The organism is Corallococcus sp. BB11-1 (assembly GCF_026626625.1).
GTDB lineage: Bacteria > Myxococcota > Myxococcia > Myxococcales > Myxococcaceae > Corallococcus > Corallococcus soli.
In genome coordinates this window covers 1-55,776 of the sequence record NZ_JAPNJY010000022.1, presented here as the reverse complement: position 1 = coordinate 55,776, position 55,776 = coordinate 1, and the positions used below count along the sequence as shown (strand labels likewise).

The window sequence follows — 55,776 nt, the reverse complement described above, 5'->3', positions numbered from 1 at the left end:
CCCGCTCGCTGTCTGGCAGCAGGCCCCGCTCCAGCATGGAAACATAGGCGCCGTCCCCCACGACGACATGGTCCAGCAGCTTCACGCCCAGCAGCCCCGCCGCCCGCGCCAGGTGTTCGGTGAGCCCCACGTCCTGGACGCTGGGCTCGGGGTCACCCGAGGGATGGTTGTGCGCGAGCACGATGGCGGTGGCCCTCGCGGACAGCGTCGCGGCGAACACCTCGCGCGGGTCGACCGGGCACGCGCTCAGCGTCCCTTCCGCCACCCGGGCGTCGTGCACCAGCACGTTGCGCGGGTTGAAGCACAGCACGTGGAAGACCTCGCGCCGGAGCCCGCCCAGCGTGGGCGCCAGGTACGCGTGGATGTCCTTCGGCGTGCGCAGCCGGGGCCGGCGCTCCGGTGAACGCTGCGCGCGCCGCCCCAGCTCCAGCGCCGCCAGCAGCCGCGACGTCCGGGCGGGGCCCACGCCCCGCCGCGCGCAGAGGGTGCGCGGATCCTCCTGCACCAGCGCCTTGAGCCCGCCCCGCGTCAGCCCTCCTTCCGCCACGTCCTTCAGGCCCGCGCCTCGCGGTCCCTCCGTCCACAGCAGGCCCAGCAGCTCCAGGTCGGTGAGGGCCTCCGCGCCCAACCGGAAGAGGCGCTCGCGCGCGTCCTCCGTGCGGGCCCTCACCGACCCTCCGCCCGTGGATCCCCCTTCGCCCGACCCCACCCACGCCTCGCCACCCTGTTCCATCCCGCCTCCCTCCACGCGGCGGAGACAGAGCAAGGCATGTGCCCTGACCTCCCACTCCGGGAGAAATGAAGGCCCTCCGTCCAGACCTGCGCGAAGGGGCCGGGCCGTGGGACGGACAGCGGTGCTCCAGTGGGCTCTCGGCGCGCGAAAAGCGGGGGCGCGCCGGGCCGCTAGAAGCGGGAGATGGCGAAGAAGCCCTTGATCTTGTCGTTCGTCTCGCGGAGCCGCTCGCTCAGCGTGCGGACGAACGTCCAGAGGAGCACGTAGGCCAGGTCCTTGTCCGTGAACATGAGCTGGTCCAGCTTCTCCCGCTCGATGACCCACACCGTGCAGCCGCTGTGGGCGATGGCGTCCGCGGAGCGGGGTGAATCCTCGATGACCGCCATCTCCCCGAAATACTGGCCCGGTTCGAGGATGGCGAGCGCCTCCTCCCCGATGCCCGGCACGGATTTGGAAATGCGCACCTTGCCGTCGGTGAGGATGAACATGTCCTGCCCGGTGTCGCCCTCGCGGAAGACGAAGTCGCCGGCCGGGTAGGTCCGGGATTGGGCAATCCGGGCGACCTTGGCGAGCTGGCCCTGGGTCAATCCCTCGAAGAGCGCAACCTTCTTGAGGACAGCGGCATCCATGGGGTCCAGGTACGTATCATGGCCTGGAGTACGGCGTCTGGTACCGTCCGGGCCCGAAAACGCATCAGCGCAGGAGGCGCCGTGTCGCAGGACAAGATTCAGAAGGTCACCATCATCGGTTCAGGGCCCGCGGGCTACACGGCCGCCATCTACGCGGCGCGCGCGAACCTGGAGCCCGTGGTGTTCGCCGGTGGCCCCACCCTGGAGCACCCCCAGCGCGTGCCGGGCGGCCAGCTCATGGTCACCACCGACGTGGAGAACTACCCCGGCTTCGCGGAGCCCATCACCGGCCCGGAGCTGATGGAGCGCTTCCAGAAGCAGGCGGAGCGCTTCGGCACCGCGCTGCACATGGAGAACATCACCAAGGTGGACTTCTCCCAGCGGCCCTTCCTGCTGGAGAGCGAGAGCGGCATGCAGGTGCGCTCGGAGACGGTCATCATCTCCACGGGCGCCACCGCCAAGTGGCTGAACGTGAAGGGCGAGGACACCTACAAGAACCGGGGCGTGTCCGCGTGCGCCACCTGTGACGGGGCCTTCTTCAAGAAGCAGGACGTGCTGGTGGTGGGCGGCGGCGACACGGCCATGGAAGAGGCCACGTACCTGGCGAAGATCGTCAACCACGTCACGCTCATCCACCGCCGTGACTCGCTGCGCGCCTCCAAGGTGATGCAGGAGCGCGCGCTCAACAACCCGAAGATCTCCTTCCTGTGGAACTCCGCCGTGGAGGAGGTGGTGGGCAACAGCAAGGGGATGACGGGCGCCGTGGTGCGCAATCTGAAGACGAACGACAGCCAGCTGCTCACCGCCACCGGCCTGTTCGTCGCCATCGGCCACACGCCGAACACGGAGCTGTTCCAGGGCATCCTGGAGACGCACCAGGGCGGCTACCTGAAGACCGTTCCCGGCAGCACGCGCACCAACATCCCCGGCGTCTTCGCCTGCGGTGACGTGCAGGACAGCTACTACCGTCAGGCCATCACCGCCGCGGGCACCGGCTGCATGGCCGCCATCGACGCGGAGCGCTGGCTCATCGAACACGGCGAGTAGCCCTCCCTGCCTTCCAGCGAGACGACACGTCCATGAGCACGAAGCAGAAGACGGTGGCGGTGCACGCGGGCTCCCGGCTCACCGGGAGCAAGGCCGTGCCCGTCATGCCGCCCATCTTCCCGGCGGCGGTGAACTGGTTCGACAGCAGCGACGACCTGTCGGACGCGCTGGACGGCAAGGACTACGCCTACGGCCGCATCAGCGCGCCCAACGCGGCGCTGCTGGAGGAGGCGGTGGCGGCGCTGGAGGGCGCGGAGGCGTGCGTCGCGTACGCCAGCGGCATGGCCGCGCTGCGCTCGCTCTTCGACGCGCAGCCGTGGAAGGCCGGGGACGTGCTGGTGATGCCCACGGATGGCTACGGCGTCACGCGCTTCCTCTACAAGAACCTGTGCGCCCGCTGGGGGGTGGAGCTGCGGCCCCTGAATCAGACGGACCCGGGGGCGCCTTCGCGCATCCGGGAGTGGCGCCCGCGCATGGTGCTGGCGGAGAGCATCTCCAACCCGCTGCTGCGCGTGCCGGACATCCGCGCGCTCGCGCAGGCGAGCCGCGACGCGGGGGCTGTGTTCGCGGTGGACGCGACGTTCCCATCCCCCTTCGGCCAGCGCGCGCTGGAGCTGGGCGCGGACTACGCGGTGCAGTCCACCAGCAAGTGGCTCAACGGCCACAGCGACGCGCTGGGCGGCACGGTGAGCGGCTCGAAGGCGCGGATGGATCCGCTGCGTTCGGCGCGCGTGCTGTCGGGGGACGTGCTGGGCCCCTTCGAGGCGTGGCTCACCCTGCGCGGCTTGAGGACGCTGCCCGTCCGCATGAAGGCCCACAACGAGCACGCGGCGCACGTCGCGAAGCGGCTGTCGGATTCGCCGCTGCTGGAGCGGGTCATCTACCCGGGCCTCGCGTCCCATCCGGACCACGCGGTGGCGGGCCGGGTGCTGGAGGGGGGCTTCGGGCCCATGGTGGCGTTTGAAGTCCGGGGCGCGGGCCAGAAGGAGGGCGACCGGTTCCTGGAGGCGCTGCGGGTGTGCAAGCCCGGGCCGTCGCTGGGGGACGTGGGCACGCTGGTGATGCACGCGGCCAGCGCCAGCGCCCGCCGGATGACGCCCGAGGAGCGGGCCCACGCGGGCATCCGCGACAACCTCATCCGCGTGTCCGTGGGGTTGGAAGACCCGGACGACGTGGCGGACGACCTGCTCGCCGCGGTGGCGAAGGGGGCCGGCCGGTGAAGATGGTGGACGTCGGCGACAAGCCGAAGACGGAGCGCGTGGCGGTGGCCACGGCGCGCCTGCGGATGCTGCCCGCGACGCGTGAGCGCATCCTCGCGGGCAAGGTGGAGAAGGGGGACGTGCTCGCGGCGGCGCGGCTCGCGGGCATCATGGCCGCCAAGCGCACGCCGGACTTCGTGCCCCTGTGCCACCCCATCGCGCTCGCGGGCGTGGAGGTGACGCTCACGCCCGTGGCGGAGGGGTTGGACGTGCGCGTGCGGGTGAAGACGGTGGACCGCACGGGCGTAGAGATGGAGGCGCTCACGGCCGCGTGCGCGGCGGCGCTCACCGTCTATGACATGTGCAAGAGCGTGGACCGCGGCATGGTCATCGAGGCCGTGCAACTGGACCACAAGTCCGGGGGCCGCTCGGGCACGTGGGAGCGCGAGGCGGAAGCCGCGCCGGTGGAGAAGCCCGTCCCCACGAAGTCCCGTCGCAAGACGTCCAGGCCTCGCTCCGCGCGCTGACGTCGGGCCTGCCTGGGGAAGGACGCGGTGACGCCGTGCCCCCGCGCGGCGGCGGCTCCAGCGTTGACTGCTATCGCCAGCCTTCCCTGCGCGGAGGCTCCGGTTGGACTGCTACCGCCGGCCTTCCGCGCGCAGCCGCTCCAGGAAGAACGCCACCACCACCAGCGAGTGCGTGATGTGCCCCTCCAGGATGAGCCGGGGCACGTCCGCGCGCGGGTGCAGCTCCACGGCGATGTCCTCGCCATCATCCGGGTGCCCGTCGCTCACGCGCTCGCAGTCGAGCGCCAGGAACGTGTGGCACCGGTTGGGCTGGAAGGCCGGGTTGGGGTGTACCGCGCCCAGCGCCTCCAGCCGCCCGGCACGGTAGCCCGTCTCCTCTTCCAGCTCGCGCGCGGCGGCGACCGCCGGGTCCTCGCCTTCGTCGATGCAGCCTCCGGGCACCTCCAGCGTCGGCGCGTCGATGCCGAAGCGGAACTGGCGCACCATCACCAGCTCGTCCTGCTTCGTCACCGCGATGACGTTCACCCAGTCCGCGCACTCCATCCGCACGCGCGGGTGCTCCTGCTGCGTGCGCGGATCCACCACCCGGTCCTCGCGCACCTTCACCACGCCGAAGTCGTGCTCCAGCCCCCGGCGCAGGCGCAACCAGGGCTTCAGACTCGGCGCTTTCGGTTCGGAGGCGGACGACATCGTGTGGCTTTCCTTCCAGCGGCTCCAGGGCCAGGGGTGCTGCGTTCACGGCGTGCTTCAGTTGAGCAGGGCCGCCCGTTCGCGCAATTCGCGCGCGGACATCTCCAGCCGCTCCCGGTCCGGCGCGTCCGGGGACAGCTCCAGGCAGCGCTCCACGTCCTTGAGCGCCGCGCGGAAGGCCCCCATCGTCGTGAGCAGCGCGGCCCGCGTGCGCAGCTCCCCCGGGTGGTCCGGCGCCAGCAGCAGCAGCAGGTCCACCACCGCCAGCCCGTGCTCGCTGTCCTCGCGCCCCAGGTACACGCGGCGCAGGTTGGACAGCATCCGGTAGGCGATGAGCTCCACGGGCGCGGGCGCCAGCATCGAGCGGTCGAACTTGAGCTGCGGCGCCACGCGCTTGAGCAGCTCCTCGCAGCCGTGCTCGGTGAGGATGTCGCCGTGGTGGAACGGATCCATCACCAGCTTGTGGTCGCCCGCGTCGCACGCCACCAGGAAGTGGCCGGGGAAGGGGACGCCGTACAGCGGGATGCCCGCGCGGCGCGCGACCTCCAGGTAGAGCACCGACAGGGTTATCGGCAGGCCCACCTTCCGCTCCAGCACCCGGTCCAGGAAGCTGTTGTCCGGGGCGTGGTAGTCGTCCTCGTTGCCCCGGAAGCCCTCGATGTCCGCCAGCACGTGGCGCAGGGCGCGCAGGGAGGCCAGGGCCTCGCCCTTCTCGCTGAGCCGCTCGGCCTCCACCTGCACCCGGCACGCGAGCGCGTCCAGCGTGTGCAGACACGCCGGGGCATCCAGGTCCACCCGCCCCAGCGTGGCGATGGCCAGGGCCGCCAGGTCCAGCCGCGGGGGATCCGCGGCCAGGGAAGACACCAGCCGCTCGCGTGCCAGCGGCGGGCCGAATCCAGAGGGAAAGCTCACGGTGCGCACCAGTAACCCACGGAAGGTCCTACGGCAAAGGCAGGCAGCCGAGCGTCAGGCAACCGGGGGCCTGGCAGGCAGGCGTCCTTTGATCTCCGCCCGCAGCGCCATCTGCGCCGAAATCAGTCCGGCCAGGATTCCATCCTCGAACTCGAAGGAGGGGTGCTCCTTCAACTGGGGGAAGTCATGCGGGTTGCGCATCTCCTCCGGCCCGATGTTGGGCACCGCCTCGCGCGCCAGGCGCAGCACCTTCGCCTGCTGCTGGGCGATCATCCGCTCATAGAGGGCGTTGGCCAGCTCCAGCAGCTGGTTCGCCGTGTCTTCCGTCATGGTGTGCCTACTCCTGGGCGATGTCCCACTTCATGCGACGGTAGGTGTAACGGAAGGACTCGGCGTTCGCTTCGATGGCGTCGCCCTGGGCCTCCCGACCGTCCAGGAAGGCGACGAAGTCGAACTGGCGGGTGGGGGTGCCGTACTCGGCGTCGAAGACGCGGACAATCTCGTTCGCCGGCAGGGTGCGCCGTCCGGCCACGCTCACCAGGGGGATGTCCAACCCCTTCATGTCCTTCGCGGGCGCATACGCCTTCCAGACGAGCTCCGTGCACACCAGCGTCTGGTCGGAGAAGAAGTCGAAGTTGAAGTCATACGGGCGGCCCTGGAAGGTGAAGGCGCGCAGGATGGCGCGGGCCTTGTCCAGCGGGGACACGCGCGGGCGCAGCACGCCCAGGTAGTCCACGCGCATGCCATGCTCCACGCCGGTGAAGCTCACGCCCTCGCTGATGGACTCAATGATGCGCAGCGGATCCCCGTGGGCGTCCTTGCCGGTGTACTCGGCCCACTTGGCGGGGAAGGCCCGGGCCAGGTGCCCGGTGAACGTCTGGGGCTGGCCGGGCAGGGTGGCCACCCACGCCTTCACCTGCGGATCCGCGTCGAACGCCAGGGCCAGGTCCTCCGGCGTGCCCACGTAGAGCTCCGCGTGCGGCCAGAAGCCCGGCAGGCCGATGTTGGAGAGGAACCAGTTCTGCCGCGCCACCAGCACGTCCCCCGGCGCCATCTTCTCCAGCAGCTTCAGCGCCTGCTCGCGCGCGATGAGGGGCTTGCCCGCGCGGCGCACGCGCGTGTCGCCCATCCACTCGGCCACGGTCTTCTGCACCGGGAACACCGCCCTCGCGGTGGTGTCCTGGGTGAGGTCCGCCACGGCCCGGGCGAACATCACCGGGCCGCGCTTGAGCAGCCGGGAGCGCGCGGCCTGGCTGTCCGCGCGCATCGCCTGGTAGAGCGCGGGGACGCCCGGCTCGTCCAGCACGCCGGCCTTCGCGAGCACGGGGTGCAGCGTCGCGCGGTAGCCATCCCCGGTGAACAGCTGCGTGGACGTGCCCACGTGCAGGACCTTCTCCTTGAAGCGGGCGAAGGCGCGCGGGGGCAGGCCGTATTCAGGGACGGACTCGTCCAGCAGCACCTCCAACTGCGCCTGTCCACCGGCGAGGTCCGCGTACTGCAACCCCTGTGACAGCTCTGCGGCGAGCGCGCCGTGGGTCAGCAGGAAGCCCCAGGCGTGCTTCTTCGGCTGGGTGAGGGACGGCACCTTGAGGAAGTCCCAGTAGCGCTGGCGGACCACCTCCGCGGACACGAAGCAGTCGAAGAAGGCGGCCCAGGTGGACACCAGCAACTGCTTCTCGTCCGGGGTGTACGGCACGCTCTGCTTCCTGCGGTACAGCTCGCGCGAGCGCAGGGCCTCGGCGCGCAGGCGGCGCAGGCCCTCGGTGGCGTGGCGCAGCGTCTCCAGGTCGCGCCGCGCCTGGGCGACGAACGCGGCGTCATCCAGCGCGTACACGTCGCGGGGGGCCTGGGGCGCGGCGGTGGGGACGGGGGCGGCGGACGGCGGGTCGGCCGGGGGGCTGGCGAGCGTGAGCCAGACGATGAGCAGGGGGGCGGCGGACATCAGGAGGGGTTCACTCCGGCGGGCGTTGGCGCGGACGGACTCTACCCCGAAGCGGTCCCGGACAAGACGGCCGCTCCCTGGCCCTCCCGGCGTCGGAGGTGGTGTCGGCCCCAAGGGTGGCCCGGCGCTGGCGCCATCCCCACCTTGTTCCCTGGACGTCGTCCGGGCCCGAAGGCCCGGGCAGAGAAAGGTGGAAGGCACGATGGCTTACGGACAGGCGGAGGATCCGGCGCGCTCCATCACCCCGCATCTGGACTCCGTGGATTATCCGGCGACGCGAGAGGATCTCGTCGAGGCGGCGGAGGACAGTGGCGCCCCGGTCGACATCATCAACGTCTTCAAGTCCCTGCCGCAGAAGGAGTACATGCTGCGCGAGCACGTGCTGCGCGACCTGGCGGAAGCGGAGCGACGCTTCGCCATGGGCGGGCTGAAGGACGACGACGGCGTGAACCGGGACCGGAGCAACATCGGGCGCGACCGCGTGGAGGGGGCCCCGGAGGGACAGACGCGTCACCCGTAGCAGTGTCCGGCAGCCCTGCTTCCCCACGACACACGCTCCTGGGACGGCGCAAGACGCTCGCGGGCGCCCTGGCTTTCTGCCAGCGTTCGCGAGCGCATGCGTCCTGGTCCCCTGTGGTGCTGTTTCGTGCTGATGCTTGGCGCCGGGTGCTCGTCCCGGTATCCGCCGCTCAACCCCGCGCCGGGGCTGCCGCCCCCGGTGCGCCTGGACTTCAAGCCCCCCGTGGATCGCCTCCTCACCGAGTCCGTGCGCGCCACCCGCACCCTCCAGCGCGAGGGCGTGCCGGAGGTCCAGGACCTGGCCGAGTTCACCACCCTGACGCGCTTCACCCCGGCCGACGGCGGGTGGCGCGTGGCCCAGGGGGTTCGCACGCCCCGCTTCGTGCACGACGGCCAGGACGTGGAGTCGCTGCCCGGCGCGGTGCTGGAGCGCTTCACCCTGCGCCTGCAACTGGCGGCGGACGGCACCTTCGTGAAGCTCGTGGGCGCGGAGGCCGCGCAGGAGGCGCTGCGGCAGGTGGCGCCGGAGGGTTCGGGGCTGCCGGAACTGGAGCGCTTCTTCACGCCGGACGCGCTGGAGGCGCGCACGCGCCGCGAGTGGGAGGCCAAGTACGGCGGGCTGCTGCAGCGCAACCTGGTGGAGGGCCAGCGCACCTGGGCCGTGGACGTCATCGACGTGGGCGGCGTGGAGCGGGCCTACCTGCTGGAGCGAACGGTGCGGGGCACGCGGCCCACGACGTTCGGTGACGCGGTGGTGCTGTCGCTCCGGTGCCTGGACGCGCTGCCGGACGACGCGCCCGCGGAGCTGCGGTCCACCTGGGAGGAGGCCGGGTCGCCCGCGCTGCTGGAGGGCGTGATGTGTGAAGGAGAGCAGGTGGTCGCATGGGGCCGGTTCGTGCCGGTGCGCCGCCTGTTGAAGGTCCACGCGGTGGTGGATGGCGCGAGCGTGACGCTCACCACCGAATCACAAGCGGAGACGCTTCAGGAGCAGGGAACATGAGCCACGGGGACAACCTCATCGAGGACGAGGCGGGCGTGAAGCGCGTGGTGCAGGACGCGCTGCGGGTGGCGGTGCTGGGCATCAAGACGGAGGACCACTCCGGGCAGCCCGCGTTCTACGTGCCGGAGTACCTGGCCAAGGCGGGCGTGGACGTGGTGCCGGTGCCCGTCTACTACCCGGACGTGAAGCAGATACTGGGCAAGCCGGTGTACCGGCGGCTCGTGGACATCCCGGGCGACATCGACCTCGTGGACGTGTTCCGCCGGCCGGGCGACATCGACCAGCACGTGGACGACATCCTCGCGAAGAAGCCCAAGGCGGTGTGGTTCCAGTCCGGCATCCGCAACGACGAGGCGGCGAAGAAGCTGGCCGCGGCGGGCATCCGCGTGGTGCAGGACCGCTGCCTGATGGTGGATCACCGCCGCTACAGCGGACGCTGAGCCGCCGGGCGTCCCCTGGACGGACGAAGGCCCCCCGCACCCGAAGGTCCGGAGGGCCCGTCCGCGCCGAAGGGGCGCGGTGTCTCAGTAGTTGCCGGAGATGACCTTCGGCAGCGCCTTCGCCAGGTCCGGCAGCGGGCCAATCTGGCGCGCGTCGGCGGCCTGGGCGGTGCCGTTGTTGCGCAGCAGGCCGCGCATCTGCACGGACGTCAGCAGCCGGCCGTTGGCGCGCGCCACGCCCTGCGCGCTGATGGCGGCGCCCACGACGATGGGCGACGCGCTGGAGGTGCCGCTGAAGGTGGACGTGTAGAACTGGTCCTCGCCGTAGGCGCCGCCGAAGCGGTCACCGTAGCCGGTGGTGACGACGGACTCGCCCCAGGCGTGCACGTTCACGCGCGCGCCGAAGTTCGTCCAGCACATGGGCTTGCGGGTGGTGGCCGTGCTCGCGCCCACCAGGATGGCGCCCGAGTCACGCGTGGCCGGGTTGAAGCGCCCGCCATACGCCGCCGCGTCCAGGTTCGCGCTGCCGTTGCCCGCGGCCTCGATGACGATGACGCCGTTGGCGGTGGCGTTGCGGACGGCGTCGTACTCACCCTGCCAGTACTCCATGGCGATGTAGTTGCACTGGCCCGCGTTGCACGTGCACGCCGTGCCGTCCGCGGGGCCCTGCGCGTGCAGCTCCACCAGGACGACGCCGCCCGCGCCCACCGCGGCCGCCGCGTTGGTGATGGCGCTCGCGGCGCTCTGCGCGCCAATGGCCTCCACGCCCGGCGTCGCCGCGCTGGTGATGCCCGTCACGCCGTAGCCGTTGTTCGCGCCGATGATTTCACCCATCACCGCGGTGCCGTGGTTGCGCCAGCCCAGGTCGTTGAACTGCGTGCCGCCCACGCGGAAGAACGTGGGGAAGTCCTCGTGCGTGGTGCGCCAGCCGCCTTCGATGTCCACGAACTTCACGTTGTTGCCCCGGCCGCCGGTCTGCGTCCACGCGTACGTCGCGTTGATGCCGGAGGGCGCCGCGTTCAGGTAGCCCTGGTTGCTCTGGTACAGCGGCGTCGTGGGCGCGATGTCCGCCGCGGCCAGGAGCGTGCGCAGCCCCTCCTCCATGCCGAAGTTCACCATCGCCGGCTCCGCGGGCGGCTGCGCGTACGCGGCCTCCACGCTGGGGACGCGGTTGAGCGCCTCCACCAGCTCCGCCACGTTCTCCGCCGTCGTGCCCGGCAGCAGGGGAACTTCGAAGTACAGGTTGAGGTCCGCCAGCTGCTGACCGCTGCGCGCCTCACCGGACAGCTTGCTCGCGTCCAGCGACGCCTCCTCGCCCTGGAACAGGCGCGACAGCGCGCCGATGCGCGGCGCGCGCTCCAGCAGCGCCGCCACCTCCGCCACGTCCGCCTCCACCCGCGCGTCCTCCAGGCGCAGGCCCGACAGCAGCTCGCGCTCGGCGGCGTCCCGTTCGGAGGCCAGGGCGCGCAGCGCGTCGTCGCGCAGGCGCACGTGGCTGCCCTCGTGGAACTTCACCACCACGCGCTCCACGAAGGTCCGCGCGGGCAGCTCACGCCCCGTCGGCTTGGGGGCCAGCGCGCGCGGCGCCAGCTTCGGCGCGGCACCCGCGACGGGGGCCAACGCCAGCAGGGACACAGCCATGACCGCGCCACGCAGGGGGCGCAGGGACAGCGTCGACTTCAGCAGCATGGACTTCCTCCGGGATGGACAGCGCCCCGAACATCGCATGCCGGTCTGTCATTCAAGTCTTGTTATTCAGATTTTACCTTTCTGGTGTTTTATTCGCGTCCCGTTGAACCCGTGGGGGATGTGTTTCAGGTGCTCTGCTCGAAGGGCACGGGGGGGCGGGCCAGGGCGCGCTCGGCGGACAGCCGGGCCTGGTCCAGCGCGTCGAAGCCGCGCTCCAGCGTGGCGGGCGTGACGGGGGGCAGGTTGGAGACGACGACGTAGACGGGCACGTCGCGCTGCTGGAGCACGGTGAGCTGGAGGCGGAAGTGGTCGCGCCTCAGCGCGGCGGACCCGGCGGCGAGCCCCTGCGGATAGGCCATGGGACCGCCCACCACCTTGCGCGTCTTGCTGGGCAGGAAGTGCACGAGGATGGCGTCCAGGTCCTTGCCAATGGCGCTCTCGTGCAGCGACAGCGCCGGCGCCTTGTCCACCAGGCCGCCGTCCCAGAACAGGTTGCCGTCCAGGGGCACGGCGCGGAACAGGCCCGGATAGGCGCAGGTGGCGTGGACGCGCGGCGCCAGCTCCCCGGTGGTGAAGACCTGGTGCGTGCCGTGGGTGAGGTTCGCGGCGGTGAGCAGCAGCGGGTGCGGCGTCTCTTCGAAGGAGCGCACCGGCAGCGTGTCCTCCAGGAGCCGCCGGAAGCGCTCGCCCTTGAGCAGGCCCGTGAAGCCGTGCCCCGCGGACGCCACGTTGAGCACCGCGCCAATGGGGTCCGGGTCCCAGAAGTTGGCGCGCGTCTGGCGCAGCACCAACTCCTCCAACTGGTGCATGGGCATGCCGGCCGCCGCGTAGGCCGCCACCATGCCGCCCGCGGACGTGCCCGCGTACGCGTGGGGCTTCAGCCCGGCGCCGTGCAGGCCCTTGAGGAAGCCCGCGTGGCCGTAGAAGCCGAAGTAGCCCGCGGAGAGGACCATCCCGAAGCGCTTGCCTTCGAGGAGGGAGTGGAGCGTGGAGGAGGGCGCCATGTCGGATTTTTACGGGATGGCTGTGACCAAGGCAACGCATTGCGTCGCCGGGGGATGGCGCGAAGGTCAGAGTATCGATATATGTTGATGCGGCGATATGGACGCTCTCTCCCAATCCTTCCGTGTCCTGGGGGACACGACGCGGCTGCGCATCCTCCGGTTGGTGGCCCAGGCGCCATTGAACGTGACGGAGCTGGTGTCGCTGGTGGGGGTGGCGCAGTCGTCGGTGTCGCATCACCTGTCGAAGCTCAAGGGCCTGGGGCTCATCCGGGAGGAGCGGCAGGCGGGCTTCACGTACTACTCGCTGGCGCTGGAGGCGGAGGACACGCGCTGGCCGCTGGTGCGCCTGGCGCGCGAGGCGGAGGACGCGGCGGGGGACTCCGCCCGGCTCAACGACCTGCTGCGCGCCCGGGAGGACCGGCAGGCGCTCAACGAGCGGCTGCTGGAGCCCGGCCAGTCGTGGTTCCTGTGGGCGGGCGCGCTGGCGTCGCTGCTGCCGCCGCTGGACGTGGCGGACTTCGGCTGCGGCACGGGCGTGTTCAGCCGCGCGCTGGCGCGGTGGGCGAAGCACGTCTGGGCCATTGACCAGAGCGAGGACGCGCTCACGCAGGCCCGGGCGCACGCCGCCCGCGAGTCGCTCACCAACATCACCTTCCTGCGCGAGGACCTGCACCGGCTGTCGCTTTCGGGCGGGCGGATGGACCTGGTGGTGATTTCGCAGAGCCTGCACCACGTGGAGTCGCCGGCGGCGGTGGTGTCGGAGGCCGCGCGGCTGCTCAAGCCCGGCGGCCGGCTGGTGGTGCTGGAGTTGTTGCCCCATGAAGAGAAGTGGGTGCTGGAGCGGCTGGGACACCGGCACCTGGGCTTCGCGCCCGAAACCCTGGAAGCGGCCCTTCGCGAGGCCGGCTTCACGTCGTTCACCCGCGAGACGCACGCGCGCGACGGGGCCAGTCCCTTCCGCGTCTTCCTGCTCACCGGAGTCAAACCGTCATGACGAGCCATCCTGCCCACCCCCTGCCGCTGCCTCCCGGGGACCACGGCCTGCGCGTGGAGGCCCTGAAGGCCGCGATGCGCGAGCGCATCCTGGTGCTGGATGGCGCCATGGGCACGCTGCTGCAGAACCACACCCTGGTGGCGGCGGACTTCGGCGGCCCGGAGTACGAGGGCTGCAACGAGAACCTGGTCCTCACGCGCCCGGACGTCATCGAAGGCATCCACGCGAAGTACTTCGCCGCGGGCGCGGACGTGACGGAGACGGACAGCTTCGGCGGCACGCCGGTGGTGTTGGCGGAGTTCGACCTGGGGCACAAGGCGATGGAGATCAACGTCGCCGCGTCGCGCCTCGCGCTGAAGGCCGCGAAGGCCGCGGAGGCGAAGGACGGCCGGATGCGCTGGGTGGCGGGCTCCATCGGCCCCACCACGAAGGCCATCAGCGTCACGGGCGGCATCACCTTCGAGGAGCTGGTGGACAACTTCGCCCTCCAGGCCGAAGGGCTCGCGCTGGGCGGCTCCGACTACCTGCTGGTGGAGACGGCGCAGGACACGCGCAACGTGAAGGCGGCGCTCATCGGCATCGACCGGGCGTTCCACAAGCTGGGCTGGGCCATCCCGGTGGCGGTGTCGGGCACCATCGAGCCCATGGGCACGATGCTCGCGGGCCAGTCCGTGGAGAGCCTGGCCACGTCGCTGGAGCACACGGAATTGCTCTACCTGGGGCTCAACTGCGCCACGGGCCCCGACTTCATGACGGACCACATCCGCACGCTGTCCGCGATGTGCGGCTTCCCGGTGTCGTGCGTGCCCAACGCGGGCCTGCCGGACGAGAACGGCCAGTACCTGGAGTCGCCGGAGATGATTGCCCGGTCGCTCAAGCGCTTCTGTGACAGCGGCTGGCTCAACGTGGTGGGCGGCTGTTGCGGCACGCACGCGGGCCACATTGAAGCGCTGGCCGCGATGGTGAAGGGGCTGAAGCCGCGCTCGCAGGTGCCCAAGCCGCGCTCGTCGCTGTCCGGCGTGGACTACCTGGAGGTGACGGACGAGCAGCGCCCCATCATCGTGGGCGAGCGCACCAACGTCATCGGCAGCAAGAAGTTCAAGGAGCTCATCGTCGCGGGCCAGTTCGACGACGCGTCCGAAATCGCCCGCGCCCAGGTGCGGCGGGCCGCGCAGGTCATCGACATCTGCCTGGCGAACCCGGACCGGGACGAGCTGGACGACATGCGCCAGTTCCTGGACGTCGTCGTGAAGAAGGTCCGCGTGCCGCTGATGATCGACTCGACGGACGAGAAGGTCATCGCCATGGCGCTCACGTACTGCCAGGGCAAGGCCATCATCAACTCCGTCAACCTGGAGGACGGCGAGGAGCGCTTCGAGAAGGTCGTCCCGCTGGCGAGGGCGTTCGGCGCGGCGCTGGTGGTGGGCTGCATCGACGAGGTGGGCATGGCCGTCACCGCCGAGCGCAAGCTGGCGGTGGCCGAGCGCAGCTTCGAGCTGCTCACGAAGAAGTACGGCATGCGGGCGGAGGACCTGTACTTCGACCCGCTCGTGTTCCCGTGCGCCTCCGGCGACGCGCAGTACACCGGCAGCGGCGTGCAGACCATTGAAGGCGTGCGACTCATCAAGCAGCGCTTCCCGCAGTGCCGCACGGTGCTGGGCATCAGCAACGTGTCCTTCGGCCTGCCCACCGCGGGCCGCGAGGTGCTCAACTCCGTGTTCCTGTACCACTGCGTGCAGGCGGGCCTGGACATGGCGCTCGTCAACTCGGAGAAGCTGGAGCGCTACCCGTCCCTGCCGGAGGAGGAGCGCAAGCTGTCGGAGGACCTCATCTACAACCGGGGTACGGACCCCGTGACGCCCTTCGCGGCGCACTTCCGCGAGCGCAAGCCCGCGCGGGCGCAGGTGAGCAGCCTGCCGCTGAATGAGCGGCTCCAGCGCTACATCGTGGAGGGCACGCGCGACGGCCTGTTCGCGGACCTGGATCTGGCCATGAAGGAGATGCCGCCCCTGGAGATCATCAACGGGCCGCTGATGAAGGGCATGGACGAGGTGGGCCGCCTCTTCGGGGCCAACGAGCTCATCGTCGCGGAGGTGCTCCAGAGCGCGGAGTCGATGAAGGCCGCGGTGAGCCACCTGGAGCCGCACATGAGCAAGACCCAGGCGGCGTCGCGCGGGAAGATCGTCCTCGCCACGGTGAAGGGGGACGTGCACGACATCGGCAAGAACCTGGTGGAGATCATCCTCGCCAACAACGGCTTCCAGGTGGTGAACCTGGGCATCAAGGTCCCGCCCGAGCAGTTGGTGAAGGCGGTGAAGGAGCACCAGCCGGACATCCTCGGGCTGTCGGGCCTGCTGGTGAAGAGCGCGCACCAGATGGTGGCGACGGCGGAGGACCTGAAGCGCGCGGGCGTGGAGGTGCCCATCCTGGTGGGCGGCGCCGCGCTCAGCCGCAACTTCGTGGACCGCAACATCGCCCCGGCCTACGGCGGCGGCACGGTGGCCTACGCCCAGGACGCGATGAACGGCCTGGAGCTGGCGAAGCAGATCGTGGAGCCCGGGGCGCACTCGAAGCTGCGCGACGACCTGGCCGCCCGCCGCCTCAAGCTCGCGCAGGAGGTGAAGGAGCGCCCCGCGCCCGCCGCCCCGGTGCGCCGCCCGCGCAGCACGGAGGTGCCGGTGCTGGCCACGGTGCCGCCCGCGCCGGACTTCGCGCGGCACGTGCTGACCAACACGCCGTTGGACCACATCTGGAAGTTCATCAACCCGGTGATGCTGTACGGCCGCCACCTGGGCCTGCGCACGTCGTCGCGCGCGCTGGGCACCCCGGCGGAGGCGGAGCTCGCGAAGACGGAGGAAGGGCGCAAGGCGCTGGCGCTGAAGGAGGCGGTGGAGGAGCTGAAGGCGCTGCTGCGGGGCGGCGTGATGCACGCGCGCTCCGTGTTCCAGTTCTACAAGGCCGCGAGCGAAGGCGACCGCGTGCTCCTCTTCGACGGCACCACGGGCGAGCCCGTCACGACCTTCGACTTCCCGCGCCAGGACAAGGACAACGGCCTGTGCCTGTCCGACTACGTGAAGCCGCTGGAGAACGGCAGGCCGGTGGACGCGGTGGCCATGTTCGTCACCACCGCGGGTTCGGGCATCCGCGAGCTGGCGGACGGCTTCAAGGCGAAGGGAGAGTTCCTCAAGATGCACGCGGTGCAGGCCCTGGCGCTGGAGACGGCGGAGGGCTACGCGGAGCTGCTGCACACGCAGCTGCGCAGCATGTGGGGCTTCCCGGACCGGGCGGAGATGACGATGCTGGAGCGCTTCCGCGCGGAGTACACCGGCAAGCGCTACTCGTTCGGCTACCCGGCGTGTCCCCGGCTGGAGGACCAGACGAAGCTGTTCGCGGCGCTCAAGCCGGAGGAGATCGGCGTGCAGCTCACCGACGGCTGCATGATGGAGCCGGAGGCGAGCGTGTCCGCCATCGTCTTCCACCACCCGGGCGCCACGTACTTCTCCGTGACTTGATGCGTCGGGCCCGGGGGGATGGAGAAGCCCGGGCCCTGCTTGACGGGAAGGGTTAGATTGCCCCCATGCCTTCGCCCACCATCCGTCGCGCCGTCCAGCTCCTGCCCGCGTGTGCCACCACGGGCATCGGCAGCCTGCCGCACACCCAGGTGGAACTGGGACTGCAGGCCGCGCTCGCCATGGACATCCCGTTCCTGCCGCAGCTCCCCGTGGGGCACCCCGGGGAGCTGATGATCCCCGCGGCGCTGGAGGGCCTGCCGGGCCTGCGCTTCGACGAGGACGGCGTCTGCACGGTGGACGTGGCGGACTGGAACGCCGGGCGCGCGGCCTTCGAGGCGAAGCTGGAGCAGGCGCTGGCGTCCGGGAACCTGGAGGCCTTCGAGCCCACCCCGGAGGCGTGCCGCGCCTGGAAGCCCTTCCTGTGGGAGGTGGAGCACCGCAAGCTCGCCTTCGCCAAGGCGCAGCTGTCCGGCCCCTTCACGGTCCGCTCGGTGGTGCGCACGACGACGGGGGAGCCGGTGCTGAGCGTGCCGGGCCTGGACGAAGCGTTCTACCGGCTGGTGATGGTGCGCGCGCTCGCGATGGTGCGCGCCCTGAAGCGCACCGGCACCACGCCCCTGTTCTACCTGGACGAGCCGGGCCTCTACGCCTACGTGAAGATGAACCCGCAGCACCTGTTGGCGCAGCAGGAGCTGCGCCTGCTGGTGGTGGCCCTGCAGCGCGAGGGCGCGCTCGTGGGCGTCCACTGCTGCGGCAACACGGACTGGGGCGTGCTCCTGGACGCGCAGGCGGACCTGGTGTCCCTGGACGTGCGGCTGTCGCTGGACGCGATGCTGGAGGAGCGCGAGGCCCTGGAGCGCTTCCTCGCGTCCGGGGCGACGTTCAGCCTGGGCGTCATCCCCACGGACCTGGCGTCCACGTATTCGGTGGAGGAGCTGGCGGACTCCGTGGAGGCGTCGCTGAAGGCGGCGCTGCCCCAGGGCATCGGCTTCGCGCAGGCGGTGTCCACGGTGCTGCTGACGCCCGCGTGCGGGCTCGCCATGCGCACGGTGGTGGACGCGGAGCGCATCCTGGAGGAGCTGAAGCAGTCACAGCGCCGGCTGAAGCGGGCGCTCGAGTTCGAGCGCCCCGCCCACCAGGACCCGACGCACGCGCACTGAAGCGCGGCGGCCGCTGACGGCCTACTGACGGCCGAGCTTCAGCTCGCGCTCGGCCTGGAACCAGTCCTGTTCGGAGCTGCCGTGGGTGCCGCCCCGGGCCTGGTAGATTTCAAAGGCCCGCCGGGCGATCTGCTCGTTCGTGGGAGCGCTCGAAGCCGCGCTCCTGCTCGCGGCCGGCTTGTCCTGGGTCCGCTCCGGCGTGGACTTCGGGGCCGGGGTCTGCGGCGTCTTCTGCGAATTCTGACGGGCCATGGGCACTCCTCCTGGGTGGGGCGGCCCGAAGCTTCAGGCGGCCTCCCATGACACGGAAGTGACTCCGCGCGTCGGAGGTTGTCGGCGCGACACCACACGTCGCCCATTGTTGGGGGATGGACGCCCTCCGACGCGGGGCAGCTCCAGGCGCGAAGCGCATCCGCACCGCCCGTCCGGGCCTGGGGGATGCCGGCCGGCTCAGCCCTCCTTCGCCTTCCCGCGGGGGCGTCCCGGGGCCTGCTTCTTCGCGGCCGCCACGGTCGCGGCGTCCTCCCGCGCGCCATGGCCTGGCACCGCGTCGAGCGCGCGCTGCATGGCGGTGCTCATGCCCAGCGCTTCCGCCTCCTGGGGCGTGCACCAGCGCAGCTCCTGGAACGCGGGGGACTTCGTGGGGCGGGGGCCGCCGGACACGCGCAGCAGGCGCAGCGTGAGGTCGCGGTGGGTGAGCTGCCGGCGCACGCTGCCCAGCGTGCCCTCCAGCGTGAGCGCCGCGCCCAGCGTCGTGGACAGGCGCTGGAGGGCCTCCGCCTCCGACGTCGCCTCCTCCACCTCCACGGCGGGCAGCTCCCACAGGCCGCCGAAGAGCCCCTTGTCCGCGCGCCGCGCGAAGAGGAAGGTGCCCGCGTGCGGCCACACGGCCAGCGCCAGGAACAGCTTGCGGGGTGTGGCGCGCACCTTGGCCGGGGGCAGCTCGTGCACGCGGCCCTTGCGGTACGCGAGGCACCCGTCGCGCACGGGGCACAGCAGGCACAGCGGGGACTCCGGCCGGCACGTCGCGGCGCCGTGCTCCATCATCGCCTGGTTGAAGTCCCCGGGCCGCTCGCCCGTCGCCAGCGCGGCGGCCAGCGTCCACAGCGTGGCTTCACGGTCGCGGTCCCCGGGCAGGCCCTCCACCTCGAACAGGCGCGACAGCACGCGGGCGACGTTGCCATCCACGATGGGGGCGGGCTCCCCGAACGCGATGGAGGCCACGGCCCCGGCGGTGTAGCGGCCGAAGCCGGGCAGGGTGATGAGCTGCTCCGCCGTGGGGGGGAACCTCCCGCCGAAGCGCTCCACCACCTCCTGGGCGGCGCGGTGCAGGTTGCGCGCGCGCGTGTAGTAGCCCAGGCCCTTCCAGCCGGAGAGCACGTCGTCCAGGGGCGCCGCGGCCAGGGCCTCCACCGTGGGAAAGCGCGCGAGGAACCGCTCCCAGTACGGGATGACCGTGGACACCTGGGTCTGCTGGAGCATGACCTCGCTGAGCCAGATGGCGTACGGGTCGCGGGTGCGGCGCCAGGGCAGGTCGCGCTTGTTGCGGTCGTACCAGGAGAGCAGCGGGCCGCGCAGGGAGGCGAGTCGCTCAGGGGAGACAGGAGGGGGAATTGTCCCGGTGGTGGTGCGCTTGCGAGGGCTCATGGGAGGGGGCACGGTGGCTGGCGGACACCATACCCGTACGGTCGGGTACGCCCGGGGTGTTTCCGCGTTCCAGGGGGTTGGCTCCCCGCTCGTCGCCCTTCTGGCGGAGCGGGCGATCGTCTATAGGATGCGCCGAGTCCATGGCCCGCCCTCCCCTCCACAACGACTTCTCCTGGTCCAAGAGCCGCCACGAGAAGTTCTCCGAGTGCCTCCGGGCCTACTACCTCTACTACTACCGCTCCTGGGGCGGCTGGGAGGCGGACGCCGCGCGCGACGTGCGCGAGCTGTACGTGCTCAAGAAGCTGTCCAACCGCTACACCTGGGCGGGCAGCATCGTGCACGAGGCGCTCAAGGACGTGCTGCTGGACTGGCGCGCCGGCCGCGACGTGGACCCCAAGGCGGTGGAGGCCCGCGCGCACAAGCTGATGCAGGACGACTTCCGGCACTCGCGCTCCAAGGGCTACTGGACGCAGAAGTACCGCAAGCCCTTCACCGGCCTGGCGGAGCACGAGTACGCGGAGGAGGTGCCCAACGAGGCCTGGAAGCAGAACTTCGAGACGGTGCGCTCGGCGCTCGCGTGGTTCTTCCAGTCGCGCTGGCCCGGCATCGCCAGGGGACTCAAGCAGCCGCAGTGGCTGGAGGTGGACGCGGGCTTCGACTTCGCGCACTTCACCCACGAGGGCGTGAAGGTCTTCGCCATCCCCGACTTCGCCTACGTGGACGACGCCGGCTCCGTCGTGGTGGTGGACTGGAAGACGGGCCGCTCGCGCGAGGGCTACGACGAGCAGGTGCTGGGCTACGCGCTCTACATCTCCCAGCGCTACCGCTACCCGCTGGAGAAGGTGCGCGCGTCGCTGGTGTACCTGAACGAGGGCCTGGAGCACGACGTGGCGGTGGACCCCTCCGCCATGGAGACGTTCCACCAGCACTTCGCGAAGAGCGTGGCGGGGATGCGCGCGCTGCTCGCGGATCCGGCCGCCAACACGCCGAAGGGGGCGGAGGCCTTCCCCCAGACGGACAACCTCAACGCCTGCGCGCGCTGCGTCTTCCGCCGCCCGTGTGGCCGCGAGGCGGCGGTGGCGGAAGTCCGCCCCCGCGTGGCCTGAGGCCGACTACCGCGTCGCCGCCAGCCGGCGCACCACCACGCCCGCGGCGTTCATGCCGAACGCGGAGGTGACGAACGCCACGCTGCCGTCAATCTGCGTGCGGTGGTCGCAGGTGTGGAACTCGTTGTCCTGCGGGCAGACGCACAGGAAGCCGTCCGTGGCGTCGTCGTAGTTGAGGGCCACGGGCTGGCGCCGCGTCTCAATGGAGTACACGGCGGTGATGCCGGTGTGGCGCTCCGTCTCCACGCCGTACTTGCGCTTGAGCAGCTTGCGGATGTCCTTGGCGAAGGGGTCCATGTGCGTCTCGCACAGGTCCTCCACGCGGATGGCCGTGGGGTCCAGGCGGCCCGCCGCGCCCATGGAGCTGACCACCGGCACGCCCAGCGTCACGCACCGGTGCAACAGGTGCAGCTTCGCCTTCACGTTGTCGATGGCGTCCACCACGAAGTCGTAGCGGCCCGCGGGCAGCAGCGTCTCCGCCAGCTCCTCGCGGTAGAACTCGCGCAGGGCCTCCACCTTCGCCTGCGGGTTGATCTCCTGGCAGCGCTGCGCCATCAGCTCCGCCTTGGACTTGCCCACCGCCTTCACCGTCGCGTGCAACTGGCGGTTGGTGTTGGTGACGCAGACGTCGTCGTGGTCCACCAGCGTCAGCCGGCCCACGCCGCTGCGCACCAGGCCCTCCGCGGTGAAGCTGCCCACGCCGCCCAGGCCGAACACCACGACGTGCGCGTTGGCCAGCCGCTCCATGGCGCTGTCGCCCAAGAGGCGCGCCGTCCGGTCGAAGCGCCGCGACAGCTTGAAGGGCTTCGCGAGCGACGGCTCGGCGACGGCGTTCGGGGCGGCCGTGGGGGCGGCGGGGAGCGCCTCGGCTTCGGCGGCGGCGGTGGGGACGGGCTGCGGGTTCATGAAGGCTCCTCTATCACGCGACGCTCGCCTACAGCGAAGGGGGCGGGAAAGCTTCCCGGAACAGGCGCCGGGCGTTCTCGGTCGTCCGCTGGGCGAGCACGTCCACTGGCTCCCCCAGGACGTGGGCCATGCCCGCGAGGACGTGGGGCAGGTAGCCCGGCTCGGAGCGCTGGCCGCGAAAGGGCGTGGGGGCCTGGTCCGGGGCGTCCGTCTCCGCCACCAGCCGCTCCGGGGGAATCACGCGCAGGGCATCCAGCGGCTTGCGCGCCTCCGCCCAGGTGACGGGGCCGGCGAAGGAGAAGTGGCAGCCCTTCTGGATGTAGAAGCGCGCCAGCTCCGCGCCGCCGCTGTAGCTGTGCATGAGGATACCGGCCTCCGGCCAGGCCTCCGTCTTCAGCAGGTCGATGAGCGCGGGGTGCAGCCGGTGGCAGTGCATCAGCACCGGCAGCCCGTGCTTGCGCGCCAGGGCCAGGTGTCCGCGCAGCACCGCCACCTGGCGCTCCAGCGGGGCCCCGGTGACGGAGGGGCCGTCCAGGCCGCACTCGCCCACCGCCACCGCGCCGCCCCGCGCGAGCAGCGCGTCCAGCCGCTCCAGGTGCATGCCGTCGTCCTCCGGCGGCAGGTCTGGCAGGAACTGGGGGTGGATGCCCAGGCCCACCTGGATGCGCGCGTCCTGCCGGGGAAGTTCGAGCAGGGGCTCCCAGGTCTCCGGTCCCACGGCGGGGATGAGGATGCCGTGCAGGCCCGCGGCCCAGGCCCGCGCGACGACGTCCGGGCGGTCCGGATTGAAGCGAGCTGCGTCCAGATGGCAGTGCGTGTCGATCATTGAGCACCCTTCTCCCAATCCCCGTTCAATCACGGACAGCCCTGGATGACGTGCCCTTCAAGGCGTCCCGCCACCCGCAAACGGGAAGCTATGACGCCCCCCCTGACTTTGGAGGAATGAGCATGACCAAGCGAGTGGTGTGGGGCGCGCTTTTCGGAGCGCTGACGATGTTGGCCACGGGTTGCGGTGACGAGTGCGTCGACCAGTTCGACTGCCGCGACAAGGGGACTCCCCCCGAGGGCCAGGTGTACATCTGCAACGCGGACAACAAGTGCGAGCTGCGCACGCTGACCCCCGAGCCCGAAGTGGACGCGGGCACGGAGACGGACGCGGGCACGGAGGTCGACGCCGGCACGGACGCGGGCACGGAGGTCGACGCCGGCACGGACGCGGGCACGGAGGTCGACGCCGGCACCGACGCGGGCACGGGCATGACGGTGGCCAAGGGCGGCGCGTGCACCGCGACCACCGAGTGCATGGCGGGCCTGTTCTGCGAGGCCGCGACCTGCCAGGCGCTGCACGTCGCCATGACGGGCGTGGACGGCGGCACCCGGGCCATCGTGGCCCGCTTCGACACGCCGGGGATGATTTCCCTCAGCGAGGACGCCGTGGCCAGCGCCTACCCGCGCTTCGGCCCGGGCGGCACGCAGGTGGCCTTCGTGCAGGGCGACGTCACCGCCGCCGCCGGTGAGCTCGCGGTGCGCGCCTTGCCGCTCGCGGCCGGGGCGCCCACCGTGCTGACGACGGGTGCGGCCGCTGGCAACGCGCGCATCCGCTACATGGAGTGGGAGCCCGGCAACGCGATTGCCTGGGTGCGCGGCTCGTCCGGCATCTCCACCATCACCACCGCCCAGGGCGCCGCGCCCACGCAGGCCACGGCGAACGGCACCTTCCCGGACTTCGGCCCGAACGGCGTCGACTACGCGTACAGCGCCGCGGGCGCGGGCATCTCCGTCTCCACCAACAACGCCCCGCCGGCCCCGCTGGCCGGGTCGCCCACGTCCGCGGAGCAGCCGCACTACAACCGCGTCACCTCGCAGCTGCTGTTCCTGGCCAACCCGGACGGCAAGACGGTGAACTTCGGCGCGGAGGCCACCCCCATCCTCAAGCTGTACTCGCTGCCCGTGACGGGCGGCGGCACCCCGCAGACGCTGGCGGACGCCACCAGCGAGCCCGTCACCGGCGGAACCCTGGAGTCCTACATCGCGAACCCGAACTGGGCGCCGGACGGCAGCTGGGTGGCGTACGTGCGCGCCTACTACCAGCTCATCGGCACCGCGGCCACGCTCTGCGGCAACGTGTCCGCGACGGAGTGCGGCACCACCCCGGGCAACGTCCTCTTCCTCCAGCGCGTGAACACCACCACGGGCGCGCCGGAGGGCGCGGCGGTGTCCTTCGAGAACGAGGCCACGCTGCCGTCGTTCTCTCCGGACGGTCAGTACCTGGCCTACGTGAAGGGCGGCCAGCTCACGGTGCAGAAGCTGGATCCCGTCGCGGGCACGAAGGTCGACCCGGCCATCGTCCACCCGAAGGACACGTACACGGTGCTGACGAACGAGGGCGACGACCACCGCCCGCGCTGGCAGCCCCGGTAGTCACCTCTCGGAGTTGAAAGCCCCGGCAACCGGGGCTTCCCAGCCCGCGTTTCCCGTTTCTACGGGGAGCGCGGGCCGTTTTGTCTCCGGGTGCGAAGCGCCGGGCCCACCGGTGCGAAGTGACGAACGCGGTCAGTCGGTGTCGCGGCGAACCCGCTCGCGGGGCGCCAGCGGCGGTCCCTGGGGGTCCAGGTTCCGGGACGAAGGCAGCCTCCGGAGGGCTCTCGGAAGGGGGGCACGCGGAGGTGCCCTCGGCGGATCCAGGGGACGTCCTCCGCGTCGGGTCCGGACGCACGGCGGTGGCGCCGCGACGCGCGCGTGCACGCACCTTGCGTGGGTTCAACCCGTTGAAGGAGGACGGGGACTCCACCCGCGCTCGCGCGAAGCGGCGCCGGGTGGCTTGAGGCTGACAGCCGTGTCGCGACAGTCCTTCACGCGCGCCTCGTTTTCCGAGGCGCGGCAGAGGGGACCGGGACGGCTTCCTCAGCCCTCGACGACGATGCGGCGACCCAGCGCGCGGGTCATCTGCGGCGACGTCACCAGCTCCAGCACGCCGCTCATCTCACCGCCGGCGGTGTCGAACGCCGCGGCGATGACCTCTCCCAGCGTGAGCTGGGCCTTCTGGGCCACCACCCGCGCCCGCTTCGCCGTGCGCCGCAGCGTGGGCATCACCCGCCGACCCTGCCGCCGCACCGTCGCGCCACCACTCGTCTTGCCTGCGGTCCGCTTCGCCATGGTTCCTCCCGCCACTCCTGACTGCGCGGGTGAGTACACCGTGGGTCTGACACCATGCAGGCAGGGTGCCAGGGCTCAGCCCCCCTGGCGGGTCCCAGAATCCAGGGGTTTTGCTGTCAAATAGCGGGTTTCCGGGGGGTGGAAAGGCCCACCTTTTTTCAGCCCTTCAGGGTCATTCCTCGTTCTGTCGAGTTTTTCGTTCAGCCCGCACGGTGATTTCCACAGGACGTTCAAGGGCGCGCCTCTGGGGGAGGGCGGGTGCACACCAGGGAGCGGGTCCGTGTCACCCCTGGGCCACACCCCCGTGGCCTGGAAGCCACGGCGCCTGGAGGGCAGGGGAGGCAGCGTCCAGGGGGGCGCAGCGGGGCCGGGGGATTTGGGGTACAGGGCGTCCCGCCATGCGAGTCCAGGTCCTCTTCCACGACAACTGTTTCGACGGCGCGGCCAGCGCCGCGGTCTTCACCCGCTTCTACCGGGAGCGCGTGCGTGCGGACGCGACGTTCAGCTACCGGGGGCTGTCCCACAAGCCGGGCGCGGAGGGCATCGACCCGGCCGTCTTCACTGGCGACGAGAACGTCATCGTCGACTTCCGCTACAGCCAGGACGCGCGGCTCACCTGGTGGTTTGATCACCACGCCTCCGCCTTCCAGCAGCCGGGCGACGAGTCCCACTTCCAGCGCGACACCAGCGGGAAGAAGTTCCACGACGCGCACCGCAAGAGCTGCACGCTGTACCTGGCGGACGTGGCGCGCGAGCGCTTCGGCTGGGACGCGTCCGCGCTGTCGGACCTGCTGCACTGGGCGGAGCTCATCGACGGCGCGCAGTTCCCCAGCCCCCAGATGGCGGTGGCGCTGGAGGAGCCCGCGCTGCGCATCATGACGGTGCTGGAGTCCACGAAGGATGAGACGCTCATCCCGGAGGTCATCCGCCGCATGCAGTCGGAGTCGCTGGCGGACATCGCCACCTCGCCCCTCATCTCCGCCCCGCTGGCGCCGCTGCTCTTCAAGCACCAGCGCAACATCGACCTGGTGCGCGAGAAGGCCCGCTACGAGAACGGCGTCGTCTTCTTCGACCTGGTGGACGAGGGCGTGGACAGCCTCAACAAGTTCATCGCCTACGCGCTCTACCCGGACGCGCGCTACACGCTGTGGGTGGGCCGGGGCGCGTCGCGCGCCAAGGTGTCGCTGGGCTCCAACCCGTGGCGGCCCCACACGCGCAAGCACGACCTGGCCGCCATCGCCGGGCGCTACGGCGGGGGCGGGCACCCGGTGGTGTCCGCGGTGAGCTTCAAGGCGGACCAGTCCGACAAGGCCCGCGCCGCGTACCAGGAGATCCTCGCGGAGCTGTCCAGCGCGACCTGATGGGGGCCGGGCCCTACGGGCGGGTGAAGAACACGAAGCCCGCCCGCCGCAACAGCCGCACCACCGACAGCATGGGCAGCCCCTGCACGTTGGTGCGGTCCCCCTCCAGCCTCTCGAGCAGCGCCTGCCCCTGGCCCTCCACGCGGTAGCTGCCCGCGCAGCCCTCCCACTCGCCGGTGTCCAGGTAGCGCTCCAGCTCCTCGGCGGGCAGGGGGAAGAACGTGAGGCGCGTGCTCTCCACCGCCTCCGCCACGTGCCCCCCCGGGCCCACCAGGCACACGCCGGTGTGGATGGCGTGGGTGTGGCCCAGCAGGCCCTGGAGCTGCGTGCGCGCGGCGTCCCGGTCCCGGGGCTTGCCCAGCGTCCGGCCCTCCACCTCCACGAGCTGATCCGCCCCCAGGACCCAGGCGTCCGGGTGGCGCTCCTGCACCGCGCGGGCCTTGCGCTCCGCGAGCATCGCCACGGCCTCCAGGGCGGACAGGTGGGCGGGGACGTGCTCATCCACGCCCGGGGCCTCGGTGCGGTAGGGCAGACCCAGCCCGTCCATCAGCGCCTTGCGCGCGCTGGAGGTGGACGCCAGGTAGAGGTCGCCAGGGGGGCCAGGGTTTTTCATGAGGTGGGGGAAGGGTAGTGCAGCCGGGGTGGGGAAGGGACCCTTCGAGCGGACAGGCACGTCCCCGCTTCCGGTGGATGGGGCGGATGCCATAGCCTTCCGCCCATGTCGCGGCGCGGTCTGCTCGCTGTCTGTCTCCTGCTCGCCTCCTGCAAACGTCCCTCTCCGGCCGCCGCCGACGCGGGCACGGATGCGGGTGCGCACGTCTCCGTGAGCGCCGACGCGGGGCCGCTCGCGGCGGGAGGCGTGGACGCGGGCGCGGCGGGCGACTCCGGCCTTGAGGCCTCCGTGACGCCGCCGGACGACGGCGAGGCGGAGGTGCACCCGCTGGCGGTGTGCGACGCGCGGGGCGATGCCCCCCTGGACGCGGCCCGCCGCTACTACGACGCGTCCCGCTACGCGGAGGCGCTCTCCTGCGCCGCGCAGGCCGCCGCGCTGGAGCCGGACCTGGCCGCCGCCCATGCCGAGCGCGGCGCCGCGCTGGCCTCCCTCCACCGCGAGCCGGAGGCGCAGCTCGCCTTCGCCCGCGCGCTGGCCATCGACCCGGGGGACCCGGACGCGCTCCTGGGTGCCGCGCACCTGTACGCCGTGCAGCTGCCCTCCTCGCGTGAGCGGGACGAACTGGGCGCCCTCTACGCCGAGCGCGGCCTGTCCCAGCCCTCCACTCCCCCGGAACTCGTCCCGTCCCTGGCCCTGGTGGCGGCCATGGCCTTCAACGACCTGGGGCAGGCGGACCAGGCGCTGGAGCGCGCGGCCATCGTGCTGGCGCGCGAGCCGGGCAACGTGGAGGCGAAGTACGAGAAGGCCCTGGCCCTCTTCGAGCTGTGCCGCTTCCGCGAGGCGAAGACGGCCTTCGCGTCGCTCTTGGTGGACAAGGCGCGCGCCGCGTACGTGCACCAGCATCTGGGGCTGCTCCTGGAGCGCGAGGGGCGCTGGAAGCAGGCGCAGGAGCACTTCGACCGGGCCCGCACGCTGGATCCCCAGGACTTCCCCCCGCCGCCCCTGCCGACCCCGGAGGAGTTCCGGGCCCAGGTGACGCGCGCGCTGGCGGACCTGCCGGAGGACATGCGCAAGGACCTGGAGGGCGTGCCGGTGGCCACCGAGGAGATTCCCTCGGAGGACGACCTGCTCGCCAACCAGCCGCCCCTGTCGCCCACCATCCTGGGCCTGTTCCGGGGGCCCTCCCTGGGCGAGCCCTGCGACGGAACGGAGACGCCGTGCCGCTCCGTGGCCCTCTACCGGCGCAACCTGGCCCGGGCGGTGCGCACGCCGGAGGAGCTGCGCGAACAGATTCGCGTGACACTGCTGCATGAAATCGGGCATCTGCGAGGGGAGGACGACGAGGAACTGGCCGCACGCGGCCTGGAGTGAGCCCCCACATGCCTTCCCTTCCCACTGCCCGTGTCAGCCTGAAGGGCGCCAAGACGCTGCGTCGAGGCTCCCCCTGGCTGTACCGCACGGAGCTGATGGAGCCCCCCGTCACCGACACGCCGGGCGCGGTGGTCGCGGTGGTGGACCCCCAGGGCAATCCCATCGGGCAGGCGCTCTACGCCCGCCGCTCCCCGCTGGCCATTCGCCTGCTCACGCGCAAGAGCCCCGCGGAGGAGAAGGTGGACGACGCCTTCTTCATCCGCCGCGTGGAGGCCGCCCTGGCCCGCCGGGGCGTGCTCCCCGGCCGCGACGGCCTGCGGCTCGTGCACGGCGAAGCGGACCTGCTGCCCGGCTTCTTCGTGGACCGCTACGGCCCGGGCCTCACGATTCAAACGCTCTCCGAGGGCATGGACGCGCGCAAGGAGATGCTCGCCCGCGCGCTGGTGAAGCTGACGGGCGCCACCCACGTGGTGTGCCGCGACGACGCCTCCGGCCGCGACTTCGAGAGCCTGCCGCGCGAGGTGCGCCTGCTGCACGGCGAGGGCGACGCGCGCTTCGGCTACCACGAGGGCGACAACCGCTTCGAGGTCGACCTGACGGGCGACATGAAGACGGGCGCGTTCCTGGACCAGGTGGACAACCACCTGCGCGCGGGCGAGCTGGGCCGGGGGGACGCGCTGGACTGCTTCAGCTACCACGGCGGGTTCGCGCTCGCGCTCGCGAAGCACTGCACGTCGGTGCTCGCGGTGGAGCAGGACGCCAAGGCCGCGGCCCGCGCCCAGGCGAACGCGGAGGCCAACGGACGGGCCAACGTGAAGGTGGAGAACGGCAACGCGTTCGACGTGCTGCGCCGCTTCGACCAGGAGGGCCGCCGCTTCGACACCATCGTCCTGGACCCGCCGGGGCTCGCCAAGCGCCGCGAGGGCGTGGCCACCGCGCTGCGCGCCTACCACGAGCTCAACCTGCGCGCCCTGCGCTGCCTCAAGCCGGACGGCCTGCTGGTGACGTGCTCGTGCTCGGGGAAGCTGGACCGCGAGGGCTTCGAGTCCATGGTGCTGGACGCCGCCGCGGACGCGAAGCGGCCGGTGCAGATTCTGGAGCGCCGGGGCGCCGGGTTGGATCACCCGGTGCTCGCGGGCCTCGCGGAGACGGAATACCTCAAGGCCCTCTACGTGCGCGCCTTGTAGGGCGAAAGCGCAAAGGCGCGCGAGGGGCTACGGGATGGCCAGCTCCTTGCGCAGCCTGCCCACGACCTTGAAGTACTCGGTGCGGGAGAAGCCCACGTTGAGGATGTGGAAGTCCTTCTTGGACAGGCCCACGCAGCCGAAGCAGTAGTTGCAGTCCTGCAGGTTCTTGCTCAGCACCACGTACGCGCTGTTGGAGCAGTTCTCGCTCTGCACGCAGTACGCGCACGCGTGGCAGTTCTTGCACTCCACGCAATGCGAACAGCTGGTGCACAGCTCGCAGCGCGTGCAGTGCGTGCACTGGTGGCAGCTGTCGCAGTCCTTGCAGAACATGCAGTTGGCGCAGCGCTGGCAGCCCTCGCACGCATAGGAGCCGGGGTTGCCCGGATCCACCGCGTAGCTCTTGGACAGCTTCTGGAACTGATCCAGGAACTCACGCTTGCCCAGGGACGAAACGCCCAGGCGCGCCAGCTTCTCCTGCTCCAACAACTCCTGGGCCGTCTGGGGCCGGGACCCCTTCTCCTTCACCGCCACGGACGCTCCTTGAACTGGAATCACTGCAGCCGGGCGAGCCCGGCCAGATCGATGCCGCGCGCCACCCGTCGCACCTCCACGGTGCTGGGGAAGCCACGGCTGGTGACGGCCACCACGAAGCGCTCACCCACCAGGAGGTTCGCCTCCGCCATGCCCTCGTCCGCGTCATAGCGCACGAAGCCCACGGCTTCCTTCCACTGGATGGGCGCCGTCGGGTCGCTCGCCGCCCGGCCCCGCGCCTTCTGCGCCGCCTCGCGGATGGCCTGCCCCAGCTTCAGCCCCAGCGTGGTGTCCACGATGCGCACCTTCACCTCCCGGCCCTCGCCGCGGGTGTAGGTGCGCTCCGCCTCCGACACGGACACGTCGCCGTACTTGCCGGTGGAGCCCCCGGTGGCGCCCACCGTGAAGCCCTCCAGCGACTCCGGCAGGAAGGGCGCCAGGTCCTTGAAGTACACGCACGGTGCGGCGGTGGTCACCACGTCGCGCGGGGTGGGAGAAGTCGTGCGTTCGTCGTCAAGACATCCGCCGCCCACGCACAGCGCGAGCATCGCGGTGGCCAGCCGTAGGAAATAGTCGCGCACGAACGAATCAAAGGGTATCCCCGGCCTGCGCGCAATGGACCTTTCGAAGCTCAATCCTCCACAGCGTGAGGCCGTGCTGACGACCGAGGGTCCCCTGCTCGTCCTGGCGGGAGCCGGCAGCGGCAAGACGCGGGTCATCACCCACCGCATCGTCCACCTGCTCAACGAGCGGCCGGGCCACCTGCTGGCCCGCAACATCCTGGCCGTCACCTTCACCAACAAGGCCGCCACGGAGATGAAGGAGCGGCTGGTCCACATGGCCGGCCCGCGCGCCCAGGGCGTCCTCGTCTGCACCTTCCACGCGTTCGGCGCGGAGGTGCTGCGCGAGGACATCCACCGGCTGGGGTGGCCCCGGAAGTTCGCCATCGCGGACATGGGCGACCAGCTGGCCATCATCCGCCGCGCCATGCGCGAGAAGCGCATCGACGACCGCGCCTTCGACGTGCGCAAGGTCCTCACCCTCATCTCCAAGGCGAAGAACTCCGGAGAGGTGCCGCAGCCCAAGGGCGAGGGGATGGGGGACGACTACGACCTCATCACCGCCATGGTGTTCGCGGACTACCAGCTCGCGCTCAAGGCGCAGGGCTCCGTGGACTTCGACGACCTGCTGGTGCTGCCCGCGCGCCTCCTGCGCGAGCACCCGGACCTGCACCGCAAGTACACGCAGCGCTTCCGCTACCTGCTGGTGGACGAGTTCCAGGACACCAACCACGCCCAGCTGGATCTGCTCAAGCTGCTCGCGGGCGAGTCGCGCAACGTGTGCGCGGTGGGTGACGACGACCAGTGCATCTACTCCTGGAGAGGCGCGGAGGTGCGCAACATCCTGGACTTCGAGCGGCACTTCCCGGGCGGCAAGGAGGTGCGGCTGGAGCAGAACTACCGCTCGTCACAGCGGGTGCTGGACGCCGCCAACGCCGTCATCGCGAAGAACCCCGAGCGCAAGGACAAGCGCATGTGGACCGACCGCCGGGGCGGCGAGCGGGTCAAGGTGGTGGCCTGTCCGAACGACGAGGAGGAGGCCCGCTTCGTCGCGCACGAAATCCAGAAGCACATCTCCCAGGGCATCCCCGCGGACGACATCGCGGTGCTCTACCGCACCAACGGCCAGTCGCGCCCGGTGGAGGAGATGCTGCGTGAGAAGAACATCCCCTACGAAGTGGTGGGCGGCAGCGAGTTCTTCGACCGCAGCGAGGTGAAGGACGTCATCGCGTACTTCAAGGTGCTGGCCAACCGGCTGGATGAGATCAGCCTCATGCGCATCGTCAACGTGCCGGCGCGCGGCATCGGCGACGTGACCATGGAGCGGCTGCACGCGCACTCGCGCGCGGAGGGCGTGACGCTCTGGACGTCCATGCGCCGCGCGGACACCTACGAGGACCTGCCGGCTGGCGCGGGCGGCAAGGTGCTGGAGTTCGTGGAGATGGTGGAGCGCTACCGCGACGCCTTCTCCCAGGCCCCGCGCCTGTCGGAGGCGACGCAGAAGCTCCTGGAGGAGATCGGCTTCCGGGAGGCCACCCGGGCGAAGGCCGTCTCCGGCACCGCCGCGGACAAGAAGCTCAAGAGCGTGGACCACGTGCTCGCGTCGCTGGAGAAGTTCGAGAAGCGCGAGGGCCCCAAGGCCAGCCTCCTCACGTACCTGAACCGCCTCAGCCTGGACACGCGCCAGGAGGAGGAGGAGATCCCCGGCCAGAACCGCCGCGTGACGCTCATGTCCCTGCACGCCTCCAAGGGCCTGGAGTACCGGCTCGTCTTCTTCCTGGGCATGGAGGAGGACCTGATGCCTCACGGCGGCATGCAGGGCGAGGCGCAGAACCTCGAGGAGGAGCGCCGCCTCTGCTACGTGGGCATCACCCGCGCCAAGGAGCTGCTGTACCTCACGCGCTCCACGGTCCGCGTGAAGCGCGGCAAGGAGGTGCCCCGCACGCCCTCGCGCTTCCTGGAGGACCTGCCCCCGGACGCCTTCGAGAACGTCGACATGGACGCGCCGCGTCAGGGCCCTCCGGACGAGAAGGAGAAGAACTTCTTCGCCAACCTGAAGGAGCGGTTCAAGAAGCCCACGCCTGGCGGGCCCGGCCCGGGGACGCCCGGCCGGGCGCCCTAGGCGGCCGGATTTCCAGGCCCCGTGCGCCCGACCTTGACTTGATCCCAGGGTCCCGCTAGGAGGTTCGGCCTTTCCGGGCTTCTGTCGGAGTTTTGGCGGAGGACCCGCGGTTGGTTTCGCACGAGCACGCGGCCCCTGGCATGCACCTGGGTGCCGCGCCGAAGTTTGGAGTGCACGAAATGTCGCAGAAGACCTACAGCGCCAAGGCCGCGGACATCAAGCGCCAGTGGCACGTCATCGACGTGTCCGACAAGGTGCTTGGCCGCGCCGCCAGTCAGATTGCTACCCTGCTGAAGGGCAAGCACAAGCCGACGTACACCCCGTCCATCGACACGGGCGACCACGTGATCGTCATCAACGCCGACAAGGTGAAGGTGACGGGCACGAAGGAGACCGACAAGCTCTACTACCGGCACCCGTACGCCGGTTTCCCGGGCGCCCTGAAGATCACCAACCTGCAGAAGCTTCGTGCCCGGCACCCCGAGGACGTGATCCTCAACGCCGTGCGTCGCATGCTTCCGCGCAGCGCCCTGGGCCGTCAGATGATGACCAAGCTCAAGGTGTATGCCGGTGATACCCATCCGCACACCGCCCAGAAGCCGGTGGCGTACAAGGTCGAGGCGTAAGGAACAGCCATGGCGATCAATCCCGAACTCGGTTTCTACGCCACCGGCCGCCGCAAGGAGGCCACCGCTCGCGTGTGGCTGCGTCCTGGCAATGGCCTCGTGGTCATCAACGGCCGCGACATCAACGAGTACTTCGGCCGTGAGACGTCGAAGATGGTGCTCAACCAGCCGCTGGAGATCCTGGAGCAGAAGGGCAAGCTCGACGTCACGGTCAACGTGCGCGGCGGCGGCCTCTCTGGTCAGGCCGGTGCCATCCGTCACGGCATCGCGCGCGCGCTGTGCGCCTTCAACCCGGAGTTCCGTCCGGCGCTGAAGAAGGCCGGCTTCCTCACCCGCGATGCTCGCGCGGTCGAGCGCAAGAAGTACGGCCAGCCCGGCGCCCGTCGTCGGTTCCAGTTCTCCAAGCGCTAGTCCGCTTGCCGGCTCGCTGGAGCCGCTCCACGGCGGGGGTCCTCTTCGGGACCTCCGCCGTTGTGCTTTGCGGGGTGCTCCACGCCCCGTCGCGGTCCGCGCGGGCGTTCTGCTAGCATCCGGGCCCTCCCATGGAACTCAACGAAATCCTGCAGATCGCCCTGCGCGGCGGCGCCTCCGACATCCACCTGAAGGCGGGCCTGCCGCCCATGTTCCGCGTGGACGGTTCGCTGGTGCCGCTCAAGGACGGCCGCCGCCTGCCCCCGGAGGAGGTGGCGCGCATGGCGTTCGGCATCATGAACGAGTTCCAGAAGGAGAAGTTCAAGGTCAGCAACGAGGTGGACCTGGCGTACGGGGTCCCCGGCCTGGGCCGCTTCCGCGTGAACGTCTTCCAGCAGCGCGGCACGGTGGGCGCCGTGCTCCGCGTCATCCCCTTCAAGGTGATGACGATGAAGGACCTGCTGCTGCCCCCGGTGCTGGAGAAGGTGTGCGGCGAGGAGCGCGGCCTGGTGCTGGTGACGGGCACCACGGGCTCCGGCAAGTCCACGACGTTGGCGGCGATGATCGACTTCATCAACTCCAATGAGACGAACCACATCATGACCATCGAGGACCCCATCGAGTTCCTCATCCGCGACAAGCGCTCCATCGTGAACCAGCGCGAAGTGGGTGTGGACACGATGAGCTTCTCGCAGGCCCTCAAGAGCGCGCTGCGCCAGGACCCGGACGTCATCCTGGTGGGCGAAATGCGCGACCACGAGACCATCGAAACCGCGCTCCACGCCGCGGAGACGGGCCACCTCGTGATGTCCACGCTGCACACGCTGGACGCGACGGAGACCGTCAACCGCATCGTGTCCGCCTTCCCCCCGCACCAGCAGAAGCAGGTGCGCCTGCAGCTCTCCAGCGTGCTGCGCGGCGTGGTGAGCCAGCGGCTCGTCCCGCGCGCGGACGGCAAGGGCCGCGTGGCGGCGGTGGAGGTGCTGCGCGTCACCACGCGCGTGCGGGAGCTCATCGAGGACAAGGACCGCACCAAGGAGATCCACGACGCCATCGCGCAGGGCACGGACTCCTACGGCATGCAGACCTTCGACCAGTCGTTGATGGGGCTCGTGCGCAACGGGCTCGTCACCTACGACGAGGCCCACCGCCAGGCGAGCAACCCGGACGACTTCGCGCTGCGCTTCTCCGGCATCAGCGGCACGTCCGACTCGAAGTGGGACAACTTCGACGCCAAGGCCGGCGAGGAGCGTCCCATCCCGGGCTCGGCGTCCTTCGCCCAGAAGGGCGCGCCCGCCCCGGCCCAGGCCCCCGCGGCGCCGCCCGCCCAGGCCCAGCGTCCCGGGGCGCCCATGGCCGGCCGGCCCATGACGCCGCCGCCCGGCGTGGCGGCCCCGCGTCCTCCGGGAACGCCTCCGCCCGGCGTGGTCCAGGGCCGGCCCATGCCTCCGCAGGCCGCCCGTCCTCCCGCGCCCGCCCCGGTGCCCGCGCCCGCTCCGGCGGCCGGGGGCGACGACGACTTCCAGATTGAACGCTTCTGACGCGCCCGTCGGCGGCCCGCCTCCTCCCGGAAGGGAAGGGGAGGGCTTGTCCGGCAGGCGTCGTCACCCCGCTTCAGCGCGGCGGGAGCCCGGCTCAGGCGTCGTCATCGCCCAGCTGCGCGCGCAGCCGGGTGAGGCGCAGCGGGCCCACCAGCCCCTGGTGCGCCAGGGTCTGCAGCAGCGACACGGTGGCGCGCACGCGCGCGTCCTGCTCCTCGTCGGACGCCTGCACGACCTCGTTGTCGAGCAGCGTCTCCAGGTGCTCCGGGTTGATGGACGTGGGGCCCTCGGACCACGCGATTTCAAACAGGGCCCGGGCGATGTGCTCGCGCGCCTTGCGGTCCGCGTCGTTCTCCGACGCCTTGATGAACGCGAGGAACAGCGCGTCCACGGACTCCTTGGACAGCGCGGCCAGCGCCGGCACCTCGCCCAGCGACTCCTTCACGTAGTCGGCGTCGAAGGTGTCCACCTCCTGCTCGTACCCGAACGCCTCCTCCAGGAGGATGGACGCGACGAAGGCGTCCGTCTCCTCGTCGCTCGCGCCCTCCTCCTTCAGGGCCTCGCGCGCCTTCTGGGTGGCGGAGGTGAGGGCCGGGTCCTCCGCCAGGGCGCGCGCGGCGGCGTGCGCGGCCAGCAGCACCAGCGAGGCCTGGGCGTCGGAGGACAGCGCGCGGCCGCTCACGCCCTGCAGCATCGCGCGCTGCTTGGGGTTCGCGTCGGCGGCGGCCACGAAGTGCTGCTCCTCGGGAGTCAGCGGTTCACCCGCCTTCTCCTTGCGAAGCGTCTCCTTGGCGGCATCGGCGGTGAGGAAGCGGGCGAGGACGGGGTGCATGGCGGGGCCTGTTACCACATGGTAGGGACTCCGCGATGGTTGAGGAGCCCGAAGGTCCGGAGGCTGTCCAGCGCGCCACCGACGCCTGTCTGCGCCTGCTCTCGGTGCGCGCCCGGAGCCGCCACGAATTGACGCTCGCCCTGGAGCGCAAGGGCTACCCCGGCCCCGTGCGCGACCAGGTGCTCGCCCGGCTCTCCGAATGGGGCTACCTGGACGACGCGAAGTTCGCCCGCGACCGCGCCACGTCCCTGCTGGGCAAGGGGAAGCTGGGGCCGCGCGCCGTCCTCCAGCGGCTCCAGGCGCACGGCCTGGAGGGCGCCGTGGCCCGGCAGGCGCTGGCGTCCGCGAAGGACGCGGTGGGCTTCGACGCGCTGGAGGCCGCCCGGCAGGTGCTGGAGAAGCGGCGCCTGGCGGGCCGCCCGCTGGACGCGAAGGAGCAGGCGCGCGCGGGGCGGCTCCTGCTCAGCCGGGGTTTCGCGCCCGACATCGTGACCCGTCTGGTGGGTGAACCTTCGCTGGACCCCTCCGGGCAGGACGAATAGTTTGGGGGCGTGATGCGCTCTGTCGTCCTGTGTGTGACCGTCCTCTTGCTCTCCGGCTGCGCGGCCCTGTCCCAGGGGCCCGCCGGCGAGCCCAACTACGCCGGCCAGGCCATGGAGAACCTGGCGCTGGGCGATGCCGCGATGGAGGACAAGGACTTCCTCAAGGCGGAGAAGTACTTCGACCACGTCCGCGCCAAGTACCCCTACCTGGAGGCGGCCCGTGAAGCGGAGCTGAAGCTGGGGGACCTGGACTTCGCCCGGGAGATGTACCCGGAGGCGCGGGAGAAGTTCGACTCCTTCATCAAGCTGCACCCCACGCACCCCAAGGTGGACTACGCCGCCTACCGCGCGGCCCTGTCCTACGTGGAGGAGTTCCCCTCGGAGTTCTTCGCCCTGCCGCCTTCGTACGAGAAGGAGCAGAAGCCCATGTACGACGCGCTCCGGGCGATGAACGCCTTCCTGCGCCAGTACCCTCAGTCGCAGTACGCCACGGACGCGAAGGTGCACGCGGACGACGCCCGCTTCCGGCTGGCCCGGCACGAGCTGTACGTCGCGTCCTTCTACGCCCGGCGCGAGCGCTGGAAGGCCGTTGCCCAGCGCCTGGAAGGGCTGCTCAAGGACTACCCGGGCACGACGCTGGAAGAGGAGGCCCTCTTCAAGCTGCACGAGGCCTACGGGAAGCTCAACGACCCGCAGCGCGCCCAGGACACGCTGCGCCAGGTCATCAAGCGCCTGCCGGGCACCCCCGCCGCCGAGCGCGCCCAGAAGATGCTGGGGTCGTGAGGCGGCTGGAGGACTGGGGGCGGCTGGGTGGCATCGTCATCGCCCTGCTCGCCGGGGTGGCCGCCGTGGCGTTCCTGGGGCCGCGCCTCCTGGGCATCGCGGCGGGACCCGAGGCGGAGGTCGTCACCTCGCTCAAGGAGTCCGAACACGACGGCGTGTCGCTGTCCGTGCCCGGCGCCGCGCTCCCGCTCGTCTCCCAGAAGCTCCAGTACGCCCGCATCTCCGTGTCGGTGGCGCCGGACGGCCGCCGGGCGGAGGCCGCCGCGACGCTGGACTTCGAGGGGAAGCTGGGCACCACCGTCGTCAGCACCGCCGGGGTGGAGCTCGTGCCCTTCTCGCGCGAATCCGGGCGCTGGAAGCCCACGCCCTCGGAGGCGCCCCGGCTGGTGGCGGTGGTGGCGGCGCTGGAGGCGCGGCGGCGCGCCCTGGAGCTGGGAATGCCAGAGGCCCTGACGCGGCTGATGGCCCCGGGCGGCGACGGCGGGGTGGGCCGGGCGTGGGAGGAGATGGCCCCCTTGCGCAAGCGGCGCCTGCGGGTGGAGGCGTGGTACGTGCGGCTGGAGCGCGACGAAGCCGTCGTCACCGAGCACTACCGGGTGGAGGGGGATCTCCCGTCTCGACCGGTGGACACCCGGGGGGAGCGCCAGCTTTTGCTCGTGCGGCAGGGCGATCAATTCTTGTTTTCGCCCAGCCTCATGTAGGCTACCCGCGGAGGAAGGGGCCCGCGCGGGGCCGAGTCATGGAAGAAGCCCTCAAGCAGCTACTGACCCTCGGGCGCGGCTCCTTCGAGAAGAAGCAGTACGCCCAGGCCGAGCAGTACCTGACGAAGGTGGTCGAGCAGAACCCGACCTTCGCCGACGTCTACAACATGCTCGGCATCATCTACCACGACCAGGGCCAGTTCGCCCGGGCGCAGCGCGCCTTTGAGTCCGCGCTGCGGCTCAACCCCGCGTACACCGAGGCCGCCCTCAACCTGGCGGTCATCTACAACGACATGGGGAAGTACGCGGAGGCGAAGGAGGTCTACCAGGCCGCCTTGTCCCGCCAGAAGGGCGCCCCCGGCGAGCTGGATCCGTACGTCATGAAGAAGGTGGCCAACATGTACGCCGACATCGGCGACGTGTTCGCCTCCAGCGGCGTGTGGGCCAAGGCGATTGAGGAGTACCGCCGCGCGCTGGCGCACTTCCCGGAGTTCGTGGACATCCGCCTCAAGCTGGGCAACGCCCTGCGGGATGCCGGGGACAACGCGGCCGCGCTCTCCGAGTACGAGCAGGTCATCGCGCAGAATCCGTCGTACATTCCTGGACGGATCAACTATGGAATCGCACTGTACTCGGCGGGACGCCGTGACGAGGCGGTGAAGGTCTGGGAAGACGTGCTCGTGCGCAGCCCCGGCAACAAGAGCGCGCAGATGTACCTGAACCTGGTGAAGGACCCGGGGAAGGCGGAAGTGACGGGTTGAGCACCATGGCAACTTCCATCATCGAGGTCGCGGCACCGTGAGCACTCCGAGCGGTACGGCGCAGTCGTTTGCCCTCAAGTTCATCTCCGGGAAGTACCAGGGCGGTGAGTTCCCGCTGAAGGCCGACAAGCAGATCGTCGTCGGACGGTCGAGCGAGTTGGACATGGTGCTCGTGGAGGACATGGTCTCGCGCAAGCACGCGAAGATCCTGTTCTCCGACGGGAAGATCACCATCGAGGACCTGGGCTCCACCAACGGCACCTTCGTCAACGGCGAGAAGGTGAAGCAGGCCCGGCTCAAGGAGGGGGACCGCATCCTCATCGGCACCTCCATCCTCAAGCTCGTGCACCAGGGCGCGGAGAGCGCCGCCGTGGACGAGAGCGTGGTGAAGCAGAAGCTGGAGGAGGCCGCCGCCGCCCAGGCCGCGCGGACCACCAAGGCCAGCTCCATGACGGGGAAGATTGAAGAGATCCCCCTGCCGGACCTGCTCCAGCTCTTCCACACGTCGAAGAAGAACGGCGTGCTCGTGGTGAACAACGCCCACGAGGGCCGCATCTACCTGCGCCAGGGCCGCGTGTACTACGCGGTCATCGACGACAACCACAACCTGGGTCCGCAGAAGAGCTTCAACCGCATCGTCACCTGGGAAGAGGGTGACTTCGAACTGCGCGCCGCGGACAGCCAGGAGTTCATGGTGGAGCTGGACTCCTCCACCGAAGCGCTCCTCATGGACGCGCTCCGGCAACTGGACGAGTTCAAGCGCCTGCAGCCGCAGCTGCCGCCCATGGCGACGGCGCTGAGGCTCGCGCAGCCGCTGACGCCGCCCCTCAAGGAGCTGACGCCGGAGCTGCTGGACGTGCTCCAGCTGGTGCACAACCACGGCTCGCTGGGCGGGGTGCTGGACCACTCGGACGGCGACGACGTGCTCACGGCCGAATCCGTGGTGCAGCTCATGAAGCGCGACTACGTGCGCGCGGAGTAGGGCGGGGACACGATGGCGGGCAAGAAACCGGTGAAGGCCAGGCGCCTCACCGAGATGAGCCACTGCGCGGGCTGCGCGGCGAAGTTGAAGGCAGGGGACCTGGCGCGGGTGTTGGGCGGGCTGAAGACGGCCGCACCCCCGCAGGCCCTGGTGGGCTTCACCACCCACGACGACGCGGCGGTGTACCAACTGGCGCCGGGCATGGCGGTGGTGGAGACGGTGGACTTCTTCCCGCCGCTCGTGGACGACCCGTTCCAGTTCGGCGCCATCGCCGCGGCCAACGCGCTGTCGGACATCTGGGCCATGGGCGCCAGGCCCCTGTTCGCGCTGAACCTCGTCTGCTTCCCGGAGGAGCTGCCGCTCAAGGTGCTCCAGAAGATCCTCGCGGGCGGCCAGTCCAAGGCGGACGAGGCGGGCATCCCCATCCTGGGCGGCCACAGCATCCGCGACCCGGAGCCCAAGTACGGCATGGCCGTCACGGGTGTGGTGCACCCGAAGAAGGTGCTCACCAACGCCGGGGCGAAGCCCGGGGACGTGCTCATCCTCACCAAGCCCGTGGGCACCGGCATCGCCACCACCGCCATCAAGCGGGGGCTCGCGTCCAAGTCGCTCGTGAAGCGGGTGACGGCGCAGATGACCACGCTCAACAAGGCCGCCGGTGAGGTGTTCGCCTCGGGCGCATTCAAGGTGAACGCGCTCACGGACGTGACGGGCTTCGGGCTCCTGGGCCACCTCTTGGAGATGATGACCGGCTCCAAGGCCAGGGCGCTGCTGGACCTGGAGCGCATCCCGCTCATCGCGGAGGTGCCGGGGCTGGCGGAGGACGGCGTGGTGCCGGGCGGCACGAAGACGAACCTGGCGCACGTGAAGCCGAAGGTGCGTTTTCCGGAGGGGCTGCCGGAGCACATCCAGTGGCTGCTGGCGGATGCGCAGACCAACGGCGGCCTGCTGGCCAGCGTGCCCGCGCGCCATGCGCTCAAGGCGGTGCAGGCGCTGGAGAAGGCGGGCGTGGACGCGTCCCTCATCGGCGAGGTCCAGGCGGGCCGGCCGGGCATCGACGTGGTGGGCTGAGTCGGAAGCAGGGGTGTTGGAAGGCGAGGGGGCGGATTTCGCCTCCGGGCCGGGCCTCCGGTAGCATCCGGGGCGCGAATGTCGCCGCGCCCCTCCCCCTTGAGTCTCCTCGCGCTGCTGTGCCTGCTTCCCGCCCTGTCCCAGGCGGGGGAGCGCGGTGCGCGCATCGTCATCGACCCGGGCCATGGCGGGGCGAAGGAGGGCGCGAAGGGGCCCGGGAACCTCTGGGAGAAGGACATCGCCCTCCAGATTGCCCAGCGCCTGCGCGACAAGCTGGAGGCGGCGGGCAGCGAGGTGTTCCTCACCCGCGAGCAGGACACGCAGATGGCGCTGTCGGAGCGGGTGGACTTCTCCAACATCCAGCGGCCGGACCTCTTCCTCTCCATCCACGCCAACTCCATGCCCACGAAGCGGCTGCGCGAGCGCACCGAGGGCATCGAGACGTACTTCCTCTCCGCCAACGCCTCCGGTGAGGCCGCGCGCGCGGTGGCGGACCGCGAGAACGCGGAGGCGCCCACGGCCCGCGCCGGGCGGGGACACTCCACGCTGGCCTTCATCCTGGATGACCTGGCGCGCACGGAGGCGCACTCGGATGCGTCCCGGCTGGCCTACGCCATCCACCCGCGCCTGGTGTCGAAGAGCGGCGCGGCGGACCGGGGCGTGCAGCAGGCGCCGTTCTTCGTGCTCACGGGCGTGGAGGCGCCGGCGGTGCTCATCGAGGTGGGCTTCATCTCCCACCCGCAGGAGGGCGCCCGGCTGGGGAAGGCCGCGTACCAGGAGGCGCTGGCGGAGGCCATCTCGGACGGGGTGCAGGCGTTCCTCCGGGAGTCGCGCCGCAGGGACCACTCGCCCTCCGCGCCGGTGGCTGGATCCACCGGGCCCTGATAAAGCGCGGGGTTCACGTCCCTTCGCGTCAGGAGCTTCCCTCGTGCGTTCCTTCCAACGTGGTGCGCTGGATCTCCGGCCGGTCACCCTCACGCCCAACGTCAACCGCTACGCGGAGGGCTCCGTGCAGGTGGAGTTCGGCCACACCAAGGTGCTCGTCACCTGCTCGGTGGAGGACCGCGTCCCGCCGCACCTGATGGGCAAGGGCTCCGGCTGGGTGACGGCCGAGTACGGCATGCTCCCGCGCGCCACGCACACCCGGAGCGCGCGCGAGGCCGCCAAGGGCAAGCAGACCGGGCGCACCATGGAGATCCAACGGCTCATCGGCCGGGCCCTGCGCGCCTCCGTGGACCTGCCCTCGCTGGGCGTCCGCACCTTCACGCTGGACTGCGACGTCCTCCAGGCGGACGGCGGCACGCGCACCGCGTCCATCACCGGCGCGTACGTGGCGCTGGTGCTGGCGATGCGCTCGCTCAACAAGCCGGGCATGTTGGCGAAGCTCACCCCGCTGGCCGCCGTGTCGGTGGGCGTGGTGAACGGCGAGGTGCGCGTGGACCTGGACTACGACGAGGACTCCACCGCGGACGTGGACCTGAACCTCGTGGCCACGGCGGACGGGCGCATCGTGGAGGTGCAGGGCACCGCCGAGCACAAGCTCTTCGACCGCAAGGCGATGGACGCGATGCTGGACGGAGGGCTCGCCGCCATCCAGCAGCTCGCCGCCGCCCAGGCCAGGGTGCTGGGATGAAGCCCCGGCTGCTCTTCGCCACCGGCAACGCCGGCAAGCTGCGCGAACTGCGCATGCTGGTGGGGGACGCGGTGGAGGTGGTGTCCCTCAAGGACCTGCCCCCCGTGCCCGAACCCGTGGAGGACGGCGACACCTTCGAGGCGAACGCGGTGAAGAAGGCCCGCGAGTACGCGCTGGCCACCGGGCTGCCCACGCTCGCGGATGACTCGGGGCTGTGCGTGGACGCGCTGGGCGGACGTCCCGGCGTGCTCTCCGCGCGCTATGCGCCGGGGGATGACCGGGCCCGGTACGAGAAGCTGCTGGCGGAGCTGGCCGGCGTGCCGGACGAGAAGCGCACGGCGTCCTTCTGCTGCGCCCTGGCGCTGGTGGCGGGCCCGGGCGAGCCCCGGGTGGAGGTGGGCCGCTGCGAGGGCACCATCCTGCATGCGCCCAGGGGGACGCACGGCTTCGGCTACGACCCCGTGTTCCAGGTGGCGGGGCAGGGCGGCCGGGCCATGGCGGAGCTGACGCCGGAGGAGAAGTCGCGGGTGTCCCACCGGGCCAAGGCCTTCCAGCGGATGCGGGAGCACCTGTTGGCGCTCTGACCGGACGGGCGGGCGTCAGGAACAGCAAGCTTGCGCGTCCGTCCGCGTTGGGCGAAGAATGCGGCACTTCTCGGGGCGTAGCGCAGCCTGGTAGCGCACCTGCCTTGGGCGCAGGGGGTCGGAGGTTCGAATCCTCTCGCCCCGATTTGAAGTGCCGTCGTTGAGCAGTGCAGTGAGGGTTTCCCGGCAGGCTCCAGTAGCTCAGCTGGATAGAGCACCGACCTTCTAAGTCGGGGGTCGCAGGTTCGAGTCCTGCCTGGGGCGCCAACCTGCTTGGAGGGGTTGTTGATTTGGGCCTTGAACGGCCCCGGTTTCCACGGTAGGAGACCGCCGCTTCAAAAGCCGTGATGTGGGTGAGTGACGGCGGACATAGCTCAATTGGTTAGAGCGCCGGACTGTGACTCCGGAGGTTGCCGGTTCGATCCCGGTTGTCCGCCCTTCTTCTTCGCTTCCCGCCGCGCCTATAGCTCAACTGGATAGAGCATCGGCCTTCGAAGCCGAGGGTTGGGGGTTCAAGTCCCTCTGGGCGCACTGTCTCAACCCCCTCGAAGCCGCGTTTGACGCTGGTTCCTTCCAGCTCCGCGCTCGTGGCTCCAGACCCCGCTTCAGCCTGTTTGCCCTCCCGGACAGCGGAGCGCCCGCGCCCCCATGGCCGGGGACGCGGGCGTCGTTTCATCCAGCGAAGGCGCCTTGAGCGCTCAGGCCTCCGGCGTCGCGCCGGCGCCGTCCTTGGCGGACGGCACCCGGCACCGCAGCTCCGTCTCCGCCTCCAACGCGGTGAGGTTCTCCCGCATCGCCTTCGCCCAGCGGGCCCGGGGCTGCTCCATCAGCTTCTCGTGCGCCAGGTCGATGGTCTCGCTCAGCTCGTCGTCGGACAGCTCCGCCGTCGTCTTCCCCTTGTGCGGGCCGAACGCCACCACCACGGCGCTCACCTTGGGGCGCTCGGGCGCCACGGGGACGGCGGCGGGGGCCACCGGCGCCAGCGGCACGTCGATGGAGAGCTGCTGCGTCTCCACCTCCGCCGGACGGGCTTCAGCCGGGGCGGGCGCCGGGGCCAGGGTGGGGAAGGACGCCTTCACCGGGCCCGGCTTGGAGCCCAGCACCTCGTAGGCGCCCGTCGGCGGCACGGGCTCCTCCGCCAGCGGCGCGTGCGCGTGGGCGTCGAGCTCCTCCGCCGGCATCTCCTCGCGCACGTACAGTCCGCCGAAGGCCTCCGGATACGCCTTGCGCAGCGCCGCCACGCGGGCGCACTTCTCGATCATCGTCGTGGGAATCTTCGCCCACAGCGGCGTCTGCTGGACGTAGCCGGCGAAGTCCAGCCACACCACCACCGGCAGCTTCCCCTCGCGCACCACCCGCGACCAGGCGCCCACCAGCGCGCCCTTGCGCTTGGCCGGGTTGAAGCGGTGCACCACCTCGCCCTTGCCCTGGTCCACGACGATTTCATCCTCGGCGAACACCGCGCTCGCCTGGATGCCCTTGAAGTCCGGGAAGCGCTCGGCCCGGGCGAGCATGCCGGCCTCGGAGGGCTGGAACTCGTACTTCGTCACCCAGTTGGGCCGCTCGCGGTTGCCCACGTTCTGCCGGCGGGCCACGCAGAAGGCTTCCTTGAGGAGCGGATCCAACCCGCTCCGCTTGCACTGCTCGATGAAGAGAGCGAACTCGTCCTCGCTGATTCCCCGAGGGCAGATGGTCCGCTTCACCAGGTCCACCCGCTCCCGGTTCCAGGCCGCGCCCTGCGGCGACGTCGCTCCGTCCGCCTTCACGTTGGCTTCCATCACTGTCATCTCCTGCATCCACTCCACGAAAAGGACGGGCGACCCTCGCCCGCCCACCTGGTTGCCGCCGCAACGCCGCAGCCCTCCCGTGCGGGCAGGGGCTCCCCCAGGCGCGTGCTACAGGCCTGAAGCGCGGATCACGGCGTGGATCAACATGCAGGCCGGCCCGTGCCTTCGCATCGTCGCGGCGATCCTGGAGTGGCCGGCCGCACGCCGGGCATCCGGTCATCACGCGAAGAATGAAAGGGGGGTGCAGAAACGTTTTGACAGCGCGGGCGGCGACCGGTATTCACCGCCGCCATCGACGTCGCGCAGCCAACGCGTCGAGGCCAAGCAGTCGGGAGCGTAGCTCAATTGGCAGAGCAATGGACTCTTAATCCATAGGTTGTGGGTTCGATTCCCTCCGCTCTCACTCGCAGGGCCCCTTCAGGAATGAAGGGGCCCTGTTTCTTTTCCGGCGTCACGCGCGCCGGAAGGGCCCCTGTCCCGGCCGGACGTTTCGCGGTAGGACAGTTGCCTGTCGCGCCGGGCGGGTGGCGAAACTGGTAGACGCGCCAGACTTAGGATCTGGTACCGCAAGGTGTGAGGGTTCGAGTCCCTCCTCGCCCATTTCGCGTTGACCCGTTCGTGCCTATCCCCTAAAGCCGCACGTCCCACTTTCCGGTTGCCGCCCCGGGACGCGAAGGCCCGTGGAGGCGGCGAGCGAGGCCCGCATGAAGGTCCAGGTCGAAGAGCTTTCTCCCATCGAGAAGAAGCTCTCCATCGAGGTCGACAACGCCCGCGTGGCGGAGGAACTCAACCGCGCGTATGCCGCGCTCAGCGGTCAGGTGAAGCTGCCTGGTTTCCGTCAGGGCAAGGTTCCCCGCCGCATCCTCGAGCAGCGCTACCGCGAGCAGGTGGAGGACGACGTCATCCAGCGCGTGGTGCAGAAGGCCTACCTGGAGGCCGTGCGCGAGCACAAGGTGGAGGCCGTCGCCTCGCCCCAGGTGACCAACTCCGGCCTCAAGCCCAACGCCCCCTTCAACTTCGAGGCCCGCGTGGAGGTGAAGCCGCGCGTGGAGGCCAAGGACTTCGAGGGCGTGGCGCTCACGAAGATCGACACCGCCATCTCCGATGAGACGGTGAACGAGCAGATTGAACGGATGCGCCAGAACCTGGGCCGCATCGAGCCCGTCACCGACCGCGACACCGCGGCCTCCGGCGATCAGGTCACCATCGACTTCGAGGCGAAGGTGGAGGGCAACCCGTTCCCTGGCAGCAAGGCGGACGGCATCGGCGTGCGCGTGCAGGCAGGCGAGCTCATCGAGGGCAACATCCCGCAGCTGGAGGGCGCGAAGGTCGGCGAGTCGAAGGACATCGACTACGTCTTCCCCCAGGACTACCAGGTGGAGGACATCCGTGGGAAGACGGCGACCTTCCACATCACCGTCAAGGAGCTGAAGAAGGCGGTGCTGCCGGAGCTCAACGACGACTTCGCCAAGCAGACCGGCGTCGCGCAGACGGTGGACGAGCTGCGCGCCAAGGTGCGCTCCGACCTGGAGAAGGCCAAGAAAAACCAGTCCCAGGTGGACGAGCGCGACGCGCTCATCAAGGCGCTCCTGGAAAAGAACGCGTTCGACGTGCCCCGCGCCATGGTGGAGCGCGCCATCGACTCCATGATGGAGGGCGCCTTCCGCCAGATGCAGCGCCAGGGCATCGACCCGCGCCAGCTCAACCTGGACTTCAACCGGCTGCGCGAGGAGATGCGCGAGAAGGCCGTCCTGGAGGTGAAGGGCACGCTGCTGTTCGAGGCCATTGCCCAGCAGCAGAACATCCAGGCGTCCGACGAGGACGTGGAGAAGCGCATCGAGGACCTCGCCATCGAGGCCAACCAGCCCGTCGCCCAGGTGAAGAAGTACTTCAAGGGCCCGGACGAGCGGCTGGGGTTGTCTCTGCGACTCCGCGAGGAAAAGACGATTGAATTCCTCAAGGGTCGGGCGAAGTATTCTTGAGGCTTTTCTCCCAGTAAGGCTCAGGCGCTCCTTCTAGAGGTCCATCCGACATGCCCTTCATGCCCGTCCCCTACGTCATCGAGCAGACCCACCGGGGTGAGCGCTCGTACGACATCTACAGCCGGCTCCTGAAGGACCGCATCGTCATGCTGGGAACGGAGATCGACGACGACGTGGCCAACGCCATCGTCGCCCAGCTCCTGTTCCTGGAGTCCGAGGACCCGGACAAGGACATCAACCTCTACATCAACTCGCCGGGTGGCTCCGTCACGGCGGGCCTCGCCATCTACGACACGATGCAGTACGTCAAGGCGCCGGTGTCCACCATCTGCGTGGGGCAGGCGGCCTCCATGGGCGCCGTGCTGCTGCTGGCCGGGGCGAAGGGCAAGCGCTACTCGCTGCCCTCCAGCCGCATCATGATCCACCAGCCCCTGGGCGGCGCCCGCGGGCAGGCGACGGACATCGAAATCCAGGCCCGTGAAATCCTCCGGATGAAGGCGAAGCTCAACGAGCTCATCGTCAAGCACACCGGGCAGACGATCGAGCGCGTGGAGAAGGACACGGACCGCGACTACTTCATGAGCGCGGCCGAGGCGAAGGCCTACGGCATCCTGGATTCCATCCAGGACCCCCGCAAGGTCGCCGGCGTGAAGGTGGAAGAGAAGAAGTAGACACCACGGACCGGGGTGACAGGGACTCGGCCGGCGGCCGGGGGTGCTGGGAATGCCTTCCCACGCCTCCGGCCTTCTTCTTTCCGCGTCGCGGTCATTTTCTCCTTGTTAAGTACCCGGAAGGTGCGTGGACGTCCCTTATGGGGGCTGACTAGATTGGGCAGGGGCAGGGGACCGGACGCGGAAGTCGGTTGGGGCCTTTCAGGCGCAGCGAGGGATTTCATGGCGGGTAAGAACGTGGAGAAGCGAGACAACCAGACCCTCTGCTGCTCGTTCTGCGGAAAGTCGCAGAAGGAGGTCAAGAAGCTCATCGCGGGCCCGACGGTCTACATCTGCGACGAGTGCATCGGGCTGTGCAACGACATCATCGCGGAGGAGATCGATCGCGAGGAGACCAAGGACACCAAGCTGCGCATCCCCCGGCCCTCTGAAATCAAGGCCGTGCTGGACGAGTACGTGGTGGGCCAGGAGCGGGCGAAGAAGACGCTGTCGGTGGCGGTGCACAACCACTACAAGCGCATCGAGTCCAAGGTCGCCATGGACGACGTGGAGCTGCAGAAGAGCAACATCCTGCTGCTCGGCCCCACCGGCTCCGGCAAGACGCTGCTCGCCCAGACGCTCGCGCGCATCCTCAACGTCCCCTTCACCATCGCGGACGCCACGTGCCTCACGGAGGCCGGCTACGTGGGCGAGGACGTGGAGAACATCATCGTCAACCTGCTCCAGGCCGCCGACCACGACATCGAGCGCGCGCAGCGGGGCATCGTCTACATCGACGAGATCGACAAGATCGCCCGCAAGTCGGAGAACCCGTCCATCACCCGCGACGTGAGCGGCGAGGGCGTGCAGCAGGCGCTGCTGAAGATCATCGAAGGCACGGTGGCCAACGTCCCGCCCAAGGGTGGACGCAAGCACCCCCAGCAGGAGTTCCTGCAGGTGGACACCACCAACATCCTCTTCATCTGCGGCGGCGCGTTCGGCGGGCTGGAGCAGGTGATTGAGCGCCGCATGGGTGGCCGCAGCCTGGGCTTCGGCGCGGAGATCCAGTCGCGCAAGCAGCGCAATCTGAGCGAGCTCCTGCGCCAGGTGGAGCCGGAGGACCTGCTCAAGTTCGGCATGATTCCGGAGTTCATCGGCCGTCTGCCCATCATCACCGCGCTGGAGGAACTGGACGAGGGCGCGCTGGTGAACATCCTGGGCGAGCCCAAGAACGCGCTCACCAAGCAGTACCGCAAGCTCTTCGAACTGGACGGCGTGTCGCTGAAGTTCACCGACGGCGCCCTGAAGGCGATTGCGTCTGAGGCCATCCGCCGCAAGGCCGGCGCCCGTGGCCTGCGCTCCATCCTGGAGACCGCCATGCTGGACGTGATGTACGAAATCCCGTCCCGCAAGACGGCCCGCGAGGTGCTCATCTCCGAGGAGGTCATCCTCAAGAAGAGCGAGCCCGTGGTGCTCCACTCCCAGGACAACAAGGAGACACCGGAGCCGAAGAAGGAATCCGCCTGAGCCCGCGCGGCGGTTGAGCGCCGCGGGGACATGACGGGGCGCGTCACGGAGCACCGCGGCAGGAGCGCGGCCCGGGACGCGCCCTTCGTCGTTTCCGGGGGACGCAGGCGGGAGGCCGAGCCCGCACTTTTTCCGGGCCGGGCGCGGGGCCTTCTTGTATCTGCTGTGCCCCATGAGAAAGCTGCTCGTGCCCGCCCTGCTGTCGCTCGCGGCCTGTGCCTCCTCGAAGGAGGCCACGCGCGAAGAGGTCCCGCCTTCCGCGTCGTCCGCGGGAAACAGCGCTCCGGCCCAGGAGGGCCCTTCCCGCATGGCCTACCCGGCGACCCGTTCCGAAGCGGTGGTGGACACGCTGCACGGCCAGCAGGTGGCGGATCCGTACCGCTGGCTGGAGGACGAGAAGTCCCCCGAGGTGCAGGCGTGGATGAAGGCGCAGGACGGCTTCGCGCGCGCCGCCATCGACACGATGCCCGGCCGTGACGCGCTGACGAAGCGCTTCACGGAGCTGTTCTACGTGGACTCGGTGACGGCGCCCTTCCGCCGGGGCCAGCGCTACTTCTACATGCGCACCCACAAGGACAAGGAGAAGGCCATCGTCTACTGGAAGGACGGCGAGTCCGGCCAGGAGAAGGTGCTGCTGGATCCGAACGCCCTGAGCAAGGACGGCCAGCAGGTGTCCCTGGGCCGGTGGGTGCCGTCATGGGACGGCAAGCGCGTGGCCTTCCCGCTGCGGCCCAACGCCGCGGACGAGGCCATCCTGCACGTCATGGACGTGGCCACCGGGGAGTGGTCCAAGGTGGACGTGATTGAAGGCGCCAAGTACGCCAACCCCAGCTGGACGCCGGACGGCAAGGGCTTCTACTACGAGTGGCTGCCCACGGACCCCTCCATCCCCGTGGACGCGCGGCCGGGCTACACCACGCTCAAGTTCCACGTCCTGGGCCAGGACCCGAAGAACGACGTGGTGGTGCACGAGCGCACCGGCGACCCGACGACGTTCCTCCAGGGCGAGCTGTCGCGCGACGGCAAGTACCTCTTCGTCTCCATCCTGCGCGGCTGGAGCGAGAACGACGTCTACTGGAAGCACCCGGGTGAGAAGGACTGGCGGCTGCTCGTGAAGGGCAAGGGCGCCAAGTACAACGTCCTCACCTGGAAGGACCGCTTCTACGTCGTCACCGACGAGGGCGCCCCGCGCCAGCGCGTCTTCGGCGTGGACCCGAAGAAGCCCGAGCGCGCGAACTGGAAGGAGCTGGTGCCGGAGGACCCCAAGGCGGCGCTGGAGAGCGTGTCGCTGGTGGGGGGCCACCTGGCGCTGGCGTACCTGAAGGACGCGGCCACGGAGCTGCGCATCACCACGCTGGAGGGCAAGCCGGTGCGCACCGTGGCGCTGCCGGGCGTGGGCGCCGCCAGCAACCTGCTGGGCCTGGAGGACCAGGACGACGCCTACTTTGCCTACAGCTCCTTCACCACGCCCCGGCAGGTGTACCGGACGTCCATGAAGGGCGGGAAGGTGGACCTGTGGGCCAAGGTGGAGGTGCCCATGGATCCGGACGCGTACACCGCGGAGCAGGTCTTCTACCCGTCGAAGGACGGCACCCGCGTGCCCATGTTCCTCGTCTACAAGAAGGGGCTGAAGAAGGACGGCACCGCCCCCACGCTGCTGTACGGGTACGGCGGCTTCTTCGTCAGCATGCAGCCCACCTTCCGCGCGAGCATCCTGCCGTGGCTGGACGCGGGCGGCATCTACGCGGTGGCCAACCTGCGCGGCGGCGGCGAGTACGGCGCCGCGTGGCATGAGGCGGGCCGGGGCGCGAACAAGCAGAACGTGTTCGACGACTTCAACGGCGCGGCCGAGTTCCTGGCGAAGGAGAAGTACACGCAGGCGAAGAAGCTGGCCATCTACGGCGGCAGCAACGGCGGCCTGCTGGTGGGCGCGGCGATGACGCAGCGGCCGGAGCTGTACGGCGCGGTGGTGTGCGGCGTGCCGCTGCTGGACATGGTGCGCTACCACCTGTTCGGCAGCGGGCGGACGTGGGTGCCGGAGTACGGCTCCGCGGAGGACCCCGCCCAGTTCAAGACCCTGTACGCCTATTCGCCCTACCACCACGTGGCCCAGGACGTGAAGTACCCGGCGCTCCTGATGATGGCGTCGGACCACGACGACCGCGTGGACCCCATGCACGCGCGCAAGTTCGTGGCGGCGGTGCAGAACGCGAAGGGCAATTCCTCGCCCACGCTGCTACGCATCGAAGCGAACGCGGGCCACGGAGGGGCGGACCAGGTGGCCAAGGCCATTGAGTCCAGCGCGGACATGTACGCCTTCCTCTTCCAGGTCCTGGGAGTGGCCCGCCCGGTGGGCGAGGTGGCGACCGAGGGCCGATAATCCCCCGGGAGGACACACTGCAACCTCCCGCTGTTCCCTTGAAGGCAGGGTGCGGACCCCCAATCTTGTGACGGGAACGGGGGCCGCGACCGGCGTGTTATAGAGCGGTGTTTCACCCTGCATGCGCGCTCGGCGGGCATGTGGGCAACTCTTGAAGGGCCTGCCCGTCTGGCAGGCCAGCGGGTGGCGGATACATGTTCTTCGGACGTGACGACAAGAAGGAAGCCCAGAAGCGGGGACTCACCATCCCGCTCTTGCCCCTTCGGGACATCATCGTGTTCCCGCACATGGTGGTGCCGCTGTTCGTCGGACGAGAGAAGTCGATCGCGGCCCTCAAGGACGCGATGGCCCACAAGGGGCCGGATGACAAGGCCGTCATCCTCCTGGCCGCCCAGAAGAAGGCGAAGACCAACGACCCCTCGCCGGACGACATCTTCCACTTCGGCACCATCGGGCACCTCATCCAGCTGCTGCCCCTTCCCGACGGGACGATGAAGGTCCTGGTGGAGGGCGTGCGCCGCGCCAAGGTGAAGAAGTTCCACCCGAACGACGCCTTCTTCATGGTGGAGGTGGACGAGGTCGAGGAGTCGCTCGAGAAGAGCGTGGAGCTGGAGGCGCTGGTGCGCTCCGTCCACTCCGTCTTCGAAGCGTTCGTGAAGCTCAACAAGCGCATCCCGCCTGAGATGCTGATGCAGGTCGCCAGCATCGACGACCCGGCGCGCCTGGCGGACACCATCGTCGCGCACCTGTCGCTGAAGCTGAACGACAAGCAGGCGCTGCTGGAGACGGAGTCCCCGGCCAAGCGGCTGGAGAAGCTCTACGAGCTCATGCAGGGCGAGATCGAGATCCTCCAGGTGGAGAAGAAGATCCGCACGCGCGTCAAGAAGCAGATGGAGAAGACCCAGAAGGAGTACTACCTGAATGAGCAGATGCAGGCCATTCAGAAGGAGCTGGGTGAGCGCGACGAGTTCAAGAACGAGATCCAGGAGATTGAAGAGAAGCTGAAGAACAAGCGGATGAGCAAGGAGGCCACGCTCAAGGTCAAGAAGGAGCTGAAGAAGCTCCGGATGATGAGCCCGATGAGCGCCGAGGCCACGGTCGTCCGCAACTACATCGACTGGATCATCAGCCTGCCCTGGTACGACGAGACCCAGGACCGCTTGGACGTCACCGAAGCGGAGCGGGTGCTCAACGAGGACCACTACGGCTTGAAGAAGCCGAAGGAGCGCATCCTCGAGTACCTGGCCGTGCAGCAGCTGGTGAAGAAGCTGAAGGGCCCCGTGCTGTGCTTCGTCGGCCCCCCGGGCGTGGGCAAGACGTCGCTGGCGCGCAGCATCGCGCGGGCCACGGGCCGCAAGTTCGTGCGCCTGTCGCTGGGCGGTGTGCGCGACGAGGCGGAGATCCGCGGCCACCGTCGCACGTACATCGGCGCGATGCCGGGCAAGCTCATCCAGTCCCTGAAGAAGGCGGGCAGCAACAACCCCGTGTTCCTCCTGGATGAGATCGACAAGATGTCCACGGACTTCCGTGGCGACCCGAGCGCGGCGCTGCTGGAGGTGCTGGACCCGGAGCAGAACCACAACTTCAACGACCACTACCTGGACCTGGACTACGACCTGTCCAAGGTGATGTTCATCTGCACCGCGAACACGATGCACAACATCCCCGGTCCGCTGCAGGACCGCATGGAGGTCATCCGTATCGCGGGGTACACCGAGCCGGAGAAGCTCTCCATCGCGCGGCGCTACCTCATCCCGAAGGAGCAGGAGGCCAACGGGCTGGCGGACCTGAAGATCGACATCAGCAACGACGCGCTGAAGACCATCGTGCACCGGTACACGCGCGAGTCGGGCGTGCGTTCGCTGGAGCGCGAGATTGGCGGCGTGTTCCGCAAGATCGCCCGCGACGTGCTGAAGAACGGCAAGCGGGACCTCATCGAGGTGGACCGCAAGCAGGCGATGAAGTTCCTGGGCACGCCCCGCTTCCGCTACGGCGTGGCGGAGAGCGAGGACCAGGTGGGCATCGTCACGGGCCTCGCGTGGACGGAGCTGGGCGGTGAGATCCTCACCACGGAAGCCACGTCCATGCCGGGCAAGGGCAAGCTCATCATCACGGGCAAGCTGGGCGAGGTGATGCAGGAGTCGGCGCAGGCGGCCATGTCCTACGTGCGCAGCCGCGCGGAGCGCTTCGGCATCGACCGCAAGGTGTTCGAGAACTACGACATCCACGTCCACCTGCCGGAAGGCGCCATCCCCAAGGACGGTCCGTCCGCGGGCGTCACCATGGCCACGGCCCTGGTGAGCGCGCTCACCCGCGTCCCGGTCCGCCGCGACGTGGCGATGACGGGTGAAATCACGCTGCGCGGCCGCGTGCTGCCCATTGGCGGTCTGAAGGAGAAGACGCTGGCGGCGCACCGGGCGGGCATCAAGACGGTCCTCATCCCGAAGGCGAACAAGAAGGACCTGAAGGACATCCCGCTGAAGATCCGCAAGGCGCTGCGCATCGTCCCGGTGGAGTTCGTGGATGACGTGCTGCGCGAGGCGCTGCTCCTGGACAAGCCGGAGGAGTTCGGCCGCAAGGGCGCGGGTGACAACCTGAAGGGCGGCCTGTCCGTCGCGGACGTGGCCTCCACGCCGTCGTCGCCCCCGACCTAAGGGCCGGGTGGCGTCCCGGGGCCCGTGAGGGCCCGGGGGCGGGTGGTGCGAAGCCAGGATGCCGGCCGACCCTGCGTCGGTGGGCTTCCTGGCTTCTCTTTTTGCGGGCAGGTCGGGGTACAACGCGGGCGGTGGCTCCTCGCGCTCGAATCGGTTGGTACTCCCTGGTGCTGGTCGTGGCCGCGGCCTGCGGGCCGTGCGGCTTCCAGCCCGAGCCGGGCGTGAAGGTGGTGGTGCCGGCCATGCCCACCACGCTCGACTGGAGCCACTCGGATCCGATGAGCTGGGTGAACTACCCGGTGATGCTCGCCACGCAGAAGGGGCTCACCACGCTGGGGCCGGACCACGCCGTGCGGCCCGGGCTGGCGGAGCGGTGGGAGCGCGCCATCGACGCGGGCGGGCATGAGGTCTACACCTTTCACCTGCGCGCGGACGTCACCTGGTCCGACGGCTCGCCGGTGACGGCGCGCGACTTCGTCTTCGGCTGGCACCGCGCGCTCGTGGGCCGCGAGCGCGGGGAGATGGCGGACCTGGAGGGCGCGGAGGCGGTGCTCGCGCTGCTGGAGCGCGGGGCCCCGGCGGCGGAGGTCCAGGCCGCGCTGTCGCGCGTGGGCGTGGAGGCCGTGGCTGCGCGGACGCTGCGCGTGACGCTGGCGCGGCCCCGCAGCTACTTCCTGGCGCGCCTGGCGAACGTGTACCTGTTCTTTCCCGCGCCGTCGGTGGACCTGGAGGGCAAGTCGGACGAGGCGGTGCGCGACTACTTCGACCGGCCCCGCGACGGGCGCCCGCTGGCGGTGGGGCCCTACCGCGTCGAGCGCTGGGACCGCGCCGGGGAGCGCGTGCGGCTCGTGTACAACCCCAGGAGCGCGTTCCCTCCGCCCCTGGGGCCAGGGGAGACGCCGGCCCGGGTGCTGACGCTGCTGAAGTCGGAGATTGGCCCGGCCCTGTATGAACGCGGGCGCGTGGACTTCGTCTTCGTGGACAGCGCGGCGGCGCTGCGGGGGATGCGGCCCGTGGACTTGAAGCGCGAACCGCTCCTGTCCACGTACTTCCTCGCCTTCAACACGGAGCGGCCCCCGTTGAACCGGCCCGAGGTGCGGCGGGCCCTGGCGCGGGCGCTGGACCGGGAGGCGCTGCTCGCCGGGCTGTTGCCGGCCGCGCGCGCGACGAACGTGCTGCTGCCGCCGGAACTGCCGGACGCGGCCACGCCCGAGCAGGCCGCGCGCCTGCCGCGCTACGAGCCGGAGCGCGCGAAGGCGGAGCTGGCCGGGGTGGAGGGGCTGGACCGGCCGCTGCGGCTGGTGGTGAAGGCGGGGGATTCCTTCGTGCCGGAGGAGGCGCTGGCGGAGCGCATCGCGGCGCAGCTCGCGCGGGTGGGGGTGCGGGTGGTGGTGGATTCGCGCTCGGACTTCTCCGCGGAGGTGGCGCGGCGGACGCCGCAGGGGCCGCGTGCGTATGACCTGCACCTGCGCCGGCTGGGCGCGGACTACGCGCACCCGAACACGTTCTTCACGCTCTTCGAGCGGCAGGGCAACCACCAGACGGGCTGGGAGACGCAGGGCAACGGCGAACCGATGCGGCGCTTCGAGCAGCTGCTGGAGGCGGCGGACGGCGACGCGGATGCCGCGCACGCGCGTGAGCTGTACGCGAAGGCCCAGGAGGTGCTGGTGGGCGAGCAGGCCGTCATCGCGCCGCTGTACCACCCGGACCGCTACTTCCGGGCGCGGGCGCGGCTGCACGGGCTGGACGTGGATCCGTTCAACTTCCTGCGC

At 70.2% G+C, this 55,776-nt stretch carries 51 protein-coding genes and 6 tRNA genes (1 of these 57 only partly in view); 39 read left to right on the top strand and 18 right to left on the bottom strand.

The features are described 5' to 3' along the window. On the bottom strand, window positions 1–733 hold the 5' portion of the coding sequence (radC, locus tag OV207_RS17015) for a RadC family protein (RefSeq protein WP_267556222.1). The gene continues 41 nt to the left of window position 1, outside the view; 733 of the gene's 774 nt are visible here — the first part of the coding sequence; the start codon lies at window positions 731–733; the stop codon falls past the left edge of the window. Window positions 734–903: 170 nt separating this feature from the next. Further along, window positions 904–1,362 (bottom strand): cyclic nucleotide-binding domain-containing protein, encoded by a 459-nt coding sequence (locus OV207_RS17010; protein WP_193347710.1) that lies wholly within the window; start codon window positions 1,360–1,362, stop codon window positions 904–906. Window positions 1,363–1,443: 81 nt separating this feature from the next. Between OV207_RS17010 and trxB the strand changes: the two genes are divergently transcribed. Genes trxB through moaC form a run of 3 tightly spaced genes read left to right on the top strand, consistent with a single transcriptional unit; the run spans window position 1,444 to window position 4,135 of the window. Beyond that, window positions 1,444–2,409: a thioredoxin-disulfide reductase gene (gene trxB / locus OV207_RS17005; protein ID WP_267556221.1), complete on the top strand. Its 966-nt coding sequence runs from the start codon at window positions 1,444–1,446 to the stop codon at window positions 2,407–2,409. A gap of 32 nt (window positions 2,410–2,441) precedes the next feature. Continuing rightward, a complete protein-coding gene (locus OV207_RS17000) occupies window positions 2,442–3,629 on the top strand; it encodes a trans-sulfuration enzyme family protein (protein ID WP_267556220.1) in 1,188 nt (395 codons plus the stop codon). Beyond that, a complete protein-coding gene (gene moaC / locus OV207_RS16995; RefSeq protein ID WP_267556219.1) occupies window positions 3,626–4,135 on the top strand; it encodes a cyclic pyranopterin monophosphate synthase MoaC in 510 nt (169 codons plus the stop codon). Before OV207_RS17000 ends, moaC begins: the two co-directional genes overlap by 4 nt. Window positions 4,136–4,246: 111 nt before the next feature. On the opposite strand, the gene OV207_RS16990 is transcribed toward moaC, so the two are convergent. The 4 genes from OV207_RS16990 to OV207_RS16975 form a co-directional block, all read right to left on the bottom strand. Then, entirely contained in the window at window positions 4,247–4,825 is a 579-nt protein-coding gene (locus OV207_RS16990) for an NUDIX hydrolase (RefSeq protein WP_267556218.1), read from the bottom strand. Window positions 4,826–4,882: 57 nt separating this feature from the next. Next, window positions 4,883–5,707 (bottom strand): SirB1 family protein, encoded by an 825-nt coding sequence (locus OV207_RS16985; protein WP_193348197.1) that lies wholly within the window; start codon window positions 5,705–5,707, stop codon window positions 4,883–4,885. Between the two features lie 84 nt (window positions 5,708–5,791). Further along, window positions 5,792–6,067, bottom strand: a complete 276-nt coding sequence (locus tag OV207_RS16980; RefSeq protein WP_193347714.1) for a hypothetical protein — start codon at window positions 6,065–6,067, stop codon at window positions 5,792–5,794. A 7-nt stretch (window positions 6,068–6,074) separates the two neighbouring features. Beyond that, window positions 6,075–7,679, bottom strand: a complete 1,605-nt coding sequence (locus OV207_RS16975) for a YiiX/YebB-like N1pC/P60 family cysteine hydrolase (protein ID WP_267556216.1) — start codon at window positions 7,677–7,679, stop codon at window positions 6,075–6,077. 202 nt (window positions 7,680–7,881) lie between these two features. Here OV207_RS16975 and OV207_RS16970 point away from each other — a divergent pair, with 202 nt between their 5' ends. From OV207_RS16970 to OV207_RS16960, 3 genes are all read left to right on the top strand, one after another. Further along, complete coding sequence (locus OV207_RS16970; protein ID WP_193347716.1) at window positions 7,882–8,199, top strand: DUF2795 domain-containing protein; 318 nt, start codon at window positions 7,882–7,884, stop codon at window positions 8,197–8,199. Between the two features lie 132 nt (window positions 8,200–8,331). Next, a complete protein-coding gene (locus tag OV207_RS16965; RefSeq protein ID WP_267556466.1) occupies window positions 8,332–9,198 on the top strand; it encodes a hypothetical protein in 867 nt (288 codons plus the stop codon). Then, on the top strand, window positions 9,195–9,638 hold the full coding sequence (locus tag OV207_RS16960; protein WP_193347718.1) for a CoA-binding protein: 444 nt from the start codon (window positions 9,195–9,197) through the stop codon (window positions 9,636–9,638). The genes OV207_RS16965 and OV207_RS16960 overlap by 4 nt, the downstream gene beginning before the upstream one ends. 84 nt (window positions 9,639–9,722) lie before the next feature. On the opposite strand, the gene OV207_RS16955 is transcribed toward OV207_RS16960, so the two are convergent. Beyond that, window positions 9,723–11,327: a S8 family serine peptidase gene (locus OV207_RS16955; protein WP_267556214.1), complete on the bottom strand. Its 1,605-nt coding sequence runs from the start codon at window positions 11,325–11,327 to the stop codon at window positions 9,723–9,725. A 125-nt stretch (window positions 11,328–11,452) separates the two neighbouring features. Then, window positions 11,453–12,331: a patatin-like phospholipase family protein gene (locus OV207_RS16950; protein WP_267556213.1), complete on the bottom strand. Its 879-nt coding sequence runs from the start codon at window positions 12,329–12,331 to the stop codon at window positions 11,453–11,455. Window positions 12,332–12,428: 97 nt separating this feature from the next. Between OV207_RS16950 and OV207_RS16945 the strand changes: the two genes are divergently transcribed. From OV207_RS16945 to OV207_RS16935, 3 genes are all read left to right on the top strand, one after another. Then, window positions 12,429–13,325, top strand: coding sequence for an ArsR/SmtB family transcription factor (locus OV207_RS16945; protein ID WP_267556212.1), 897 nt, complete (start codon window positions 12,429–12,431; stop codon window positions 13,323–13,325). Then, window positions 13,322–16,837, top strand: coding sequence for a methionine synthase (gene metH, locus OV207_RS16940; RefSeq protein ID WP_267556211.1), 3,516 nt, complete (start codon window positions 13,322–13,324; stop codon window positions 16,835–16,837). The genes OV207_RS16945 and metH overlap by 4 nt, the downstream gene beginning before the upstream one ends. Before the next feature lie 65 nt (window positions 16,838–16,902). Further along, on the top strand, window positions 16,903–17,997 hold the full coding sequence (locus OV207_RS16935; RefSeq protein ID WP_267556209.1) for a hypothetical protein: 1,095 nt from the start codon (window positions 16,903–16,905) through the stop codon (window positions 17,995–17,997). 21 nt (window positions 17,998–18,018) lie between these two features. Here OV207_RS16935 and OV207_RS16930 read toward each other — a convergent pair whose 3' ends face one another. After that, the gene (locus OV207_RS16930; protein ID WP_267556208.1) at window positions 18,019–18,249 is read right to left on the bottom strand and encodes a DUF2934 domain-containing protein; all 231 of its coding nucleotides are present in this window, start codon (window positions 18,247–18,249) and stop codon (window positions 18,019–18,021) included. A 198-nt stretch (window positions 18,250–18,447) separates the two neighbouring features. Then, on the bottom strand, window positions 18,448–19,644 hold the full coding sequence (gene mutY / locus OV207_RS16925; RefSeq protein ID WP_267556206.1) for an A/G-specific adenine glycosylase: 1,197 nt from the start codon (window positions 19,642–19,644) through the stop codon (window positions 18,448–18,450). 140 nt (window positions 19,645–19,784) lie between these two features. On the opposite strand from mutY, the gene OV207_RS16920 reads away from it, so the two are divergent. Then, the gene (locus OV207_RS16920; protein WP_193347725.1) at window positions 19,785–20,750 is read left to right on the top strand and encodes a PD-(D/E)XK nuclease family protein; all 966 of its coding nucleotides are present in this window, start codon (window positions 19,785–19,787) and stop codon (window positions 20,748–20,750) included. 6 nt (window positions 20,751–20,756) lie between these two features. On the opposite strand, the gene OV207_RS16915 is transcribed toward OV207_RS16920, so the two are convergent. Together OV207_RS16915 and OV207_RS16910 are read right to left on the bottom strand one after the other, a co-directional pair. Continuing rightward, a complete protein-coding gene (locus tag OV207_RS16915) occupies window positions 20,757–21,656 on the bottom strand; it encodes a tRNA threonylcarbamoyladenosine dehydratase (protein ID WP_193347726.1) in 900 nt (299 codons plus the stop codon). Window positions 21,657–21,684: 28 nt separating this feature from the next. After that, window positions 21,685–22,482, bottom strand: coding sequence for a TatD family hydrolase (locus tag OV207_RS16910; protein WP_193347727.1), 798 nt, complete (start codon window positions 22,480–22,482; stop codon window positions 21,685–21,687). 122 nt (window positions 22,483–22,604) lie between these two features. On the opposite strand from OV207_RS16910, the gene OV207_RS16905 reads away from it, so the two are divergent. After that, window positions 22,605–24,077 carry a TolB family protein gene (locus tag OV207_RS16905; protein WP_267556205.1) on the top strand — a complete coding sequence of 491 codons (1,473 nt, stop codon included), beginning with the start codon at window positions 22,605–22,607 and terminating at the stop codon, window positions 24,075–24,077. A 483-nt stretch (window positions 24,078–24,560) separates the two neighbouring features. On the opposite strand, the gene OV207_RS16900 is transcribed toward OV207_RS16905, so the two are convergent. Next, window positions 24,561–24,812 (bottom strand): hypothetical protein, encoded by a 252-nt coding sequence (locus tag OV207_RS16900; protein ID WP_193347729.1) that lies wholly within the window; start codon window positions 24,810–24,812, stop codon window positions 24,561–24,563. A 398-nt stretch (window positions 24,813–25,210) separates the two neighbouring features. Here OV207_RS16900 and OV207_RS16895 point away from each other — a divergent pair, with 398 nt between their 5' ends. Then, complete coding sequence (locus OV207_RS16895; protein WP_193347730.1) at window positions 25,211–26,173, top strand: hypothetical protein; 963 nt, start codon at window positions 25,211–25,213, stop codon at window positions 26,171–26,173. A gap of 13 nt (window positions 26,174–26,186) precedes the next feature. Here OV207_RS16895 and OV207_RS16890 read toward each other — a convergent pair whose 3' ends face one another. Next, window positions 26,187–26,786: a Maf family protein gene (locus tag OV207_RS16890; RefSeq protein WP_267556203.1), complete on the bottom strand. Its 600-nt coding sequence runs from the start codon at window positions 26,784–26,786 to the stop codon at window positions 26,187–26,189. 105 nt (window positions 26,787–26,891) lie between these two features. Between OV207_RS16890 and OV207_RS16885 the strand changes: the two genes are divergently transcribed. After that, window positions 26,892–28,157 (top strand): metallopeptidase family protein, encoded by a 1,266-nt coding sequence (locus OV207_RS16885; RefSeq protein WP_267556202.1) that lies wholly within the window; start codon window positions 26,892–26,894, stop codon window positions 28,155–28,157. 8 nt (window positions 28,158–28,165) lie between these two features. Continuing rightward, window positions 28,166–29,344 (top strand): class I SAM-dependent rRNA methyltransferase, encoded by a 1,179-nt coding sequence (locus OV207_RS16880; protein ID WP_267556201.1) that lies wholly within the window; start codon window positions 28,166–28,168, stop codon window positions 29,342–29,344. A gap of 27 nt (window positions 29,345–29,371) precedes the next feature. Here the strand turns inward: OV207_RS16880 and OV207_RS16875 are convergent, their stop codons facing one another. Beyond that, entirely contained in the window at window positions 29,372–29,875 is a 504-nt protein-coding gene (locus OV207_RS16875; protein WP_267556199.1) for a caib/baif family protein, read from the bottom strand. A gap of 20 nt (window positions 29,876–29,895) precedes the next feature. Beyond that, complete coding sequence (locus OV207_RS16870) at window positions 29,896–30,456, bottom strand: hypothetical protein (protein WP_267556197.1); 561 nt, start codon at window positions 30,454–30,456, stop codon at window positions 29,896–29,898. Between the two features lie 34 nt (window positions 30,457–30,490). On the opposite strand from OV207_RS16870, the gene OV207_RS16865 reads away from it, so the two are divergent. The 4 genes from OV207_RS16865 (at window position 30,491) to OV207_RS16850 (ending at window position 35,135) form a co-directional block, all read left to right on the top strand. Then, window positions 30,491–32,557, top strand: coding sequence for an ATP-dependent helicase (locus OV207_RS16865; RefSeq protein WP_324291534.1), 2,067 nt, complete (start codon window positions 30,491–30,493; stop codon window positions 32,555–32,557). 179 nt (window positions 32,558–32,736) lie between these two features. Beyond that, entirely contained in the window at window positions 32,737–33,183 is a 447-nt protein-coding gene (gene rplM, locus OV207_RS16860; protein ID WP_120611700.1) for a 50S ribosomal protein L13, read from the top strand. 9 nt (window positions 33,184–33,192) lie between these two features. Next, entirely contained in the window at window positions 33,193–33,594 is a 402-nt protein-coding gene (rpsI, locus tag OV207_RS16855) for a 30S ribosomal protein S9 (protein ID WP_120537583.1), read from the top strand. A 131-nt stretch (window positions 33,595–33,725) separates the two neighbouring features. Further along, a complete protein-coding gene (locus OV207_RS16850) occupies window positions 33,726–35,135 on the top strand; it encodes a type IV pilus twitching motility protein PilT (RefSeq protein ID WP_267556195.1) in 1,410 nt (469 codons plus the stop codon). 94 nt (window positions 35,136–35,229) lie between these two features. Here the strand turns inward: OV207_RS16850 and OV207_RS16845 are convergent, their stop codons facing one another. Then, window positions 35,230–35,967, bottom strand: coding sequence for a hypothetical protein (locus tag OV207_RS16845; RefSeq protein WP_267556194.1), 738 nt, complete (start codon window positions 35,965–35,967; stop codon window positions 35,230–35,232). Window positions 35,968–36,002: 35 nt separating this feature from the next. Between OV207_RS16845 and OV207_RS16840 the strand changes: the two genes are divergently transcribed. From OV207_RS16840 to OV207_RS16780, 13 genes are all read left to right on the top strand, one after another. Next, window positions 36,003–36,509 (top strand): regulatory protein RecX, encoded by a 507-nt coding sequence (locus OV207_RS16840; protein ID WP_193347737.1) that lies wholly within the window; start codon window positions 36,003–36,005, stop codon window positions 36,507–36,509. A gap of 12 nt (window positions 36,510–36,521) precedes the next feature. Beyond that, on the top strand, window positions 36,522–37,292 hold the full coding sequence (locus OV207_RS16835) for an outer membrane protein assembly factor BamD (RefSeq protein WP_193347738.1): 771 nt from the start codon (window positions 36,522–36,524) through the stop codon (window positions 37,290–37,292). Beyond that, window positions 37,289–37,993 carry a hypothetical protein gene (locus OV207_RS16830; RefSeq protein WP_267556193.1) on the top strand — a complete coding sequence of 235 codons (705 nt, stop codon included), beginning with the start codon at window positions 37,289–37,291 and terminating at the stop codon, window positions 37,991–37,993. Before OV207_RS16835 ends, OV207_RS16830 begins: the two co-directional genes overlap by 4 nt. Window positions 37,994–38,031: 38 nt before the next feature. Then, window positions 38,032–38,754: a tetratricopeptide repeat protein gene (locus OV207_RS16825; RefSeq protein WP_193347740.1), complete on the top strand. Its 723-nt coding sequence runs from the start codon at window positions 38,032–38,034 to the stop codon at window positions 38,752–38,754. Between the two features lie 37 nt (window positions 38,755–38,791). Continuing rightward, window positions 38,792–39,736, top strand: coding sequence for an FHA domain-containing protein (locus tag OV207_RS16820; RefSeq protein ID WP_193347741.1), 945 nt, complete (start codon window positions 38,792–38,794; stop codon window positions 39,734–39,736). A 12-nt stretch (window positions 39,737–39,748) separates the two neighbouring features. Further along, a complete protein-coding gene (gene selD / locus OV207_RS16815) occupies window positions 39,749–40,807 on the top strand; it encodes a selenide, water dikinase SelD (RefSeq protein WP_193347742.1) in 1,059 nt (352 codons plus the stop codon). Window positions 40,808–40,885: 78 nt separating this feature from the next. After that, on the top strand, window positions 40,886–41,692 hold the full coding sequence (locus tag OV207_RS16810; protein WP_267556191.1) for an N-acetylmuramoyl-L-alanine amidase family protein: 807 nt from the start codon (window positions 40,886–40,888) through the stop codon (window positions 41,690–41,692). 43 nt (window positions 41,693–41,735) lie between these two features. Then, window positions 41,736–42,440 (top strand): ribonuclease PH, encoded by a 705-nt coding sequence (gene rph, locus OV207_RS16805; protein WP_193347744.1) that lies wholly within the window; start codon window positions 41,736–41,738, stop codon window positions 42,438–42,440. Then, a complete protein-coding gene (rdgB, locus tag OV207_RS16800; protein WP_193347745.1) occupies window positions 42,437–43,024 on the top strand; it encodes an RdgB/HAM1 family non-canonical purine NTP pyrophosphatase in 588 nt (195 codons plus the stop codon). Before rph ends, rdgB begins: the two co-directional genes overlap by 4 nt. Window positions 43,025–43,095: 71 nt before the next feature. After that, window positions 43,096–43,169: transfer RNA gene (locus tag OV207_RS16795), tRNA-Pro, on the top strand. Between the two features lie 45 nt (window positions 43,170–43,214). Then, a tRNA-Arg gene (locus OV207_RS16790) sits at window positions 43,215–43,291 on the top strand. A 96-nt stretch (window positions 43,292–43,387) separates the two neighbouring features. Beyond that, window positions 43,388–43,461, top strand: a tRNA-His gene (locus OV207_RS16785). 20 nt (window positions 43,462–43,481) lie between these two features. Then, window positions 43,482–43,555 (top strand) — tRNA-Arg (locus tag OV207_RS16780). 167 nt (window positions 43,556–43,722) lie between these two features. On the opposite strand, the gene bet is transcribed toward OV207_RS16780, so the two are convergent. Next, complete coding sequence (gene bet, locus OV207_RS16775) at window positions 43,723–44,802, bottom strand: phage recombination protein Bet (protein WP_267556465.1); 1,080 nt, start codon at window positions 44,800–44,802, stop codon at window positions 43,723–43,725. 339 nt (window positions 44,803–45,141) lie between these two features. Here bet and OV207_RS16770 point away from each other — a divergent pair. The 8 genes from OV207_RS16770 to OV207_RS16735 form a co-directional block, all read left to right on the top strand. Next, window positions 45,142–45,214, top strand: a tRNA-Lys gene (locus OV207_RS16770). A 115-nt stretch (window positions 45,215–45,329) separates the two neighbouring features. Further along, window positions 45,330–45,411 (top strand) — tRNA-Leu (locus OV207_RS16765). 104 nt (window positions 45,412–45,515) lie between these two features. Next, a complete protein-coding gene (tig, locus tag OV207_RS16760) occupies window positions 45,516–46,793 on the top strand; it encodes a trigger factor (RefSeq protein ID WP_267556190.1) in 1,278 nt (425 codons plus the stop codon). A gap of 50 nt (window positions 46,794–46,843) precedes the next feature. Next, window positions 46,844–47,464, top strand: coding sequence for an ATP-dependent Clp endopeptidase proteolytic subunit ClpP (clpP, locus tag OV207_RS16755; RefSeq protein ID WP_267556188.1), 621 nt, complete (start codon window positions 46,844–46,846; stop codon window positions 47,462–47,464). 222 nt (window positions 47,465–47,686) lie between these two features. Beyond that, on the top strand, window positions 47,687–48,970 hold the full coding sequence (clpX, locus tag OV207_RS16750) for an ATP-dependent Clp protease ATP-binding subunit ClpX (protein ID WP_120533149.1): 1,284 nt from the start codon (window positions 47,687–47,689) through the stop codon (window positions 48,968–48,970). Between the two features lie 172 nt (window positions 48,971–49,142). After that, entirely contained in the window at window positions 49,143–51,350 is a 2,208-nt protein-coding gene (locus OV207_RS16745; protein ID WP_227027000.1) for a prolyl oligopeptidase family serine peptidase, read from the top strand. A 194-nt stretch (window positions 51,351–51,544) separates the two neighbouring features. After that, window positions 51,545–54,004, top strand: coding sequence for an endopeptidase La (gene lon / locus OV207_RS16740; protein WP_193347748.1), 2,460 nt, complete (start codon window positions 51,545–51,547; stop codon window positions 54,002–54,004). 131 nt (window positions 54,005–54,135) lie between these two features. Next, window positions 54,136–55,776 (top strand): peptide ABC transporter substrate-binding protein (locus OV207_RS16735; RefSeq protein ID WP_420715227.1); only part of this gene is annotated, 1,641 nt, incomplete at its 3' end.

Bases quoted from the DNA above. Each gene is read 5' to 3' on its own strand.
- OV207_RS17010 (WP_193347710.1), bottom strand. From the start codon at position 1,362: ATGGATGCCGCTGTCCTCAAGAAGGTTGCGCTCTTCGAGGGATTGACC.
- OV207_RS17000 (WP_267556220.1), top strand. From the start codon at position 2,442: ATGAGCACGAAGCAGAAGACGGTGGCGGTGCACGCGGGCTCCCGGCTC.
- OV207_RS16990 (WP_267556218.1), bottom strand. From the start codon at position 4,825: ATGTCGTCCGCCTCCGAACCGAAAGCGCCGAGTCTGAAGCCCTGGTTG.
- OV207_RS16980 (WP_193347714.1), bottom strand. From the start codon at position 6,067: ATGACGGAAGACACGGCGAACCAGCTGCTGGAGCTGGCCAACGCCCTC.
- OV207_RS16975 (WP_267556216.1), bottom strand. From the start codon at position 7,679: ATGTCCGCCGCCCCCCTGCTCATCGTCTGGCTCACGCTCGCCAGCCCC.
- OV207_RS16970 (WP_193347716.1), top strand. From the start codon at position 7,882: ATGGCTTACGGACAGGCGGAGGATCCGGCGCGCTCCATCACCCCGCAT.
- OV207_RS16965 (WP_267556466.1), top strand. From the start codon at position 8,332: ATGCTTGGCGCCGGGTGCTCGTCCCGGTATCCGCCGCTCAACCCCGCG.
- OV207_RS16960 (WP_193347718.1), top strand. From the start codon at position 9,195: ATGAGCCACGGGGACAACCTCATCGAGGACGAGGCGGGCGTGAAGCGC.
- OV207_RS16955 (WP_267556214.1), bottom strand. From the start codon at position 11,327: ATGCTGCTGAAGTCGACGCTGTCCCTGCGCCCCCTGCGTGGCGCGGTC.
- OV207_RS16950 (WP_267556213.1), bottom strand. From the start codon at position 12,331: ATGGCGCCCTCCTCCACGCTCCACTCCCTCCTCGAAGGCAAGCGCTTC.
- OV207_RS16945 (WP_267556212.1), top strand. From the start codon at position 12,429: ATGGACGCTCTCTCCCAATCCTTCCGTGTCCTGGGGGACACGACGCGG.
- metH (WP_267556211.1), top strand. From the start codon at position 13,322: ATGACGAGCCATCCTGCCCACCCCCTGCCGCTGCCTCCCGGGGACCAC.
- OV207_RS16935 (WP_267556209.1), top strand. From the start codon at position 16,903: ATGCCTTCGCCCACCATCCGTCGCGCCGTCCAGCTCCTGCCCGCGTGT.
- OV207_RS16930 (WP_267556208.1), bottom strand. From the start codon at position 18,249: ATGGCCCGTCAGAATTCGCAGAAGACGCCGCAGACCCCGGCCCCGAAG.
- mutY (WP_267556206.1), bottom strand. From the start codon at position 19,644: ATGAGCCCTCGCAAGCGCACCACCACCGGGACAATTCCCCCTCCTGTC.
- OV207_RS16920 (WP_193347725.1), top strand. From the start codon at position 19,785: ATGGCCCGCCCTCCCCTCCACAACGACTTCTCCTGGTCCAAGAGCCGC.
- OV207_RS16915 (WP_193347726.1), bottom strand. From the start codon at position 21,656: ATGAACCCGCAGCCCGTCCCCACCGCCGCCGCCGAAGCCGAGGCGCTC.
- OV207_RS16910 (WP_193347727.1), bottom strand. From the start codon at position 22,482: ATGATCGACACGCACTGCCATCTGGACGCAGCTCGCTTCAATCCGGAC.
- OV207_RS16905 (WP_267556205.1), top strand. From the start codon at position 22,605: ATGACCAAGCGAGTGGTGTGGGGCGCGCTTTTCGGAGCGCTGACGATG.
- OV207_RS16900 (WP_193347729.1), bottom strand. From the start codon at position 24,812: ATGGCGAAGCGGACCGCAGGCAAGACGAGTGGTGGCGCGACGGTGCGG.
- OV207_RS16895 (WP_193347730.1), top strand. From the start codon at position 25,211: ATGCGAGTCCAGGTCCTCTTCCACGACAACTGTTTCGACGGCGCGGCC.
- OV207_RS16890 (WP_267556203.1), bottom strand. From the start codon at position 26,786: ATGAAAAACCCTGGCCCCCCTGGCGACCTCTACCTGGCGTCCACCTCC.
- OV207_RS16885 (WP_267556202.1), top strand. From the start codon at position 26,892: ATGTCGCGGCGCGGTCTGCTCGCTGTCTGTCTCCTGCTCGCCTCCTGC.
- OV207_RS16880 (WP_267556201.1), top strand. From the start codon at position 28,166: ATGCCTTCCCTTCCCACTGCCCGTGTCAGCCTGAAGGGCGCCAAGACG.
- OV207_RS16865 (WP_324291534.1), top strand. From the start codon at position 30,491: ATGGACCTTTCGAAGCTCAATCCTCCACAGCGTGAGGCCGTGCTGACG.
- rplM (WP_120611700.1), top strand. From the start codon at position 32,737: ATGTCGCAGAAGACCTACAGCGCCAAGGCCGCGGACATCAAGCGCCAG.
- rpsI (WP_120537583.1), top strand. From the start codon at position 33,193: ATGGCGATCAATCCCGAACTCGGTTTCTACGCCACCGGCCGCCGCAAG.
- OV207_RS16850 (WP_267556195.1), top strand. From the start codon at position 33,726: ATGGAACTCAACGAAATCCTGCAGATCGCCCTGCGCGGCGGCGCCTCC.
- OV207_RS16845 (WP_267556194.1), bottom strand. From the start codon at position 35,967: ATGCACCCCGTCCTCGCCCGCTTCCTCACCGCCGATGCCGCCAAGGAG.
- OV207_RS16840 (WP_193347737.1), top strand. From the start codon at position 36,003: ATGGTTGAGGAGCCCGAAGGTCCGGAGGCTGTCCAGCGCGCCACCGAC.
- OV207_RS16835 (WP_193347738.1), top strand. From the start codon at position 36,522: ATGCGCTCTGTCGTCCTGTGTGTGACCGTCCTCTTGCTCTCCGGCTGC.
- OV207_RS16825 (WP_193347740.1), top strand. From the start codon at position 38,032: ATGGAAGAAGCCCTCAAGCAGCTACTGACCCTCGGGCGCGGCTCCTTC.
- selD (WP_193347742.1), top strand. From the start codon at position 39,749: ATGGCGGGCAAGAAACCGGTGAAGGCCAGGCGCCTCACCGAGATGAGC.
- OV207_RS16810 (WP_267556191.1), top strand. From the start codon at position 40,886: ATGTCGCCGCGCCCCTCCCCCTTGAGTCTCCTCGCGCTGCTGTGCCTG.
- rdgB (WP_193347745.1), top strand. From the start codon at position 42,437: ATGAAGCCCCGGCTGCTCTTCGCCACCGGCAACGCCGGCAAGCTGCGC.
- bet (WP_267556465.1), bottom strand. From the start codon at position 44,802: ATGGAAGCCAACGTGAAGGCGGACGGAGCGACGTCGCCGCAGGGCGCG.
- tig (WP_267556190.1), top strand. From the start codon at position 45,516: ATGAAGGTCCAGGTCGAAGAGCTTTCTCCCATCGAGAAGAAGCTCTCC.
- clpP (WP_267556188.1), top strand. From the start codon at position 46,844: ATGCCCTTCATGCCCGTCCCCTACGTCATCGAGCAGACCCACCGGGGT.
- clpX (WP_120533149.1), top strand. From the start codon at position 47,687: ATGGCGGGTAAGAACGTGGAGAAGCGAGACAACCAGACCCTCTGCTGC.
- OV207_RS16745 (WP_227027000.1), top strand. From the start codon at position 49,143: ATGAGAAAGCTGCTCGTGCCCGCCCTGCTGTCGCTCGCGGCCTGTGCC.
- lon (WP_193347748.1), top strand. From the start codon at position 51,545: ATGTTCTTCGGACGTGACGACAAGAAGGAAGCCCAGAAGCGGGGACTC.